The 55,322-nt window shown below is 65.5% G+C and carries 63 protein-coding genes and 1 riboswitch (1 of these 64 running past the window's edge); of the genes, 28 read left to right on the forward strand and 35 right to left on the reverse strand.

Annotated features, from left to right (window positions below):
- Positions 1–56: 56 nt before the first annotated feature.
- Together GM1_RS00005 and GM1_RS00010 are read right to left on the reverse strand one after the other, a co-directional pair.
- On the reverse strand, positions 57–692 hold the full coding sequence (locus tag GM1_RS00005; RefSeq protein WP_008375625.1) for a response regulator: 636 nt from the start codon (positions 690–692) through the stop codon (positions 57–59).
- A 26-nt stretch (positions 693–718) separates the two neighbouring features.
- On the reverse strand, positions 719–1,876 hold the full coding sequence (locus GM1_RS00010) for a sensor histidine kinase (protein WP_040519147.1): 1,158 nt from the start codon (positions 1,874–1,876) through the stop codon (positions 719–721).
- Between the two features lie 133 nt (positions 1,877–2,009).
- Here GM1_RS00010 and GM1_RS00015 point away from each other — a divergent pair, with 133 nt between their 5' ends.
- A complete protein-coding gene (locus GM1_RS00015) occupies positions 2,010–2,921 on the forward strand; it encodes an ABC transporter ATP-binding protein (RefSeq protein WP_008375629.1) in 912 nt (303 codons plus the stop codon).
- A complete protein-coding gene (locus GM1_RS00020) occupies positions 2,921–3,712 on the forward strand; it encodes an ABC transporter permease (protein WP_008375631.1) in 792 nt (263 codons plus the stop codon). Before GM1_RS00015 ends, GM1_RS00020 begins: the two co-directional genes overlap by 1 nt.
- An 89-nt stretch (positions 3,713–3,801) precedes the next feature.
- Here the strand turns inward: GM1_RS00020 and GM1_RS00025 are convergent, their stop codons facing one another.
- The 3 genes from GM1_RS00025 to GM1_RS00035 all read right to left on the reverse strand — a co-directional run bounded on the left by GM1_RS00025 (position 3,802) and on the right by GM1_RS00035 (position 7,791).
- Positions 3,802–5,265 (reverse strand): flavin-containing monooxygenase, encoded by a 1,464-nt coding sequence (locus GM1_RS00025; RefSeq protein WP_008375633.1) that lies wholly within the window; start codon positions 5,263–5,265, stop codon positions 3,802–3,804.
- Positions 5,266–5,365: 100 nt separating this feature from the next.
- Entirely contained in the window at positions 5,366–6,370 is a 1,005-nt protein-coding gene (locus GM1_RS00030; RefSeq protein WP_217997932.1) for an AraC family transcriptional regulator, read from the reverse strand.
- Between the two features lie 5 nt (positions 6,371–6,375).
- Positions 6,376–7,791 carry an amino acid permease gene (locus GM1_RS00035; RefSeq protein ID WP_008375636.1) on the reverse strand — a complete coding sequence of 472 codons (1,416 nt, stop codon included), beginning with the start codon at positions 7,789–7,791 and terminating at the stop codon, positions 6,376–6,378.
- A 143-nt stretch (positions 7,792–7,934) separates the two neighbouring features.
- Between GM1_RS00035 and GM1_RS00040 the strand changes: the two genes are divergently transcribed.
- The gene (locus GM1_RS00040; RefSeq protein WP_008375638.1) at positions 7,935–8,135 is read left to right on the forward strand and encodes a DUF7489 domain-containing protein; all 201 of its coding nucleotides are present in this window, start codon (positions 7,935–7,937) and stop codon (positions 8,133–8,135) included.
- Positions 8,136–8,157: 22 nt separating this feature from the next.
- The gene (locus GM1_RS21440; protein ID WP_157435686.1) at positions 8,158–8,949 is read left to right on the forward strand and encodes a hypothetical protein; all 792 of its coding nucleotides are present in this window, start codon (positions 8,158–8,160) and stop codon (positions 8,947–8,949) included.
- Positions 8,950–8,959: 10 nt separating this feature from the next.
- Here GM1_RS21440 and GM1_RS00050 read toward each other — a convergent pair whose 3' ends face one another.
- Together GM1_RS00050 and GM1_RS00055 are read right to left on the reverse strand one after the other, a co-directional pair.
- Positions 8,960–9,526, reverse strand: coding sequence for a P-loop NTPase family protein (locus GM1_RS00050; protein WP_008375642.1), 567 nt, complete (start codon positions 9,524–9,526; stop codon positions 8,960–8,962).
- Positions 9,527–9,548: 22 nt separating this feature from the next.
- A complete protein-coding gene (locus tag GM1_RS00055; RefSeq protein WP_008375644.1) occupies positions 9,549–11,294 on the reverse strand; it encodes a GNAT family N-acetyltransferase in 1,746 nt (581 codons plus the stop codon).
- A 49-nt stretch (positions 11,295–11,343) separates the two neighbouring features.
- Here GM1_RS00055 and GM1_RS00060 point away from each other — a divergent pair, with 49 nt between their 5' ends.
- Positions 11,344–12,117, forward strand: coding sequence for an alpha/beta fold hydrolase (locus GM1_RS00060; RefSeq protein ID WP_008375646.1), 774 nt, complete (start codon positions 11,344–11,346; stop codon positions 12,115–12,117).
- Here GM1_RS00060 and GM1_RS00065 read toward each other — a convergent pair.
- Together GM1_RS00065 and GM1_RS00070 are read right to left on the reverse strand one after the other, a co-directional pair.
- The gene (locus GM1_RS00065; protein WP_008375648.1) at positions 12,114–12,527 is read right to left on the reverse strand and encodes a hypothetical protein; all 414 of its coding nucleotides are present in this window, start codon (positions 12,525–12,527) and stop codon (positions 12,114–12,116) included. The two genes, GM1_RS00060 and GM1_RS00065, sit on opposite strands and share 4 nt — an antisense overlap.
- A 75-nt stretch (positions 12,528–12,602) precedes the next feature.
- Complete coding sequence (locus GM1_RS00070; protein WP_008375649.1) at positions 12,603–12,965, reverse strand: zinc ribbon domain-containing protein YjdM; 363 nt, start codon at positions 12,963–12,965, stop codon at positions 12,603–12,605.
- Between the two features lie 79 nt (positions 12,966–13,044).
- Here GM1_RS00070 and GM1_RS00075 point away from each other — a divergent pair, with 79 nt between their 5' ends.
- Complete coding sequence (locus tag GM1_RS00075) at positions 13,045–13,677, forward strand: DUF2461 domain-containing protein (RefSeq protein ID WP_008375650.1); 633 nt, start codon at positions 13,045–13,047, stop codon at positions 13,675–13,677.
- A gap of 7 nt (positions 13,678–13,684) precedes the next feature.
- Here GM1_RS00075 and GM1_RS00080 read toward each other — a convergent pair whose 3' ends face one another.
- The 3 genes from GM1_RS00080 to GM1_RS00090 are packed head-to-tail and all read right to left on the reverse strand — an operon-like array spanning position 13,685 to position 15,671.
- Complete coding sequence (locus tag GM1_RS00080) at positions 13,685–14,227, reverse strand: putative immunity protein (RefSeq protein WP_008375651.1); 543 nt, start codon at positions 14,225–14,227, stop codon at positions 13,685–13,687.
- Positions 14,224–15,183, reverse strand: coding sequence for a glycoside hydrolase family 43 protein (locus GM1_RS00085; protein WP_008375652.1), 960 nt, complete (start codon positions 15,181–15,183; stop codon positions 14,224–14,226). The genes GM1_RS00080 and GM1_RS00085 overlap by 4 nt, the downstream gene beginning before the upstream one ends.
- 47 nt (positions 15,184–15,230) lie before the next feature.
- The gene (locus GM1_RS00090; protein WP_040519172.1) at positions 15,231–15,671 is read right to left on the reverse strand and encodes a VOC family protein; all 441 of its coding nucleotides are present in this window, start codon (positions 15,669–15,671) and stop codon (positions 15,231–15,233) included.
- A gap of 44 nt (positions 15,672–15,715) precedes the next feature.
- On the opposite strand from GM1_RS00090, the gene arr reads away from it, so the two are divergent.
- A complete protein-coding gene (gene arr / locus GM1_RS00095) occupies positions 15,716–16,126 on the forward strand; it encodes an NAD(+)--rifampin ADP-ribosyltransferase (protein ID WP_008375654.1) in 411 nt (136 codons plus the stop codon).
- Positions 16,127–16,137: 11 nt separating this feature from the next.
- Here arr and GM1_RS23185 read toward each other — a convergent pair whose 3' ends face one another.
- The gene (locus tag GM1_RS23185) at positions 16,138–17,004 is read right to left on the reverse strand and encodes a peptide-methionine (S)-S-oxide reductase (RefSeq protein ID WP_008375655.1); all 867 of its coding nucleotides are present in this window, start codon (positions 17,002–17,004) and stop codon (positions 16,138–16,140) included.
- A 30-nt stretch (positions 17,005–17,034) separates the two neighbouring features.
- Positions 17,035–17,478: a DUF1877 family protein gene (locus GM1_RS22215; protein WP_008375656.1), complete on the reverse strand. Its 444-nt coding sequence runs from the start codon at positions 17,476–17,478 to the stop codon at positions 17,035–17,037.
- A gap of 194 nt (positions 17,479–17,672) precedes the next feature.
- Here GM1_RS22215 and GM1_RS00110 point away from each other — a divergent pair, with 194 nt between their 5' ends.
- The gene (locus GM1_RS00110) at positions 17,673–18,125 is read left to right on the forward strand and encodes a hypothetical protein (protein ID WP_008375657.1); all 453 of its coding nucleotides are present in this window, start codon (positions 17,673–17,675) and stop codon (positions 18,123–18,125) included.
- An 85-nt stretch (positions 18,126–18,210) separates the two neighbouring features.
- Here the strand turns inward: GM1_RS00110 and GM1_RS00115 are convergent, their stop codons facing one another.
- The 3 genes from GM1_RS00115 to GM1_RS00125 all read right to left on the reverse strand — a co-directional run bounded on the left by GM1_RS00115 (position 18,211) and on the right by GM1_RS00125 (position 21,033).
- Positions 18,211–18,564 (reverse strand): DUF1801 domain-containing protein, encoded by a 354-nt coding sequence (locus tag GM1_RS00115; protein WP_008375658.1) that lies wholly within the window; start codon positions 18,562–18,564, stop codon positions 18,211–18,213.
- Between the two features lie 214 nt (positions 18,565–18,778).
- A complete protein-coding gene (locus GM1_RS00120) occupies positions 18,779–19,264 on the reverse strand; it encodes a DUF2716 domain-containing protein (RefSeq protein WP_008375659.1) in 486 nt (161 codons plus the stop codon).
- Positions 19,265–19,785: 521 nt separating this feature from the next.
- Positions 19,786–21,033, reverse strand: a complete 1,248-nt coding sequence (locus tag GM1_RS00125) for an ATP-binding protein (RefSeq protein WP_008375663.1) — start codon at positions 21,031–21,033, stop codon at positions 19,786–19,788.
- Between the two features lie 136 nt (positions 21,034–21,169).
- Between GM1_RS00125 and GM1_RS00130 the strand changes: the two genes are divergently transcribed.
- Complete coding sequence (locus GM1_RS00130; protein ID WP_008375665.1) at positions 21,170–21,727, forward strand: N-acetyltransferase; 558 nt, start codon at positions 21,170–21,172, stop codon at positions 21,725–21,727.
- Between the two features lie 318 nt (positions 21,728–22,045).
- Positions 22,046–22,816: an AbiV family abortive infection protein gene (locus GM1_RS00135; protein WP_008375668.1), complete on the forward strand. Its 771-nt coding sequence runs from the start codon at positions 22,046–22,048 to the stop codon at positions 22,814–22,816.
- Positions 22,817–22,865: 49 nt separating this feature from the next.
- Here the strand turns inward: GM1_RS00135 and GM1_RS00140 are convergent, their stop codons facing one another.
- From GM1_RS00140 to GM1_RS00155, 4 genes are all read right to left on the reverse strand, one after another.
- On the reverse strand, positions 22,866–23,708 hold the full coding sequence (locus GM1_RS00140) for a TIGR02391 family protein (protein ID WP_008375670.1): 843 nt from the start codon (positions 23,706–23,708) through the stop codon (positions 22,866–22,868).
- A gap of 77 nt (positions 23,709–23,785) precedes the next feature.
- Positions 23,786–24,433, reverse strand: coding sequence for a HEPN domain-containing protein (locus GM1_RS00145; RefSeq protein WP_008375672.1), 648 nt, complete (start codon positions 24,431–24,433; stop codon positions 23,786–23,788).
- Positions 24,430–25,527, reverse strand: coding sequence for a redox-regulated ATPase YchF (ychF, locus tag GM1_RS00150; RefSeq protein WP_008375674.1), 1,098 nt, complete (start codon positions 25,525–25,527; stop codon positions 24,430–24,432). The genes GM1_RS00145 and ychF overlap by 4 nt, the downstream gene beginning before the upstream one ends.
- Before the next feature lie 6 nt (positions 25,528–25,533).
- Positions 25,534–26,781 (reverse strand): AI-2E family transporter, encoded by a 1,248-nt coding sequence (locus GM1_RS00155; protein ID WP_008375675.1) that lies wholly within the window; start codon positions 26,779–26,781, stop codon positions 25,534–25,536.
- Between the two features lie 49 nt (positions 26,782–26,830).
- On the opposite strand from GM1_RS00155, the gene GM1_RS00160 reads away from it, so the two are divergent.
- From GM1_RS00160 to GM1_RS21445, 4 genes are all read left to right on the forward strand, one after another.
- The gene (locus GM1_RS00160; RefSeq protein WP_008375677.1) at positions 26,831–28,321 is read left to right on the forward strand and encodes an AlkA N-terminal domain-containing protein; all 1,491 of its coding nucleotides are present in this window, start codon (positions 26,831–26,833) and stop codon (positions 28,319–28,321) included.
- A complete protein-coding gene (locus GM1_RS00165) occupies positions 28,318–28,839 on the forward strand; it encodes a methylated-DNA--[protein]-cysteine S-methyltransferase (RefSeq protein ID WP_008375679.1) in 522 nt (173 codons plus the stop codon). Before GM1_RS00160 ends, GM1_RS00165 begins: the two co-directional genes overlap by 4 nt.
- Positions 28,840–28,886: 47 nt before the next feature.
- Positions 28,887–29,942, forward strand: coding sequence for a DNA recombination protein RmuC (locus tag GM1_RS00170; protein ID WP_040519151.1), 1,056 nt, complete (start codon positions 28,887–28,889; stop codon positions 29,940–29,942).
- A 63-nt stretch (positions 29,943–30,005) separates the two neighbouring features.
- Positions 30,006–30,809, forward strand: coding sequence for a DUF6542 domain-containing protein (locus GM1_RS21445; RefSeq protein WP_008375682.1), 804 nt, complete (start codon positions 30,006–30,008; stop codon positions 30,807–30,809).
- A 10-nt stretch (positions 30,810–30,819) separates the two neighbouring features.
- Here the strand turns inward: GM1_RS21445 and GM1_RS00180 are convergent, their stop codons facing one another.
- From GM1_RS00180 to GM1_RS00190, 3 genes are read right to left on the reverse strand one after another with little or no spacing between them, the layout of a single operon-like run.
- Positions 30,820–31,356, reverse strand: coding sequence for a nucleosidase (locus GM1_RS00180; RefSeq protein WP_008375684.1), 537 nt, complete (start codon positions 31,354–31,356; stop codon positions 30,820–30,822).
- Between the two features lies 1 nt (position 31,357).
- Positions 31,358–32,281 (reverse strand): SDR family oxidoreductase, encoded by a 924-nt coding sequence (locus tag GM1_RS00185; RefSeq protein WP_008375686.1) that lies wholly within the window; start codon positions 32,279–32,281, stop codon positions 31,358–31,360.
- A 30-nt stretch (positions 32,282–32,311) separates the two neighbouring features.
- Complete coding sequence (locus GM1_RS00190; RefSeq protein ID WP_008375688.1) at positions 32,312–33,400, reverse strand: N-acetylmuramoyl-L-alanine amidase; 1,089 nt, start codon at positions 33,398–33,400, stop codon at positions 32,312–32,314.
- 123 nt (positions 33,401–33,523) lie between these two features.
- On the opposite strand from GM1_RS00190, the gene GM1_RS00195 reads away from it, so the two are divergent.
- Positions 33,524–33,964: a TIGR02611 family protein gene (locus GM1_RS00195; RefSeq protein WP_008375691.1), complete on the forward strand. Its 441-nt coding sequence runs from the start codon at positions 33,524–33,526 to the stop codon at positions 33,962–33,964.
- An 8-nt stretch (positions 33,965–33,972) separates the two neighbouring features.
- Here the strand turns inward: GM1_RS00195 and GM1_RS00200 are convergent, their stop codons facing one another.
- Together GM1_RS00200 and trhO are read right to left on the reverse strand one after the other, a co-directional pair.
- Positions 33,973–35,001 carry a CobW family GTP-binding protein gene (locus tag GM1_RS00200; RefSeq protein ID WP_040519182.1) on the reverse strand — a complete coding sequence of 343 codons (1,029 nt, stop codon included), beginning with the start codon at positions 34,999–35,001 and terminating at the stop codon, positions 33,973–33,975.
- Positions 34,998–35,840, reverse strand: coding sequence for an oxygen-dependent tRNA uridine(34) hydroxylase TrhO (trhO, locus tag GM1_RS00205; RefSeq protein ID WP_008375695.1), 843 nt, complete (start codon positions 35,838–35,840; stop codon positions 34,998–35,000). Before trhO ends, GM1_RS00200 begins: the two co-directional genes overlap by 4 nt.
- Position 35,841: 1 nt before the next feature.
- On the opposite strand from trhO, the gene GM1_RS00210 reads away from it, so the two are divergent.
- Positions 35,842–36,603 carry a hypothetical protein gene (locus GM1_RS00210; protein WP_008375696.1) on the forward strand — a complete coding sequence of 254 codons (762 nt, stop codon included), beginning with the start codon at positions 35,842–35,844 and terminating at the stop codon, positions 36,601–36,603.
- 55 nt (positions 36,604–36,658) lie between these two features.
- A complete protein-coding gene (locus GM1_RS00215; protein ID WP_008375698.1) occupies positions 36,659–36,994 on the forward strand; it encodes a histone-like nucleoid-structuring protein Lsr2 in 336 nt (111 codons plus the stop codon).
- Positions 36,995–37,066: 72 nt separating this feature from the next.
- On the opposite strand, the gene GM1_RS00220 is transcribed toward GM1_RS00215, so the two are convergent.
- Positions 37,067–37,759: a TetR/AcrR family transcriptional regulator gene (locus GM1_RS00220; RefSeq protein WP_008375699.1), complete on the reverse strand. Its 693-nt coding sequence runs from the start codon at positions 37,757–37,759 to the stop codon at positions 37,067–37,069.
- Positions 37,760–37,822: 63 nt separating this feature from the next.
- On the opposite strand from GM1_RS00220, the gene GM1_RS00225 reads away from it, so the two are divergent.
- From GM1_RS00225 to GM1_RS00240, 4 genes are all read left to right on the forward strand, one after another.
- The gene (locus GM1_RS00225) at positions 37,823–38,578 is read left to right on the forward strand and encodes an SDR family oxidoreductase (RefSeq protein ID WP_008375700.1); all 756 of its coding nucleotides are present in this window, start codon (positions 37,823–37,825) and stop codon (positions 38,576–38,578) included.
- A gap of 24 nt (positions 38,579–38,602) precedes the next feature.
- On the forward strand, positions 38,603–38,929 hold the full coding sequence (locus GM1_RS00230; protein ID WP_008375701.1) for a nuclear transport factor 2-like protein: 327 nt from the start codon (positions 38,603–38,605) through the stop codon (positions 38,927–38,929).
- A gap of 76 nt (positions 38,930–39,005) precedes the next feature.
- Positions 39,006–40,784 (forward strand): ABC transporter substrate-binding protein/permease, encoded by a 1,779-nt coding sequence (locus GM1_RS00235; RefSeq protein ID WP_008375702.1) that lies wholly within the window; start codon positions 39,006–39,008, stop codon positions 40,782–40,784.
- 6 nt (positions 40,785–40,790) lie between these two features.
- Positions 40,791–41,552, forward strand: a complete 762-nt coding sequence (locus GM1_RS00240; protein WP_008375703.1) for an amino acid ABC transporter ATP-binding protein — start codon at positions 40,791–40,793, stop codon at positions 41,550–41,552.
- A gap of 10 nt (positions 41,553–41,562) precedes the next feature.
- On the opposite strand, the gene GM1_RS00245 is transcribed toward GM1_RS00240, so the two are convergent.
- The 6 genes from GM1_RS00245 to GM1_RS00270 are packed head-to-tail and all read right to left on the reverse strand — an operon-like array spanning position 41,563 to position 46,841.
- Positions 41,563–42,486: a hypothetical protein gene (locus GM1_RS00245; RefSeq protein WP_008375704.1), complete on the reverse strand. Its 924-nt coding sequence runs from the start codon at positions 42,484–42,486 to the stop codon at positions 41,563–41,565.
- Positions 42,483–43,328: a Cof-type HAD-IIB family hydrolase gene (locus tag GM1_RS00250; protein WP_008375705.1), complete on the reverse strand. Its 846-nt coding sequence runs from the start codon at positions 43,326–43,328 to the stop codon at positions 42,483–42,485. The genes GM1_RS00245 and GM1_RS00250 overlap by 4 nt, the downstream gene beginning before the upstream one ends.
- Positions 43,329–43,337: 9 nt before the next feature.
- A complete protein-coding gene (locus GM1_RS00255) occupies positions 43,338–44,054 on the reverse strand; it encodes a (2Fe-2S) ferredoxin domain-containing protein (protein ID WP_008375706.1) in 717 nt (238 codons plus the stop codon).
- Positions 44,051–44,842, reverse strand: coding sequence for an ABC transporter ATP-binding protein (locus tag GM1_RS00260; protein WP_008375707.1), 792 nt, complete (start codon positions 44,840–44,842; stop codon positions 44,051–44,053). The genes GM1_RS00255 and GM1_RS00260 overlap by 4 nt, the downstream gene beginning before the upstream one ends.
- The gene (locus tag GM1_RS00265) at positions 44,839–45,840 is read right to left on the reverse strand and encodes a FecCD family ABC transporter permease (protein WP_008375708.1); all 1,002 of its coding nucleotides are present in this window, start codon (positions 45,838–45,840) and stop codon (positions 44,839–44,841) included. Before GM1_RS00265 ends, GM1_RS00260 begins: the two co-directional genes overlap by 4 nt.
- 35 nt (positions 45,841–45,875) lie before the next feature.
- Positions 45,876–46,841, reverse strand: a complete 966-nt coding sequence (locus tag GM1_RS00270; RefSeq protein WP_223291401.1) for an ABC transporter substrate-binding protein — start codon at positions 46,839–46,841, stop codon at positions 45,876–45,878.
- A 35-nt stretch (positions 46,842–46,876) separates the two neighbouring features.
- A riboswitch (cobalamin riboswitch) is annotated at positions 46,877–47,076 on the reverse strand.
- A gap of 31 nt (positions 47,077–47,107) precedes the next feature.
- Here GM1_RS00270 and GM1_RS00275 point away from each other — a divergent pair.
- Positions 47,108–48,253, forward strand: a complete 1,146-nt coding sequence (locus GM1_RS00275; protein WP_008375712.1) for a CapA family protein — start codon at positions 47,108–47,110, stop codon at positions 48,251–48,253.
- A gap of 25 nt (positions 48,254–48,278) precedes the next feature.
- On the opposite strand, the gene GM1_RS00280 is transcribed toward GM1_RS00275, so the two are convergent.
- The gene (locus GM1_RS00280) at positions 48,279–48,833 is read right to left on the reverse strand and encodes a hypothetical protein (RefSeq protein WP_008375713.1); all 555 of its coding nucleotides are present in this window, start codon (positions 48,831–48,833) and stop codon (positions 48,279–48,281) included.
- A gap of 205 nt (positions 48,834–49,038) precedes the next feature.
- Between GM1_RS00280 and GM1_RS00285 the strand changes: the two genes are divergently transcribed.
- The 4 genes from GM1_RS00285 to GM1_RS00300 all read left to right on the forward strand — a co-directional run bounded on the left by GM1_RS00285 (position 49,039) and on the right by GM1_RS00300 (position 53,932).
- Positions 49,039–50,085, forward strand: coding sequence for an ABC transporter substrate-binding protein (locus GM1_RS00285; RefSeq protein ID WP_008375715.1), 1,047 nt, complete (start codon positions 49,039–49,041; stop codon positions 50,083–50,085).
- A gap of 135 nt (positions 50,086–50,220) precedes the next feature.
- Entirely contained in the window at positions 50,221–51,600 is a 1,380-nt protein-coding gene (locus GM1_RS00290) for a CitMHS family transporter (protein ID WP_008375717.1), read from the forward strand.
- A gap of 30 nt (positions 51,601–51,630) precedes the next feature.
- Entirely contained in the window at positions 51,631–53,280 is a 1,650-nt protein-coding gene (locus GM1_RS00295) for an ATP-binding protein (RefSeq protein WP_008375718.1), read from the forward strand.
- The gene (locus GM1_RS00300; RefSeq protein WP_008375720.1) at positions 53,273–53,932 is read left to right on the forward strand and encodes a response regulator; all 660 of its coding nucleotides are present in this window, start codon (positions 53,273–53,275) and stop codon (positions 53,930–53,932) included. Before GM1_RS00295 ends, GM1_RS00300 begins: the two co-directional genes overlap by 8 nt.
- Before the next feature lie 18 nt (positions 53,933–53,950).
- Here GM1_RS00300 and GM1_RS00305 read toward each other — a convergent pair whose 3' ends face one another.
- Positions 53,951–54,523: a TetR/AcrR family transcriptional regulator gene (locus GM1_RS00305; protein ID WP_008375722.1), complete on the reverse strand. Its 573-nt coding sequence runs from the start codon at positions 54,521–54,523 to the stop codon at positions 53,951–53,953.
- A 65-nt stretch (positions 54,524–54,588) separates the two neighbouring features.
- On the opposite strand from GM1_RS00305, the gene GM1_RS00310 reads away from it, so the two are divergent.
- Together GM1_RS00310 and GM1_RS00315 are read left to right on the forward strand one after the other, a co-directional pair.
- The gene (locus GM1_RS00310; RefSeq protein ID WP_008375724.1) at positions 54,589–55,161 is read left to right on the forward strand and encodes a dihydrofolate reductase family protein; all 573 of its coding nucleotides are present in this window, start codon (positions 54,589–54,591) and stop codon (positions 55,159–55,161) included.
- Between the two features lie 20 nt (positions 55,162–55,181).
- Positions 55,182–55,322, forward strand: partial view of a dihydrofolate reductase family protein gene (locus GM1_RS00315; protein WP_040519192.1) — the 5' end (the start) only. The gene runs 435 nt beyond the window's last position; 141 of the gene's 576 nt are visible here — the first part of the coding sequence; it begins with the start codon at positions 55,182–55,184; its stop codon lies beyond the right edge, outside the window.

Raw genomic sequence — 55,322 nt, forward strand, 5'->3', positions numbered from 1 at the left:
ATTCCCTCGGTGTTCGATCTCAGTACTGACTTTTGAGGGCCCGCCAGAATCGAGGTTCAGGCCAGTCCTGCGTCGTGCAGGAGAATCGCCACTTGGACGCGGTTGGACGCACCGAGCTTGGCGAAGATGTGAGAGATGTGGGCTTTGACTGTCGGGACGCTCATGTACAGCTCAGCGCCGATCTCGGCGTTGGACGCGCCCTTCGCGAGGCAGATCGCGACGTCGCGCTCGCGCTCGGTGAGTTCCCCGATCGCTTTCTCGGCACGGCCTGCCTTGTCGTCCCCGCGTCCGTCGACGACTTGTTTGATCAGGGCGGCTGTCACCGACGGGCTCAGTGCGGGCTGCCCCGACAGGACGTTGTTGATCGCCGTGACGATGTCCCGAGGCGGCGTGTCCTTCAGCAAGAACCCGTCGGCGCCGACGGCCAGCGCCCGCACGACGTAGTCGTCTGCGTCGAACGTGGTCAGGACGATCACGGCGGGAGGGTCGAGCAACTTCTTGAACTCCGATGTCGCCGCGATCCCGTCCAGAACGGGCATCCGCAAGTCCATGAGGACCAGATCAACCGGGTCGGCCGAGTACAACTCCAGCGCTTCACGTCCGTCACCCGCTTCGGCGACGATCTCGAAGGCCGATCCGCCGAGCATCAGCCGCAGACCCGACCGGACGAGCGGATCGTCGTCGACGAGCATGATTCGGCTGGCGACCTCGGCTGTACTCACCCCTGCCACGGTAGCCACACCCTCAGTTCGAATGCTCGGTCGGCCGTCCGTGTCGACTGCTTTCCGCCGTGCAATGCGACACGCTCGGCCAGACCGACGAGCCCGAAGCCCGACTCCGGCACGGCGACGGCCGCCAGCGACAGCGGGTTCACCACCCGCAGGTCGATGCCGTCGCCGACTCCTCCTGAGATCGCGATGCGGACTCGGCTCGCAGGCGCGTGTTTGCGCGCGTTGGTCAGCGCCTCCTGCACACAGCGGTAGAGCGTTCGTCCGAGTGCCGGCGGCAGATCAACCAGGTCGGCGTCGCAGTCGACGTCGATTCGCATACCCGACCGGCGGTTCTCCTCGATCAGTTCCTGCACGTCGAGGACGGTGGCCTGAGGCGGCTCAGGGTCTGCGTCGCCAGGGCCGTCGCGGAGGACACCCAGCACCTCGCGCAACTCCGTGAGCGCGAGGTGCGACATCTCCTGGATGGTCTGCGCCGTCTCTCGAACCTGCTCGGGCGACAAGTCGTCGCGGAACGCGAGGGCTCCGGCGTGCATGCTCACCGTGGATATCCGGTGCGCGAGGACGTCGTGCATCTCGCGCGCGATCCTGGCGCGCTCCCCCACCTGGGCCTCACGCACTCTCGAGTGCTGCTCGGCCTCGGCCAGCGTCGCACGCAGCCGCAGGCTCGCAAGCAGTTCGCGCCGCGAACCGACGTACATGCCCCACGCGATGACCAGACCGATCGCCACACTGATGAACCCGATGTCGACGAGGGTGGTCGGCGGCTCGCCGGGTGTCTTCAGGAGGTACTCCGAGGCGGCCGCGCTCCCGACTGTCAATACGAGCTGAGGGACGATCTCCCGCCACCTGCGGCGGGTGGCAAGCGACACGAGCGCAAGAGCGGCCGGACCCGCTGCCGTCGACGACACGATCCCCGCCAGGTTGGTGAAGGTCGCGACCGCGACGGGATGTGTGCGCCGCGCGGCGAAAGTCGCGGCGAAGGCCATCGCACCGATCAAGATGTCTGCAGCGAACGCCCACCGCCGGTTCTCCCAGAGGTACTCCATGCGCGGCGCCCACGTCACTCCCGAGATGATCAAGACCAAGAGCACACGCCACGTGTGACTCCACCAGTTCAACGTCGGCTGATAGTCCTCTGGGCGCACGACTGCCAGGCTATCCCCGCCCATCGACCTCGCGCGCCGTCCGGCGGTCGAGAAGCGTCTCATACTTTCGGATGAGACGACTCGATCCCGTAGATGGATGTGGTCGCGTCTCGGACCGACAAGTATTGAAGCCATGATCGAAGTGAAGAACCTCTCGAAGCGCTACGGCGATTTCGTCGCCGTCGACGATGTGTCGTTCACCTGCAAGCCGGGTCGTGTCACCGGCTTCCTCGGACCGAACGGCGCGGGCAAGTCGACGACGATGCGCATCATCACCGGCCTCACACCCGCAGGCGCCGGAACCGCCACCATCAACGGTGTCGCCTACCACGACATCCCGAACCCGTCGACGCACGTCGGCGTCCTGCTCGACGCGTCGGCGCAGCACGCCGGACGCACCGGAGCGGAGATCCTCCGACTCTCGGCCATGACCATCGGCGCACCGCTGTCGCGTGTCGACGAAGCGCTCGCCATGGTGAGCCTCACTCAGGAGGAGGCGAGCCGCCGCGTCCGCAACTACTCGCTCGGCATGCGTCAGCGCCTCGGCATCGCGAACGCACTGATCGGCGACCCGCAGGTCCTCATCCTCGACGAGCCCGCCAACGGGCTCGACCCGGCAGGCATCCACTGGATGCGCACCCTGCTCCGCGAGTACGCGGACCGCGGCGGCGCAGTGCTCCTGTCGTCGCACCTGCTGCACGAGATCGAGATCATCGCCGACGACCTGGTTGTCATCGGCCACGGCCGCATCGTCGCGCAGGGCACCAAGGAGGAACTGCTCGCGGGCACCGGCGCCGTGGTCCGCGGCGCGGACCGCAATCACCTCGGCACCGCTCTCCAGGCCTCGGGTGTCGCGTTCCACGACCGCCAGGACGGCGGTTTCGCCGTCGAGCAGACGCCCGAGGTGGTCGGCAAGATCGCCCTCGACGCCGGCGTCCACCTCGTTGAACTGCGCGGCGGCGACGGTGCCCGCCTGGAGGAGATGTTCCTCCAGCTCACCCAGCAGACCCAGCGCGAACAGCCCAGCACACAGGGAGTCCAGTGATGTCCGTTGCCGCAGCCCCCGCCCCCGTCACCGGCGGCTCGGGGATCCCCCTGTCCCGTCTCGTCAAGGTTGAGCTCCGCAAGCTCGTCGACACCCGTGCCAGCTTCTGGCTGTCGATCTCGATCGCGGTGATCGCGGCGATCATCGCCGTGGTCGTGCTCATCGTCGGAAGCAGTCACCCGGAAGACGTGACGTTCGACAACCTCTTCAACCTCATGACGGCGCCCATGGCATTTCTGCTGCCCGTCATGGCGATCCTCCTGGTGACGAGCGAGTGGAGCCAGCGGAACGCGCTGACGACGTTCACGATGGAGCCTCGGCGCGAACGGATCGTCGCCGCGAAGTTCGTCGCTGTGATGCTCGCGGCCGTCGCCGCTGTTGTAGTAGCGCTTGTGCTCGGTGCAGTCGCCAACCTGATCGGCGGGCTCATCTACGGCGATCCCGCCGGATCGTGGGAGATCACCGGAGTCTCGCTGTTCGCAGGAATCCTCGGAATGCTGATCGGCGTACTCATGGGCTTCGCGTTCGCGGCGCTCTTCCTGAACACGCCTGCAGCGATCGTCGTCTACTTCATCGTTCCGACGGTCCTTCAGATCATCGGCGGAGTGATCCCGTGGTTCCGTGAGAATCTGCTCGACTGGATCGACGTCAACACCGCTCAGATGCCTCTGCTTGAGGGCGACTGGCCGACCGGTTCGGAGTGGATGCACATCGTCGTCGCGTGCATCATCTGGATCGTCCTGCCCCTGGCTTTCGGTGTGAACCGAATCATGCGTTCAGAGATCAAGTGACTGTGGGGGTCATCTGATCTGGAAACACTGAACGCCCGCAGACGAGCGGCGCACCCTGATCTCCCGGGGTGCGCCGCTCGTCTGTCTTGTCAGTGTGCGACGTCGTAGCGGTCGACGTCGAACGCCTTCGTGGCCTTCCGGTACGCGAAGGTGAACCCAGGCCAGTTCTGGGTGTTCTTGCCGTCGGCCGTCGTGTACCAGCCGTGACAGCCGTCGGCCCACACGGACTTGGCCAGGCGATTCTGCAGAGTGTCGTTGAACTGGGACTGGACGTCGCGGCGGACGCTCATCGAACGCGCTCCGCTGCGGGCAAGGGCGTCGACAGCCCCCGTGACGTATGAGAACTGCGACTCGAGCATGTAGACGATCGAATTGTGCGACAGGTTCGTGTTGGGCCCGTACAGCATGAAGAAGTTCGGGAAGCCGCTCACGCTGAGGCCGAGGTATGCGTGCGCACCGTCGCGCCACTCGTCGTTGAGGTCGACGCCGCCCGAACCGGTGATCGTCATCGGCGCGAGGAACTCGGTGGCCGCGAATCCCGTGCCGAGGATGATCGCGTCCACCTCGTGCAGTTCGCCGTCGGCGGTGACAACCCCGTTCGGCTCGATCCGCTCGATGGATTCGGTGACGACGTCGACGTTCGGCCTGGTCAGCGCCGGGTAGTAGTCGTTCGACATGAGGATCCGCTTGCAGCCCATCGGATCGGTCGGGGTCAGTTTGGCCCTCAGGTCCGGGTCGACGACCTGGCGGTTCATCATTCGTTCGTACCGCTTCTCGTACGGCTTGATCAGTCGGTTGAAGCCCATGAACGCCAACGCCCGGGGCTCGAGTGTCGCGTACGTCGCCCACCTGGACGCCCGCAACAATCCGGGAACAGTGCGGAACGCGTGCACTGCACCGCGCGCGTACGGATAGTCGGGCTTGGGCAGGACGTGCGGCGCACTGCGCTGAAACAGCTCGACCTCGGCAGCCTTCGCGGCGACGTGCGGAACGAACTGGACGGCAGACGCGCCGGTGCCGATGACTGCGACCCGCTTGCCGTTCAGGTCGTAGTCGTGGTCCCACGTCGCCGAGTGGAACATCTCGCCTGCAAAGTCGTCGAGGCCGTCGATCCGCGGATAGGCCGGGCGACTGAGTTGGCCGGTCGCCGCGATCAGGACGTCGGCCCGATGCCGTCTGCCACCGGAGAGTTCGAGAACCCACTGCCCGGCGTCGTCGTCGAAGGCAGCCGACATGACTTCGGTGTGGAATCGGATGTGTCGACGAACGTCGAGCCGGTCGGCGCAGTCCTCGAGGTACGCGAGGATCTCCTGCTGGCCCGCGAATCGCCTCGACCAGTCGGGTTTCATCGCGAACGAGAACGAGTACAGATGCGAGGGGACGTCGCATTCGGCGCCGGGGTACTCGTTCTCGCGCCACACGCCGCCGACGCCGTCGGCCTTCTCGAAGATCACGATGTCGTCGTGCCCGTCGGCTTTGAGGGTCGCGGCCATGCCGATGCCGCCGAATCCGGTGCCGATGATCGCGATCGACGGTGACGTTCCGTGTGCCACGTGCCTTGCCTCCCGATGTGGTGTGTGCACCATCACGCTATAGCGGACCACGGGCTGGGCAGGAGGTGCCCGACGGCACCATTGTTACTCGTTTCGGCAATCAGGTCCGCGACCGGCGGAACTCGGCAGGTCCTGCGCCGGTCCACCGGCGGAACGCCTGCGAGAAGCTCGACACCTCGACGTAGCCGAGCCTCTGTGCGGTCTCCCCCACCGTCAGTTGCCCCGACAGCAGCATCTCCTCGGCCAATCGGTGCCGCATCTCCTGCAACAGGTTGCGGTACGACGTCCCCTCGGCGGCGAGTCGATGCCGTAGCGTCCGCGGGCTCATCGCAAGAGTGCGTGCCGCGGCGTCCGCCGTCGGCGGATGTGCGGGATCGTCCGACAGCATGTCGAGCACTCGTCCGGCCAGCCCCGACCGCGCGGCCCTCGACCTCAGGATCTCTCGGCACTGCGCCTGAGCGAGCGCCGCGGCGTGGGTGTCTGCACGTGGAAGCGGTTCGTCGAGGTGCGCGTTCGCCATCGAGATCGCGGTCTCGCGAGCACCGAAGTCCGGCAGCACACCGAACGCCGCCCGGTACGCAGTGTTGTCGGCCGGTTCGTCGAATCCGATCCGGACGGCGGGCTCGGGTCCGCCGGTGAGATCTCGGTGAATCGCACAGACTGCGGCCGCGTCACGTTCGATCACGAACCGCCGCAACCGTTCGGGGACGTCGGGTGCGGTGAGGATCAGTTCCACACCGTCGGACGTCTCAACCTGCGTGATCCGGGAGAACACAAACGTCAGGTCGAGGAACCGGAGTCCCACGTCGATCGCACTGCGCAACGTGGGGCTGCTGAGGAGTGCGAACCCGAACATTCCATACGTCGTCAGCTGATAACGCATGCCCGCTGTGACGCCCAGTCCGGTCGGATCGTCGACCGCGTCGACGAGATTCGTGATCACGGCGAGTTCCTGCCGGGGCGACACCTCGGCATCCGGTCGACCGAGCTCGGCAGCATCCAGCCCAGTGCCCGCCAAGCACGCGCTCGGCTCGACGCCGGAAGCCTCCGCAAGCCCCAGGAGCAGGACGACGCCCGCCGCCGACCTCGGAATACTCCAGTCCACGTCGGTCAGTGCAGCGTCTTGTCGACCGCGTCGTGCGCCGTTCCGGTGCGCGACCAGACGGCGTATCCGATGCCGACGAGCGAGAACCACACCGCGCCGACCAGGAGCGCGATGCGCCCGTCCTCGTCGAAGAACAGCAGCACCACGACGAGTGCCAAGAACACCAAGGTCCCCCACGTCGAGTACGGGGCGAAGGGAACCTTGTAATCCGATTCCGGGAGCAGGCCGGCAGCCACCTTTCGGCGGAACATCATCTGGCAGATGATGATCGTCGCCCACACCACGATGATGCCGACGGTCGACACCGCGGTGATGTAGGCGAACGCGTGCTCTGGGTCGATCACGTTCACGACCACACCGAGCGCCATGACAACAGCGCTCAGGACGATCCCGGCCAGGGGGACCTGCCGGCTCGACAGCTTCTGTAGACCGGTCGGGGCATCGCCGCGCTGAGCCAACGATCGGACCATTCGACCAGTCGAGTAGATGCCCGAGTTGCACGACGACAACGCGGCGGTCAGGAGGATGAAGTTGACGATGCCGGCCGCGCCGGGGATCCCGATGTACTGGAAGACGGCGACGAACGGACTCTCACCGGCGTGGAAGTCTTTCCAGCTCCGGACCGACAGGATCACGATCAGCGAGCCGACGTAGAAGATGCCGATGCGGAAGGGGACCGAGTTGATGGCCTTGCGGAGGGTGACACGCGGGTTCTCCGCTTCACCCGCGGTGACTCCGACCAGTTCAACACCGACATACGCGAACATGACGATCTGCAGACTGAGCAGCGCGTTGGTGAATCCGGTCGCGAAGAACCCGCCGCTGTTCCAGAGATTGGTGACCGACGGCCCGACATCGGGTCCGAGACCGGCGATGGGCAGGAGCACTCCGATGCCAATGATGATCATGCCGAGGATGGCCGTCACCTTGATCGCGGAGAAACAGAACTCGGCACGACCGAACAGCCCGACGGAGATCAGGTTGGCTCCGAACAGCACGATCAACGCGACAAGCGCCGTCACCCAGACTGGAATCGCAGGCCACCAGTAGTTGACGTATTTGCCCGCGACGGTGATCTCGGCCATGCACGTGGTGGTCCAGACCGCCCAGTAGGTCCATCCCTGACTGAAGCCTGCGAAGCGTCCGAGGAACTCGTCCGCGTATTCGCTGATGCCGCCCGACACGGGTCGGTAGATGATCAATTCGCCGAGCGCTCGCATCACGATGAAGACCGCCAGACCCGCGACGGCGTACGCGAGGATCAGCGCGGGACCAGCCTTCTCGATGGCGCCGCCCGCCCCGTAGAACAGGCCCGTACCGATCGCGCCGCCGATGGCGATCATCTGGACGGTGCGAGAGGTCAGTCCCCGCTGGTAGCCCTCGTCGACGGTGGAGTCGTCGTACTTGGTGGTCGTGGTCATCGATGTCCTTCCGCGCAGGCTCAGCGTGCAGCGCGAGTGAATCTACTCGCTGACGATGTTGCGCCCGTCACTCCCCATGCCGAGCGACCGTTTCGTCTAGCCTCGGCTGTAGTTGTAGTCCAGACATATGACGGGGGTGTTTCATGGCGGCAGAAGCATGGCGAGGAACGGTGGCGGCCAAACGACGGGCACTGCTCGACGGCTCGTCGCTGTACCGGAGGCTGACCGTCGACCTGGACGGTGGGGGACGCCTCAAAGTGCGAGTTCCGCGAGAATTGTGGGACTCCCTCGAAGTGGGCGATGTGGTGGTCAAGTCCGCAGGTCACGACCCGGTCAAAGGCTGACCCCGGAGCTAGAGTGTCAGGTGTGTCGGGGGAAGTGATCGTCTACGCGTCCATATCCACGTGGGAGTACGGCTGCTGCGGCGACGTCCCCCAACCCGGGGCGCGCATCGACGGCACCCTCGAAGCCGTCCCAGCACGCAATGGCGACAGGTTCACGCCGACCAGTCAGTTCACGTGGAATCGTGAACTCGAACTTGTGCAGTTCACTGGCTGGTCCGCGCGGTGGAATCCTTCCGACGGCGACCCGACTGCGCAGCCGATCGACGTGTATCTCTCGTGGCACCCATTGTCCGAACTGGTGACGCCCACGGTCACCGGGACCGTCGTCACGGCTCACGAGATTCGTAACGCACCGGACGGTTCGGGCGGCTACACGTATACGCAGGTCGATACGCTTCCTCGGTTTCCCGACATGCACGGCACGCCGGAGTCTGTCATCGGAGTCATTGTCGGATTCATCCCCGACTCGTTCAGCGAACCGACTGCTGACGACTTGGCGCTTGCGCACGCCGCTGCCGAACGGGGGACGAGGACGGTTCAACTCACAGGTCCGGCCGCAGCGTTCGGCGTCACCGTTCCACACGCATACTCTCGCCTGACGATCGACCTCGACGCCGACGGCCTGGAGCGTTCCGGGGCGGGGAGCCGAGTGTCGGGCGTGGTCAGCGGAGACACTCGCCAGGTCAGCCGGGTATTGAGGAACGAGAAGAATGACCTGTACACGGGCTTCGGCCGCGCGCCAGAAGGCGAATCCACGTCGGATCTCGACGAGACCCTCTACGTCGTCCTCACCATCGACTCGGAGCACTTCTGACCGTTCACAACTACTCGCCTCGAGCCTGATCCCCGAATTCGGATCGGTCGACGGACCGGACGAACTCGTCGACGTCGCGCCGCGTGCGCAGGCGGTGGAAGTCGAGGTGCGCGTGCGCCGGATCAGACATCGCCGCCGCATAACGCACGCGGGTGCGCGAGTACGAGTCCCACGCCCACCGGACGATCGACTCATCGCCGCGCCAGAAGGCCAGGCCGCCCCACCCTTCGCGATTTCCGTTCCACAGCTCGTGCCGCGTCGCAGCCCTGCACACGGTCCTGCTGACCGACTGCCACATGACCCGCCATCGAGGCGGGTCGATCCACACGACGGTGTCGGCACGTTCCCACACGAGGCGTCCGACAACACTCTGGTAGTTCCCGTCGACCACCCAGGCGTCCGGGGCGATCGCAAGTCGCACGTCGTCCTGGAAGGCGTCGGGGTCGGCCTGGGTCCAGTCCGGTCCCCAGAACACCGCGTCGAACTCGATGTAGGGAACTTCCAGGGCCTTGGCGAGCCGCCGCGCGGCGGTCGACTTCCCGGACCCCGATCCTCCGACGACCGACACTCTCCTCACCAGAGAACCGTATCGAAACCGGTCACCACTCGAGCTTGAGGCCGACGTGGTCGGATCGGAAGCCCGCCCGCGCGTAGAAGGCCCGCGCCCGGTCGCGCGCCTCGTCGGTGGCCACCTGCACGAGGCGGGCGCCGTGGGCGCTTCCATGTGCTCGAGCCCAGTCGAGCATCGCCGAACCGAGACCTTTGGACCGCTCAGCCTGAGCAACCCTCAGCCCCTCGATCTGCAGCCGAGTGGTCCCTCCTCGGGACAGTCCGGGAATCACCGTAAGCTGCATCGTCGCGACGATCTGGTCGCCGTCTCGCACCACGGCCAAGTAGTGTGCGCTGTCGCGGGCGACGACGTCGAACGCCGCCTCGTACTGCTCGACCTCGGCGTCCTCCCTGGTCCGACCGATCTCGTCGTCGGCGAGCAACGCGACGATGGCGGGGACGTCGGCACGGACGGCTCGCTGGACGCGGAGAGTCCTGTCCCCGAGGTGCAGCACGTCTCCCGCGGAGGAGTGAGCGCTGTGCCGTAGTCGCGCGACGAGCGCGTCGAGCCAGCCGCCGACACCGGCCCTGGCCTCGTCTGTGTCGGGGTATCGGCAACGCAGGTGGAGACCGGAGTCGTCGAGAATGAACCAGAGCATCACCCCGTCGGTCGCGATCACGGCGCCCACGTACTGGGCGTCGATGCTCGTCGAGTCGACCCGGACGGGAAGCCGACGCAGATCGAGCCAGGAGATCGCGAACATGCCGGGGGCCTCCGGCATGTCCCCACCCCACGGTTCGAGGACGTCTTTCAACGGCCACGACCCGAGTCGGACGGCTTCACGGACCGCTGCCGCCGCGGCAGACGGCCCCGGGTCGTCCGACGAGATCACGGAGTTGGTGATGAACCAGCCGACCGACTCGTGCCACGAGGAGTCGTAGCGGCTGTGCACCGGAAAGACTGCGCGCAGCGGCGAGCCCGCGAGTTCCTGCGTCACCGCGGTCATCGCCGACACGGCGAGCGACAGTGTCGACACTCCGTCGTCGCGTGCCTGCGCCGAGAACGCGGCGCTCTCGTCGACGTCGAACACGTCGCGGACTTCCACCCGCTCGGAGTGCATGACCGGCGAGCCGAGCGGCAACGGGAAGCGCGGCATCGTCCCACCGCTGTCGGACAGGATCTGCGCCCAACGCTCACGAACGTCGTCCGGTGCTGCCGGACGGTCCATCAATGCGCGCGTGTGGTCGACGAACGCCGGTGCGACGTCGTGTGAATGTCCGCCGAGTGACGCCAACAGGTCACGGACGATCACCAGCATCGACCACATGTCGACGTGCGAGTGGTCTGCGGCGACGACAACAGTCGGTCCGGTCGCCGTCTCGAGGACGCACATCCGGTGTGACGGGCGGGAGTAGGGCGTGCAGTATTCGTCGAACACCGCTCGGAGCACCTCGTTGACTGCTTGGCCCGCACCTATCCGATGCTCAACCCAGTCTCCGGCCCCGACCTCGACCTCATGCAGGTGCGGCCCGTCGGCTCCCGGAACGAACACCGACCGCAGCGTGCCGTGACGTGCGATCACGTCGAGCCACGCTGCCGCGAGGTCATCTCGAGGCACACGGCTCGACAGGCGGAACGACAATGCCATCCACGAGCCGGGGCGTTCGCCCGCGCCGACGTGCCGGCGCTGATCGAACGAGACCGGCAACTCGGGTCCGGGGTCGGACACGGCGACGTCGTAGCCGAACAGCCGCCCGAACGGTAGCCGGAGGTGCCCGATGTTCGTGAGCCTCATGGCGCTACGCTACCCATCATCTCCATGCCCGCAACTCGAGGAGGACTCCATGCCGACATTCCAGGTTCCGGGCGCAGACCTCGACGTTTCGTTCAGTGATGAGCACGGCAGACCCGTCGTCCAACTGCACGGCCTCACGTCGAGCAGGGCACGAGACCGGAGCCTCGGCTTGGATCTGGGGCGGGGGCTGAGCGGTACGCGACTCCTGCGGTACGACGCTCGCGCTCACGGGCGGTCCACCGGGCGAGCGGTCCCCGACGACTACCGCTGGCCTGCACTGGCATCGGATCTGCTGCGCCTGCTCGACAAGTGGTTCCCGGGAGAGCGCGTGCACGGAGTCGGCCCGTCGATGGGCACGGGAACACTGCTCCACGCCGCCGCCATCGATCCCGAGAGGTTCTCCGGTCTGACGTTGATGATTCCGCCGACAGCATGGGACACCCGGTCGGCGATCGCCGACGACTACCGCGCGGCGGCCGACCGTATCGAAGCCGACGGAATCGACGCGTTCATCGTGGCCGGACGCGCGGTCCCCCAGCCGCCTGCTCTGGTCGGGGTCGACGAGACCGTTCCCGACGTCCGCGCCGACCTGCTCCCGGCGGTGTTCCGCGGCGCCGCGCTGAGCGACCTGCCCGCGCCGGAGAGCATCGCGGAGATCTCGGTCCCGACGTCGATTCTCGCGTGGATCGACGATCCGGGACACCCCCTGTCGACGGCACACGCACTCGCCGACCTGCTTCCGTCAGCGACGTTGAGCGTTGCGCACACACCGACGGACCTGGCTCAGTGGCCTGTCCGACTGCACGACCAGGTGACTGCCTAAGCAGCGATCGTGGCATACCCCGGGGTCATGACGCCGCCCGCGGAGCCGAGTGTCAGGACGACCTGCCCACGGCCGGTCACGAGACGGACCTGCGGAACGTGACCGTTGAGTCCTCCGGAGAGCCTCGCCGATCCGGTCCGACCGGTCGACAGGTTGATCCACGACACGGACGCCCTCGGTATGCACCCCCAGCGGTCGCGTCTTGTCCCGGTGACGGTGACGACTCCGGCGCCGTCCCGGACCAGCCCACAACGGATCGGCGGAACGTCCAAACTGCCGTTCGGATTGCCGAACGGCGCGGGTTGGATCTGGAAAGGCATGACCGGTACCGCCTGCGCCGGTGCGGGCGCCAGTGCAACGGCGCCCAGAGCAACCGCGCCGACGGTGACTCCTCGAATGATTCCGTTCACGACCGTATCCCCTCGATGTCGGTCCCGACCTCATCCCAGCCTACGACTGCTTCAGCCATGCGTCATCCGTTTGTCCTAAAGGACCTTCTTGACGACGCTCGACTTGAGCTGCATCTTCCCGAATCCGGGGACCGTCGCATCGATGTCGTGGTCGCCGACTCCGTCGGTGATCAAGCGGATGGCACGAACCTTGGTGCCGACTTTGATGACGCCGCCACCGCCGCCCTTGACCTTCATGGTCTTGACGATGGTCACCGTGTCGCCGTCGACGAGAATGTTGCCGACAGCGTCGGTGACCTCGGTCACCGTCTCCCCGTCACCGTCTGCAGTGGCATCGGCGGAATACTCGTGGGCACACATCCCGCACACGAGAAGCGCACCCTGCTCATAGCTGAACGCTTCGCCACAAGCGGGACACGGAGGCAGTTCGTCAGACATCGTCCACTCCTTCTGTGCTGTCGACCGGCGGACATGCACCCAGGGAGACTACTGCCTTCCGGCCGATAGGCTGTCTTCCATGCCGTTCACCGGATTCCCCGAAGCCGCGCTCGACTTCTACGACGACCTCGAACTCGACAACTCGAAGTCGTACTGGGACGCACATCGAGAGACCTATCGAACCGCGGTTGCGGAACCGATGGCGGCACTCACCGAGGAGCTCGCGGACGAATTCGGCGTGGCGAAGATCTTTCGCCCGAATCGGGACGTGCGCTTCTCGAAAGACAAGTCGCCGTACAAGACCCACCAAGGCGCATACGTCGCGGTGGCCCCGTCGACCGGGTACTACGTGCAGATCAGCGCGCCGGGACTGCGGGTCGGGGCAGGCTTCTACGAGGCCTCTCCGACGAGACTGACCGCCATCCGCAAGTCGATCGATCACGACCGGCACGGGCGCGAGTTGGAGAGGATCGTCGCAAAGCTGAAGAAGAGCGGATGGGAGTTCGGCGGCGACACCCTCAAAACTGCTCCGCGCGGGTGGGACAAGGACCACCCCCGAATCCAGCTGCTCCGCCACAAGACGATGAGCGTGATGCGCGACTACGGATTCGACGAAGTGATTCACACACCGGAACTCGTCGAGAAGATTCGAGTGCACTGGCGGGAGACGAAACCCCTCCTCGACTGGCTCGTCGCACACGGCGACGTGTAGCGCCCGGTCAGCGTGCGGCAACCCTCTCCTGCAGGATGCGGATCGTCGAACCCACCACACCTTGCGTGAGGAGCCCCGGACCGAGAGGACCTGACGAGTTCTCCCCGAGCGCAGGCAATGTCGCGAGCACCGCGCATTGGTCGACTGTGAGCCGGCTCAGCTGCCAGTCGATCTCCACGTCGACCCGTGCCGCGTCACCCGGTTCGGCCAGGCTCACAGCCTTGGCCGCGTAACCCGCCGCCCCAAACGCGTGTGCACCCATGTGCGCGACCGCCGACGCTTGCGCGACGGCCCGCGCGGCCGCCGCGCCCGCTGGAGTCGACGCCGTTCCGGCCACTTTGACAGCAACCATGCGGAGAGCGATCTCCTCTGCCGCGGTCCGACTCCCGGCGGCATAGGCGTGAGTCCGTCCGACGGCGTCGGTCAACGCCGCTCGTCCGGTGTCGTCACCGTCGAACAGCGGCAGCACGCGCTCGGCACAGTCTGCCGCCCACGACGCCACCAGCCGTCGGTCATCGTCGCTGAGGGTCTGGATCGACGCCACGTTCACGAGGCCTCACGCATGATCCCGATGTGCCGGACGTGACCGGACAGTCCGGGCAGTTCCTTCACCGGCGACCATGTCGAGAGTCCGTCGTGGCTGTCCGAGTACAGGTATTTCCCCGTGGTGTACGCGTCGAGGAAGAGCCGCCACCCGCCGTCCGGGAGCTTCGCTACAGCAGGTCCTTCAACGAAGCTCCCCCAATTGCCAGGGGTGATGAAACGATACGGCCCTGTCAGCGACGACGCGACCGCGTGCTGCACGAACTTCTTGGTCTCGTTCTTGGTGAATGCGTGGTACGTCGATCCGACCTTCACCACTGTGGTGTCGATGTGGTCCGCGCCGATGCCGGCCAGCGGCACCGGAGGGCTCCAGAGCCGGAACGAGGAGTCGATCGCGGTCATCACGTACGGGACGAACCCGCCGCCGGTCGACAGGGACAGGATGACGCTCACGCGGCCACCCTCTACGAACCACTCCGGCGCCCACGCTTTGGTCGTGAAAGGCGACAAGGACGGGACGCTCTTCAGCAGGTCGCCGGTGCTCCCCAAACCTGGGACCGACGCGTGACCGTCGCCGGTGCCCGGCAGGAGGAAGCAGCAGAACGGCACGGGATAATCGGCGATCTTCGTCCAGTGGACGCGGTCGCTGCTGCGTGCGAACCCGATGTTCGCACCGTTGGCCGTCGTGTAGGTGATGTAGTACTCACCCGCTGCACTGCGGAAGATGCTGGGATCGCGGAGCCGTCCCGTCGGTGGGCGGTAGGCCGACTTCTGCAGCAGCGTGAAGTCGGTCGCGTCGCCGGACTCGTACACATCCATCACTCGGTCGGACGTGTTGCTGAACGCGACCATCGTGTACTTCCAGCCTGCGGCCTGACTGGTCGCAGGGAGCGCCGACAGCAGGCTGATCGCGATGAGCAGCGCCGTAGCGAGGGCAGTCGTGTTCCGAACGATTCGCGTCACCCGTCGTAGTATTCGCGATCGATGTCGATTCGGCCAGGCCCGAATCGTTACCGTTCGCGCGTGAGATCCTCGGCGAGCATCACGATGATGCCGCTCGGGCCGCGCAGATAGGTGAGTTTGTACACGTCCTGGTAGTTCGCGACACCACGCAGCGGATGGCACCCGTGCCGGGCCGCTATCGCCAGCGCATCGTCGATGTCGTCGACGGAGAACGCCACACGGTGCATGCCGATCTCGTTCGGCAGAGTCGGCGCAGTCGGGATCGCGTCGGGGTGGATGTACTCGAACAATTCGAGTCGCCCGTGCCCGTCGGGGGTCTGCAGCATTGCGATCCGCGCATGATTGCCGTCGAGCCCGACGGCGGTGTCGGCCCACTCCCCGCTCACTTCGTCGCGCCCCAGCAGCGCCAGGCCGAGGTCGGTGAAGAAGGCGACGGCGGCGTCGATGTCGTCCACGGCGATTCCGACGTTCTCGAACTTGATCGGCATGTCGACCACGGTACCGCCGAACCGTCCTCGGCTACCCTGCGATCATGGACGACGTACTGGACGCGGGACCGTTCTTCCACGGCACCAAGGCCGATCTGCCGGTGGGCGCCGCTCTGACGGCCGGACGACGCTCGAACTATCGTCCCGAGATCGTCATGAATCACATCTACTTCACCGCGCTCGTCGACGGCGCAGGCCTGGCCGCCGAGCTTGCCGCGGGCGACGGCGAACCCCGCGTCTACCTGGTCGAACCGACGGGCGACTTCGAGAACGACCCGAACGTCACGGACAAGAAGTTCCCCGGCAATCCGACTCGGTCGTACCGCAGCACCGACCCGTTGACCGTAGTCGACGAGGTGACCGACTGGCCTCGTCTATCGCCCGAAGCACTGCAGGCGTGGCGAGATCGGCTCGCCGAAGGCATCGCCGACGGAACGGCCCAGATCATCAACTAGGCGGTCAGCGATCACTCGGCGGATTCGCAGAATCTCAGTTCATTGCCGGACGGGTCGGTGAGCTGAATCGTCGGGCCGCCGGGAGCATCGCGATCGATCCCCGGGCGTAGTCGCCGATGCGGCCGCGTGCCGAGATCGGCATGGAAAGCGTCGGCGTCGACGATCGGGATCCACACGACGGATCCGGGCGTTCCGTCTCCATGGTGTTCAGACAAGTCGAGGACGGCGGAGCCTCGTCGGATTCGCATGTACAGCGGCAGGTCCGGCTCGAAACGGTGCTCCCACTGGACGTCGAACCGCAGATAGTCGACGTAGAACTCGCGTGCCGCCGCCTCGTCGAACATCCGGAGAACGGGCACCGGAGCACCGACACCGAGCGGTTCCCGCTTGTCGGTGCGGTACTTGTCCAACAGTTCTCGTGGCAGGTGGCACGAGTCGTCGGGGCAGCGCGCGAGCCGGTCCTGATGTTCGTCGGCGCTGCGCACATAGTTCGTGAGCGGCAGTACTTCGACTGCGATGAGCGCAGCGTCGTCGCGTGCGGTGATGAACGCCCGAGCGAGGTCGAGGTGCTCTGGATTCTCCGAGTACAGACCGGTGCGATACTTCTCCCCCACGTCCGGTCCCTGCCTGTTGACGCTGTACGGATCGATGATCTCGAACAGGTACGTCATCAGCCGGTCGACGCTCAACACGGCGGGGTCGATGCGAATCCGCACGCATTCGGCGTAACCGTCGTAGTCGCCGTGGAGCGAGTCGCTCGTGCCGTTGGCGCGACCGGCCTCCGTGAACACCACTCCCGGCAGAGTCTCGACGAACGCCTGCACTCCCCAGAGACATCCGCCCGCGACGTAGAGTTCCTCAGTCGCGGTGTCGTCCATACCCCGATGGTACGGCCGTGGCTTCGCCGATCACCCGATCGTGTAAACTATCCCCTGCCCGTTCGCGGCAAGAGTGGCCATGAATTCACGCGCCTGGCGCAGATACGAGAGCACGTACTGGGCCTCCCTGTCGCCGGGATCTCGATAGACCGGATGTGCACGAACATCGGCCGCCACATCCTCATCGTCGATCGCCGCGAGGTCGGCCGCGATCTCCTGCACTTCTGCCGCGCCCAAGGCCCGCTCGAACGGCAGGTACCCGTAGTCGGTATCGGTTACGGCCCCCTCGAACATCGCGAACGCCGGCCGCGACTGCATTCCGGGCTTCGGGCGCGTGAAGTTCTGGAGTGAGCGGAACGCCTTGTCGAGATCGAGCGTCGCCGGGTATTGACTACGTCGTACGGCGAGTGAGTCGCTCACCTGCTCGCTTGTGTACGCGTAGCCGACTGCATGTGCGAAATATCTGATTCCCATGCCTCCATGGTTCACCCGCGAACAGCCAAACCGCCTACAACGGACAACTTTGTGGATCAATCCGCCCCGCACACGCCTCTGTCCACAGGGCCGGACCCCAACCGGGTGCCTTGACCAACCCGTAGCGAATCGCCGACCGGATGCGATGGTGATAATGAGGCACATCACACCGATACGCCCAGAGGGGAGCCCACATGAGCATGAAGAAGATCGCCGTCGCGACTGGAATCGTTTCAGCCGCGTTGGCATCAACACTGGTCACAGCGCCGACTGCAGACGCGGCTTCGCGAATCATCTCAATCGGAAACAATTGCTATGGAGCAAATCCGAATTATGTCGGATTTCCGTTCTTCGGTGGAGCCAACGTCACTACCAACGCACCGTGGCCAGGCCAGATCACCATCAATTCCGACTCGAAAGACGTCCTTCCGTATACGACCTATACGACGGTCCGAGTCACCACGTTGAGCAATAACCACACTCAGACGTTCCGCCGCACCTGGCATCACACCATGGGCGACAACTCCGGCTACATGATCAGTGGAATTCGTGCCACAGGGCGTGTCAAGGTGACTATCAGCGCGATCAACGTCGGCATGTTCCAGACCCAGCGCGGTCCGACCTGCAGCGGAATCGTTCGCGTGTAATCACACCGAGGAGACGGAGTCAGGACAGGCGACCCGGGCGTCGTGTCGACGGCCCGGGTCACTGGTGCACTGATCCCGAGACACGTCAGTCGACAACGGACCGAACGATCTCGGTTATCCGCCGTTCAGTGTCTGCGTCAACGGTTTCGAAGAACCACGCAGCCGGCATGAGCAAGCCGTCGACGCCACCCGCGGACCGAAAGGGCACCTTCTCAGTGATCGCGAGGTTCAGTCGATCATCGTTCCGCAGGGTTACGAGTGCCGGTGTGCTCGCCGACAATGCGTACGCGGGCATCCCGTACCAGATCCGCGGCTTGAGTTCGGGCGCAGCCGCCATGATGACGGTGTGCACGTGCTGGACGATCGAACGCCTCGGTTCGTCCATCTTCGCGATCTTGTCGATGACCTGGGCGAGGTTCTTCTGGTCTTTCGACGACATGGCATGTCCTCTCACGTCGGCCGATGCGACACATCGGCACGCTGAAGTCGACGCAGATCAGTGCGCCGCACTCCATCCGGACATGTCCTGAGTGGCTCAAGCCTCTCCGAGATGATTCACGTGCTCGACACGTGGAAGTGCTGTCGGCGGCTAGTCGGCCGCCGATTCCAGGGTATCTGAGGGTTCCTCGAAACAGGCTTGAGACTTGACGGGGTCACACCGTGCTCTGCGGGTGCCTCGGGAGCCACGTGAGAAGCTCCGCGCCTAAGGTCCCGACAAGCTCGTCGCCCCAGATTGTCAACGTCTGTTGCCACGGGTGACCAAAAGTACCCCAACGCAGGTCCGCAGGCATATGTGCGTAGTAGTCACCGTTCGGGAACACCGGAACGAACATGCTCGCGTCTTGCAGGACATGTTCGGCCGGAGAGTACCGATACGTCTGGTGCTGCCAGTCGAGCGCAAGCAGTTCCTCGTCCTCGGCCAGCCAGATGAACGATCGCAGGGCCGCGGCGTTGATTGCTGTTTCGCCGGAGGCGAATCTCGGACCTTCATGGGCGAAGATCGGCGACAGATCCACCACGAGAGCACCGACCGGAAGTTCGATCGCTGGTGCGGTGCGCTCGTAGAAGTTCGGTGCGAAGGCGAACTGCCGGTCGAAGGGTTCCCACGTCGACTCGTAGTCGGACTCACGCCATATCATGACCAACTCCACTCAGACGTCGCCGACGACGTTGATCCGGTTTCCCGCCGGATCGGCGAACACCGCGAAAGCCATCGCGATCTCGGGTATCTCCACCCGCCCCGGCAATGACCGCCCCACCTGCGGCCTCCACCTGCGCCAGCGTGCCGTCGATGTCCGAGACTCGGATCACCGGCCGCGGTTCCCGAAGATCCTCGCCGCGCGGGACAATCTCCCCGTAGATCGCTCCGGGCCGTGGCTCGTTCGCATACGCCGTCTCCGGCGACCAACCGAACACACGTCCGTAGAACTCCCAGACGCCCTCGACGTCGTCGGCCGGGATCTGGAGCCACGTCACTAGATTCTGATCCATACCGCGATGCTAGCGACCTGAACCTGGCGAGTGCGCGCATCAGGAGGAGTCAGCATTCGCCGATTACACGAGGTCCTTGACCTTCATCTGCAGGTGGACCTCAATCCGAAAACTGGTACACCACGACATTCCGTAGCGGATACACATCTGAAAAGCAGCACCCGCCGGATCACGGCCCCAACAGGGCGAGCGGCACCACGGCGACGCCGTCGGATCGCCGATAGGCAGTAGTGCCGGTCGTCACCACGACGAGATCGGCCACTCGATCCGGCAAACGGTCGCGCAGCCACACGAGATGACGGACGTCTCGCGCGGTCACTTCGGGTGAAAGCTTGACCTCGACGCCCACGATTCGGCCATCAACGCCTTCGACGATGAGATCGACCTCGCGGTCGCCTCCGAGGAGGCGAAGATGACTCACACGCGCTTCCGCGGCCTGGGCCATCACCCGCACACCCAGCGCCACAAGCGATTCGAAGAGCGGTCCGGCCATGTGCGCCCCGACCGACCCGAGCAGCGAGTCTGCCGAGAGGCTCAACAGTCGCGCGGCCAGCGCAGGATCGGCGAGCTGATGTTTCGGGGCCTGCTGAAGTCGGCTGATCGCATTGTTGACCGGCAACCACCCCGGGATCGGGTCCAGCAACCACAGCTGACTCAGGTGGTCGCGATAGGCGATCGTGGTGGTCTTTGCCGGCTGAGTGCCGTCCCCGCCGGTCGCGGCGTCGAGCAGCTTTGAATACGCGGTCGTCGTCGACGACGCTGCTGCGTACGCTGCCATCCAACGTCGCAGCGTCTCGGGCCTGCGAACAGTGAAGCCCAAGTCGGGAAGGTCCCGGTCTACGACTCGTTGCAGATAGGCGTCGAGCAGACTTCGGCGGAGTCTCGGCGTCGCGGTCATGATCCCCGGAAAGCCGCCACCGACAATCGCGTCCGCATAGTCTCTGATCGCGAACTCCGTTCGCCCCGCGACCTCCGCTGTCCCATTCAGGAGACCCACTAGCGAAACCGTGGGATCCACAACTCCGCGCTCGTGCAAACCCATCGGACGCATCCGCAACGAGAGGATTCGCCCTGCGCCACTGTGCGTACCCGCAGTGTCCTTCGGAGTCGCGGAACCTGTGAGCACGAAGCGGCCGGGTGGGGCTCCGGCGTCGACCTGTCGTCTCACAGAGTCCCAGACCTGAGGGAGCTTCTGCCACTCATCGATCAAGACAGTGCCGCTCGACAATGACGAGAGCGCGAAATCTGCTCCGACGACTTCACGCTGCGCCGGATCGTCGAGGTACAGCGCAGTAGTCGCACGGCGACGCGCGGTGTCGGTCTTGCCGACACCTTTGGGACCGTCGAGCGCAATCGCGGGTGCAGCAGGAAGCAATTCATCCAGCTCGCTGTCCACGGTCCGGTCCAGGTACTTCACGAGTTCTACGCTACCGTTTACGGGATATATACACTACCGAACACGGTATCTGAGCGATACCTCTTACGGCCACGCGAGGGACCGCAGGAGCTGCAGCAGCGAGTCAGATGTCATAGTGCACCGCTAGCGTGGCGACATGAATCCGCTGACTGAGCACGTCGATCCAGCCTTTGATTTCGGATTGGACATCCACATCCACGCCTCTGAGGACGACGCTGGCGTGCTCAACCGATTCAACGCATGCTTCTTCATCTACGACGACGATCAGACCGTGGGCAGACTCACCGGATGGATCGGCTGGCGCGTGCTGGACGAAGACCTCGCAGACGCGGCGGATGAGATCAGCGCCGACTCGTCGCACATCGGCTACGTCGCGGCCCAATTGCTAAAGGACCAGGACGACTCCTGGATCGAAGACGTCGTGCTCCTCGACCGGGTCTGGATCGCGCCCGAGTTTCGACAGCGAGGCCTTCTCGGCGAGTTGATCGACCGACTAATCCGAGAGCTTCGTCTTCACATTGACGACTGCTTCGTCGTGACCGAACCGGAACCCCAGCAGGAAAGCGGAGGTCCCTACCCCGACGGGCCACAACGCGACAAAGCAATGAATGGCCTTCTGAGATCACTCAGCAATGCCGGCTTCGCAGCCTGGAAGGACAGCGTTGTTTTTTGGCGTCGAGCGGAACGACCCTGAGTTCACGCCATCCGTCGGGTGCCGTGAGCTGTGGCAAACAAGGTCAGAAACTACTTCGAGGTCTCCAGGCGCCGGCGGATGGAGAGGTCACGGAACCCAACAAGGCCGTCACGAGAGCAACTGCCAATGGCACTGCCGCCAGAAGCAGCGCCTGCCAGATACTCCATCTCGGCTACTGCTTCACACCAGACGTCGGGTCAGACGTTGAAGCGGAACTCGACCACGCGCAGCGAGGACCATGAGCCTCAAGCAGGCCCAGCCCTGGTGCAGCTGTATTCACAGTTCAAACGACACTTCCGCCGAAGGTTGCCGGAACGCGTGAGGCCCGACAACTACGTCATCGTGCAAATGCCACGGCTCGAACGCCCACTGCGGGAGAATCGAGGCGTGATGATAGATCCCAGTGCTGCACGCACCTTCTGGAAGGCGCTCATGGACAACGCCTCCGCGCTCATCTCCGACGCGCACGCGCTGCTCGAACTGGGCTCGTTTGGCCGGGCTCGGTCCCTCACCGTGCTCGCGCAGGAAGAACTGGGCAAAGCACTGTGGATTTACGAGTCGTTCGAACAGTCCTGGAGCACGGGCTCTGAGAAGGCGCGCGAGGTGCCTCGGCTGTCGGCCGACGGCCGCCGCCACACGGTCAAATATATGGAAGCCTTCGTCTTCGGCCAGGAGCTGGCCGCATTCTGGGGCGACTACAACTCTTACGAGTTCCCGAAGGACCAGTCGCAGGAGGGCTGGAAAGCGCACTTCGCGACGAAGCGACGCGAAGCCGAGGCCGCGGGAAAGAGAGCCAACAACGAGAAGATGGCTGGGTTCTACGTCGATATGGACCGCCCGGGAGACACCGTCCTCTCCCCCGCCGACGTCTCGTCGGGAACCATCGCCGAAGATCTGCAGACCGCGGCGAAGGTCGTCGAAATGCTCCTCATCAAGGATCACAGCCGGATGAAGCTCGAGGCCACGACGCCCTACGACAGCACGCACGAACTGCAGCACAGGCTCCTGCCGATCTCTCACCCGGAGGACTGGGCCGCGGCCTCACAGGAGTTCAAGGATGGCAACTACCTCAAAGGCAGTGCGGACTGAACGAGAGTCTCTTCACTCTGCGGGGTCAGCGGCTCCGCCCTCGCGATAGTCACCCGCGTCCTCGATCACTTGAGCCTCCACAGGCGGACCGCGCTCCATCGAGCCTCCTATGGACCATCGATACCATCGTCAGCACTTCTAACAGCTCGTAGTCGCTCACCGACCGCTTCAGTCGCGGGTCGTGCGCCGTGGGGTTTCGGTAAAGTCCGCCGAGCCCCTTGATCAGGTTCGCAAGTCCCGTTTGCTCGTCGCGCTCCGTCTGCGTGCCCAGCGAGTTAATGGCGAGCGCCGGCACACCAGTCTTACCGAGGGCGAGTGCGGCGTCGACGAGAGCCGCGCCGTCGCCCTGAGCCCCAGCGTCTGCCCGCAGCCTGTCGAAGATGCTCTTGGTTGCCTCCAGGCAGGCATGGAAGTGCGCCTTCTTCAGCACCTCGATTGAGCAGTACCGCAACACCTCGGGATGAGCGTTCCTGCGCTGCAGCTCGTCGCGGATCGAAGTCGCGATACGAGTCGCCTCGTCCAGGGTCTGCGCTCGTGCACCGCGAGCGACCTGGCCTTTGTCGTTGACGCGCAGCCCGACGAAGGCCATGTGCTCGTTGAGGCTGTCCTGCCGCAGTGTGAAGAGCTCGGGGCGATCCCGGTAGCGGACGGGCTCCATAGCGGCGACGATAAAGGTGATGATCCGGTTCGAGTTCTGGTCCCGATTCTGCCGTGCGACGAATGCCTCGGTCAGTCGGTCGCGTTTTGTCGCGTTTGGCAATGGGTCGCTCATGTTGAGCCGGGCGAGCAGGTCGCCGATCTCCCCGCCGGTCAAACCGTTCTCTGTTTCGGCCAGCACGGCGGCGACGGATTTCAGAATCCCGTACGACCACGGAGGGTTCGGTTTGGCCACGTCAGATCACCACGTATTCAGGACCCCGAACGGTCAAGTGTCTGCTGACCGGACTTCTGCTCACCGCCCGCCGCTCCTCAGTCTCGAAACTTCACTAACAGAGAGTCGAACTTTCTGCATAGCCTCTCCACGAACGCGACCCAAGTCCTCACGCCGTTGATGTTCAACGCCCCTGGAGTGGACCCCTTGTGAACGATCTCGCCACGCACCTCGACGAGCGTTCCGATGTCCCTCATCACCTTGGAGTTGCTGTACCCCTGCCAACTCACCTTGGTCAGTGGCTCATATCCGAGCACCTGTTTGTAGAGGGTGATGACACCGTCTGTACTTGCAGTGTTGAACCCGTACTTGCCGCCGTTTCCATCAAGCCTCCGCGCAAGCTGGTTCCGCACCTCGTCGACCCAGCCGTCGCCAGCGAACGCCCACGGGTCGGTCTTCGCATTGCCAGCCACCCAGTCCCTGAGCGCCTGCGGGAGCGTCTGGGCTTCATGACGATTCAGCAGGTCCTCAACCGTCTCCCTCAGCGCCTCTTCCACGTAGACCTCCCAGGCGGTGTAGCAGAGAGCAACGCACGCTCTAAGCAGTGGATCAACCCCGGGAACGGCCTCCGGGCGCCCCGGACCGGTTAGCTTGGACGCCGGATGGTGTTCCAGCAGCGACCGCACATCTTCGAGTAACGAGTCACTCGCTTCCAGTGCAGTCAGCTCGACTGTCGTTCCGGTCACTTCTTGCCACCAGATGGCACCCCGCTGCGGAACTCGACCACGTCGCCGTCGGCCATGACGTAGTCCTTGCCTTCCATTCGGACCTTGCCCGCGGCCTTGGCGTCGTTCATCGAGCCGTGGGTGTCGAGGTCGTCGAAGGAGACGATCTCCGCCTTGATGAAGCCCTTCTCGAAGTCGGTGTGGATCACGCCGGCCGCCTTAGGAGCGGTGTCGCCCTGACGGATCGTCCACGCGCGAGCTTCCTTGGGGCCTGCCGTCAGGTAGGTCTGCAGGCCGAGGGTGTGGAAGCCTGCGCGCGCGAGCTGGTGCAGACCGGCCTCGTCCTGGCCGATCGACTCGAGGAGTTCCTTAGCGTCGTCCTCGTCGAGTTCGAGCAGTTCGCTCTCGACCTTCGCGTCGAGGAAGACCGCGTCGGCGGGAGCGACGGCGGCACGGAGCTCGTCTTTTCGCGCGTCGTCGGTGAGCACACCCTCGTCGGCATTGAAGACGTACAGGAACGGCTTCGCGGTCAGCAGGTGCAGCTCACGGACCGAGGACAGGTCGAACTCGCCCTTCACCGAGAACAGCGTCTTGCCGTCGTTCAGGTAGCCTTCGGCCTTCTTCGCGGCATCGAGCAGGACAGCGAGATCCTTGTTCTTGCGTGCATCCTTCTCCAGGCGCGGCAGCGCCTTCTCGAGCGTCTGCATGTCGGCGAGGATCAGCTCTGTCTCGATCACCTCGATGTCGGCGAACGGATCCACACGGCCGTCGACGTGCACGACGTCGTCGTCGGAGAACACGCGGACCACCTGGCAGATCGCGTCAGCCTCGCGGATGTTGGCGAGGAACTGATTGCCCATGCCCTCACCGACCGAGGCGCCCTTCACGATGCCGGCGATGTCGACGAACGACACCGTCGCAGGAAGGATCCGCTCGCTGCCGAAGATCTCTGACAGCCGCGTCAAGCGGGCGTCGGGCAGTTCGACCACGCCGACGTTGGGTTCGATGGTCGCGAACGGGTAGTTCGCGGCCAGCACGTCATTACGCGTCAACGCGTTGAAGAGGGTCGACTTTCCGACGTTGGGCAGGCCGACGATTCCGAGGGTAAGACTCACGGGAGGTCAGTCTATCTGGCGCTCGGCGGCCTTCGCCGCCGCCTCGGCGTCTTCCTCGGCTATCTGTTCACCCGCGGCCTTCCCCACCTGCTCCAAGATGTACCGCAACGCGACTGCGAGGCACGACGCAGCGGGCACCGCGAGGAAGGCTCCGGTGATGCCGTACAGCGATCCACCGAGCGTCACCGCGAGCAGCACGATCACCGCGTGGAGGTCCATCGACTTCGCCTGCAGCCACGGCTGGAGGACGTTGCCCTCCAGCTGCTGCACCACGAGGATGATCGCGAGCACGATCAACGCCTTCGTCAAACCGACCGAGACGAGCGCGATGAGCACGGCGAGGGCGCCCGCAACGAACGCACCGACGATCGGGATGAAACCGCCGATGAACGTGATGACGATCAACACGCCGGCCAGGGGGACGTTCAGCACGAGAAGACCGATGCCGATCAACGCGGCATCGACGAAGCTCACGATCGCCTGCGTGCGAATGAAGCCGCCGAGGGTGTTCCACATGCGCATCAGCACCTCGCCGATGTGCGAGGCGCCGTGCTTGACGCCCATGGTCCGATTGAGCCACGGGATGAAGCGTGGCCCGTCCTTGAGGAAGAAGAACACGAGCACGGCCGTCGTGAACAGCGTGACAAGGGCAGAGGTCGCGACGCCGACACCGTTGAAGACACCCGACGCGATCGTCGACGCACTCTTCTGCAGCTTGTCGGTGATCTCGTCGACCATCGACGAGATCTGCTCGTCGCCGACGTTCAGCGGCGGGCCCTGCGCCCAGTCCTGAACCTTCTTCACGCCGTCGACGGCGGAGTTCGCGAGCTCCGGGGCCTGATCGACGATCGACGGGACGATGAGTCCGATAACGCCCGCGACCACACCCAGCCCGAGCAGGACCACAAGAACCGTCGCCGCTGCCGCCGGCACGCCTTTGCCGCGCAACCAGCGAACGGGAGGCCACAGCACTGTCGACACGACGATCGCGAGAATCACCGGCAGCAGGACCACCCAGAACTTCGCGAGCAGCACCATCAACGCGTAGAGGAACGCGAGGACGAGGAGCATCTGCAGGCAGACCGTCGCCGTCGACCTCAGCCCGGCCAGGAACACCCGACCGCGTGTCGGGTGCCGACCCTCGCTCAGATCGTCGGCCGCAGGGGTTCCGGCCTGGTCAGCTGGCTCGTTCTGCTCGGTCACGCCCACATCGTCACACAGACCCCTGACAAAAGCCGGGCGGCGCACCGTCATGTCTGTTTTCCGCTAGACACGGTCCTCGTCGCACCGGCATCGTGGAGTGGTGATCAGCACAACACCCCGACCGCCGCGGCTCGACTTCGACAGGTGTTACCGCGCGCTCGCCGCCCGGGACACCCGGTTCGACGGTCAATTCGTGACCGTGGTTCACACCACCGGCATCTACTGCCGGCCGTCGTGCCCGGCGCGGACCCCCAAGCCCGAGAACGTCGACTTCGTCCTGACGGCGGCGGCCGCGGCCGTGCGGGGATTTCGCGCATGCCGGCGTTGCCTGCCGGACGCGACTCCCGGCTCACCGCTGTGGAACACCGACGCAGACCTCGCAGCCCGGGCGATGCGGCTGATCGCCGACGGTGTGGTCGACCGCGACGGAGTCGGTGGGCTCGCCGCTGCTCTCGGCTACACCGAACGCCACCTCAGTCGGGTCTTGACCGCCGAGCTCGGCGCGGGCACGGTGGCGCTGGCACGCACACACCGAGCGACGTCGGCGCGCATCCTCCTGACCGGTACCGACATGTCGATCACCGACGTCGCCTTCGCTGCGGGATTCTCAAGTGTTCGACAATTCAACGACACGATTCGTGAGATGTACGCAGCCACACCGACAGCCCTTCGCGCCTCCGTCAAGAACGGATCGCCACGGAGGTCGACGGCAGGCGACGGGATCTCCCTCAAACTCCCGTTCCGCAAGCCGTACGACGCCGCCTGGACTCAGTACGGGCTCGCATCGCACGCAGTGCCGGGCCTGGAGCATTGGGACGGAACGACGTACCGCCGCAGCCTGACACTTCCGCACGGTCCGGCAGCGGTGCAGCTCACGTTTCACGACGACCACATCGCGGTCCGCTTCGATCATCTCGACATGCGCGATCTCGGAGCCGCGGTCAACCGCATCCGCAGGCTCTGCGATCTCGACGCCGACCCGGTCGCCGTCGACCGCATGCTCGGCGCCGACCCGATGCTCGGTCCGCTCATCGCCGCGAATCCCGGCATCCGGATTCCCGGAAGCGTCGACGGCCCAGAGACGCTGATCCGCGTGATGATGGGCCAGCAGGTGAGCGTCAAAGCCGCACGCACCCGGATCGGAGCCCTGGTGGCGGCACTCGGCGAACCGCTCCCGTGGGACGACGAACATCTGACCCACCTCTTCCCCGCCGCCGACGCGATCGCCGCCGACGGCCCGCGGGTCCTGACCGGACCCGCCCGCTCGATCGCGGCTATCACCGCGGCCGCGCACGCCTGTGGACAACACATGGAACTGCATGCGGGGGCCGATGCGTCCAACTTACGAGCGGACCTGCTGCGCCTGAACGGCGTCGGCGACTGGACCGCCGACCAGGTGATCATGCGAGTGACGGGCGATCCGGACGTCCTCACCCGATCCGACCTGGTGATCGATCGGGCTCTCGCCGACCTCGGTGCGGCCGCGGAGATCACCGCGACATGGCGCCCCTGGCGGTCGTACGCGTCGATGCACCTGTGGCGCAGGCAACTCGCTCACTTGATCGACGAACCACAAGGAGAACTCTCATGACAATCACCTCTCAGACGCTCGGCTGGGCCGGCGTAGACACCCCGGACGGACGTTTCACTGCGATCTTCGACGAGGACGGCGTGGTGTACGCATCCGGATGGACCGACGACCCCGCATACCTGCACAACCTCGTCGCGCCGTCGTTGCGCGGCGACGCATTGGAGGACCGCGACGGGCGCGAGGTGATCGCAGCCGTCGAGGCGTACTACGCGGGAGACCTCGACGCCCCGTCGCGCATCCGGGTCCGCCAGACGTCGGGCCCATTCCTCACCGCGGCGTGGGCCGCCCTCCGCCAGGTGCCCGCGGGGCCTCCGGTCACCTACACCGAACTCGCCGAGCTCGCAGGCAACCCGGCGGCGATCCGCGGCGCGGCATCGTGCTGTGCTCGAAACGCCGCAGCACTGTTCGTGCCGTGCCACCGGGTGGTCCGAATCGGCGGAGCACTCGGCGGCTTCCGCTACGGGCTGGACGTGAAGCAGTCCCTGATCGACCGCGAGGTCGCCGCCGCAGCAGCCTGACCTGCAAAGGCGACGAAATTGTCAGAGGCGGGGTCCATGATGGCCGCATGACTACGACAGCAGCCGTCATCGGGCCCGTCTGCCTCGTCATCGGCGCACTTCTCGGGTGGTGGGCACGCGGTGCGGCGGGTCATCGAGACGTCGGTGCACCATCGGCCGACATAGTCGCGCCCCTGCGCGACACGCTCGGACAGTTGTCCGACGAACTGCGTCGATCCGAACACAACCGGGTCCACGCGTTCGCCGGCCTGAGCGAACAGGTTCGTGGGATGCAACTGACGTCGCACCGCCTGCACGAGCAGACGGCGCGCCTCGCGGGTGCTCTCCAGGCCCCGCAGATCCGCGGCAGATGGGGCGAGATCCAGCTCGAACGGGTCGTCGAGCTGTCCGGGATGTCGCGGCACTGCGATTTCTCGACGCAGGTCCACGGGCAGACCGCCGACCGGGTGGTCCGCCCGGACATGGTCGTCCACCTCGCGGGCGGGCGAACCATCGTCGTCGACGCCAAGGTGCCGCTGCAGGCGTTCCTCGATTCGACATCGGCCGGCATCGCTCCCGAAGCTGCTCGCGACAAGGCGGTGCGCCACGCCCAAGCAGTCCGCGCTCACATCAACTCCTTGTCGGCGAAGGCCTACTGGTCCGCGCAGACCAGTTCCCCCGAGTTCGTCGTACTGTTCCTTCCCGGCGACGGCGTGCTCGACGCCGCGATGCAGCACGATCCCGAGTTGCTCGACTACGCCTTCGCCCGCGACATCGTTCTCGCGACACCGGGCACCCTCATCGCATTGCTGCGGACCGTCGCCCTCGGCTGGCGTCAGCACGCGATGGCCGAGGACGCCGAGCAGATCCAGACGCTCGGTCGGGAACTGTACCGGCGAATCGACCAGGTCCTCGGCCATCTCGACAAGGTCGGGTCGGCTCTCCGACGATCCGTCGAGAGCTACAACTCGGCGATCGGCGCGGTGGACACCCGGCTGGGCGTCACCGCTCGAAAGTTGTCGGAATTGGAGGCACTCGCCGTGTCCACCGGACAGACGACGTCTGACCGGACCCGACTGAAACCAGTGGACTCCACGGTGAGATCCGTGTCACCGCGCACATAGTTTTCAGGAAACTCACGGGCTCGGATGAGGTGGGCGAGCACGCACAACCGGTAACGTCTAAGTGTGTTTCCCCGATCGCTCGCAGGCTCGGCCCTGCCCGCAGACCAGCAGTCCGTCATCCCGTCGGTCCGCGGTCTGCCCTGGTGGGGTGCCGTCCTCGTCGCGACGAGCTTCACTGTGGTCGGAGCCGTCATCAGCGCGGACTCGACCCCTCCGCTTGGCCGAGTCTTCAAGGTCTTCCTGGTCGTCGGCGTCGTGCTTGCTGCGCTCGCCGTCCGGCGGCGGGCATTGTTCACCGCCGCGGTACAGCCTCCGCTGATCGCTTTCATCGTCGGCATCGTGGCCCTGTTCAGCCAGCATGAGGGCGGCACCGACAAGAAGACGATCATTCTCAAGGTGGTCCTCCCGATCGCGACCGCGTTCCCGTGGATGGTCATCGCGTTCGTCGCGGCTCTGCTCGTCGTGCTTGTGCGACTGTTCTTCACAGGCCCCGAGAGCAAGCGGCCGTTCGGCGGTGTGGAGGGTCTCAAGAAGCGACTCGCAGGCGGAAAGGCAGCCAAGCCCGCCCCCGCCAAGCGGAAGCCGACGACCGACCGCACCAGCACCACCAAGGCCAGGGAGGACTCCCGACCTCAGAAGCCCGGCCGCGCACCCCGCTCGGCAGCGCCCTCCGAAAGAGTCCCGGCCAAGGCCGCCGCTAAACCGGCACCGCAACCGCAACGCCGCCGCCCGACACCCAAACCCGCACCTGCCGAACGCACTCGGGCCACGCCCCAGAAGATCCCTGCGTCGCAGCGTCGGACGGCCGGTCAGCAGCTGCGTGAGCGCGGCCAGATCGAAGACCTCGCGGCCGGGCTCGACGACTGAACCGAGCAGTTCAGACGTTCGAACAGAGCCACCGCGCGAGGTCGCGAGCAGCCGCGTCGACGACCTTCGGCCAGTCCATCGCGGTGTCGTCCGCCTGGTCGCTGACAACTTTCACCAGGGTCAGCGGAATGTTGTAGGCATCGCAGACGTGAGCGAGAGCGGCGCCTTCCATGTCGACCAGATCAGCTCGCGCCGCCAACACCGACCGGTGAGCCGCATCGGTGACAAACGTGTCACCGGTCGCGAGAACAGTCCCATCCCCGCCAGTGATCTCCCACCGGTCCGTCATCGGATAGCCGATGGCGGTGAGCTCGGCGGAGCTGATGTCGTGCTCGACGACAGCCGATGGCAGGTACAGACCTGCGTGGTGATCGTGCAGAGCACCCGCCGTCCCGATGTTGACGACCGACGTGTGACTTCCGCGCTCGAAGGCTCGCGTCAACGCGATCGTGGCACGGACCTTGCCGATGCCGGTGATCAGCACATCCATGCCCGCCGGAACATGCGCGGCCTCGGCCTTCGTCGCAGCGACGACGAGCAGCGACACGTCAGTCGACCTGCCCGACACCCGACAGGCGCGAGAGATGATCGAAGCGATTGTTCGCGATCCGCATCGCAACCTCGTACGGCAGCGCGAACTTGCGTGCCCACCAGTATCCGAACCGGACATCGAAGGACGTGTACACCATGTACTTGTTCTTGGTGACGCCGCGGATGATCGCCGCAGCGGCCTTTTCCGGAGTCACCGCGATCTTGTGGAATCCGTCGACCTGCTTGGCGACTCGCGGGTCGCTGCGATCGAGGCCGACGATCTCCACCGTGCCGACGAGCGGTGTGGCGACGCCGCCCGGGCAGACCAACGAGACACCGATTCCGTGCCTGCGCAGGTCGTATCGCAGTACTTCGGAGACTCCGCGGATACCGAATTTGCTCGCGCTGTAGGCGCTGTGCCACGGCAGAGCGAGCAGACCCGCCGCCGACGAGACGTTGACGAGCTGGCCACCGCTCCCCCGCCGGACCATCTGGGGGACGAAGCACTCGATCACGTGGATCGGGCCCATCAGGTTGACGTCGACGATCTTGCGCCAGTGGCGATGCTGCAGGTTCTCGACGGTACCCCACGCCGAGATGCCCGCGACGTTCATGACGACATCCATCACCCCGACTTCGGCGTCGACGGCGCGCGCGAACGACGCGACCCATTCGTAGTCGGAGACGTCGCCCGCCGAGTGGTACGCGACCACACCGCCCTGCCCGGCGACCTCGGCGACGACCTCGTCGAGTGCGTCGACCTGGAGGTCGGTGAGCACGAGTCGGGCGCCCTCACGGGCGGCGGCCACCGCCGTCGCCCGTCCGATGCCGCTCGCTGCACCGGTGATGAGGACCGTCCGTCCGCGTAGCGACGGAACGGGTGTGCGGACCCAGAACAGTTCGCGGACAGCGGTCAGGCGTCGACCCAGGTTGAGACCCATGCCACTGAGCCTACTCACGGCCCGCGGCGGTCAGATCGGGAGCTTGCCGCCGAACACCGCGTAAACGACGGAGAGGATCGCTTTGAGGACGTCGGCGGTCACGTCCTGACCCTGCGTCATCAGGATGCGCTGTGCCTCCTGGGGACTCTTGGCCTTGGTGATCTGGTCGATCAGCGGGCCGATGGCGGCGAGGCCCGCGAGGTCGACGCCAGATGCGGAGTCGTCGGCCGGAGCCTTCTGATCGGAGGGCGTCACTCCGGTGTTCGAGTTGTCGGTCCCCGGCGCTGGAACCGGCGCGGTCGGGTTGGCCGACGCGCCCTTGCCTCCGACGTACGAGGTGATGCCGTTGGTGATGGCCACGGCGTAGCGCGCCGCGCCCTGCGGCGACGCCAGAGCTGCGGCCTCCACCGGGTCGGACAGGTTGCCCATCTCGACGAACACCGCGGGCACACGAGTGAGGTTGACCGCGGCGATGTCCGAGCGGGTCTGGATGCCGTCGACGGCGCCGGCGTAGTTCGCCGGACTGAATCCGGCGCTCTTGAAGGCGTCACGCATGGTGTTCGACGCCTTGCGTCCCTCACCCGACTGAACCGAGTCGACGGCCTTGTCGGGGATCGGCAGCGTCGGCACGATCATGTGGAAGCCGGTCTTGCCCGCATCTGCTCCAGTGCTGGTCGAGTCGGCGTGCAGGCTGACCGCGACGTCGGCGCCTGACCGACTGGCGGCCTCGGCGCGTTCGTCCACGCAGCCGCCCCAGCCGGTGTCGTCGTTGCGGCTGAGGACGACGCGGGCGCCCTTGCTCTCCAGCGCGGCCTTCACCAGCTGGGCGACGTCCCAGTTGATGGTGTGCTCGGCCTTACCCGTGACCGACGTGGCACCGGTGGTCTGGCACTCCTTCGTGCCGCCGCGACCGTCGGGAACCTGCTTGCCGAGGTCGTGGCCCGCCGCCGAGCCCTGATGTCCGGGATCGAGGAAGATTGTCTTGCCGGTCAGCGCCTTGGCGGTCGGAGTCTTCGGCGCGGCATCGGAGTTCGGTGCGACAACACCGAGCACGAGGGTCGTCGAGGCGACGAGCGAGGCTGCCGCGATTGCTCCGCGGCGAACACGTACAGCGTTCATCGGCGCTGGTTCCTTCCATACGACACATCAGTAGTCACACTGATCACTTGCGTAACAGTGAACCAGTAGTCGAGGGTCGCTGTCGAACGGGAACTCTTCGCGATCGGAAATCGTTAACGTGCCGTGACCAGACCACTCGATTCATCCGAGAAGCACGAGAAGCCCGGCATGTTCTCGCGTCTCGGCGCCAGGTACCAGCACCTTCGGCACAATCATCGGTATGGATTCGTCCTTCGATATGTGACGATCACCGTGGGAATCCTCGTCACCGCGGCAGGCGTGGTGGCCATCCCGTATCCCGGCCCCGGTTGGGCGATCGTGTTCCTCGGCCTGTTGATCCTGTCGCAGGAGTTCGAATGGGCCGCCCGTCTCCGCCACTGGATCATGTCCAGGCTGACCGAGTTCTATCGCCGTTTCATCGACGGCAACCGTCTCGCGCAAGTGGCCCTCGGCATCGCGACCTGCGCCATCGTCCTCGCCACGCTCTGGGTGACCAATGCACTCGACCTCGCAGCGGGCTGGGTCGGCGTGGAGGCCGCCTGGCTGAACTCGCCGATCTTCTGACAGCGGAGTCAGGCGAGGTGTCGCGTGAGATGCAGAATGCCGTGCTCGTCGTCGGCGTCACGACCGAGCACTCCGGCGAGGGCCGCCTCCGCCGATGCGACGTCGAGCCCTGAGCCGATCACCACGAGAGACGTCGCGGGTCCAAGGTCGCCCCACGGTTGCCGCGACACCCGGACGACGCCCCCGACTGCTTGGATCACATAGGCCTGGTCGGCGTGACCGGGAAGGTCGACCAGAACGGTGCCCTTGATCCGGTACGCCCCGGCCGGCGGACGTTCGAGGAATCGTGCAAGGCGGCGCGGGTCGACGGGACCGACTCGGTCGAGCGACACCGACTCGAACTCGGCGTGCAAGTGCGAGTGGTCGTGGTGGTCGTCGTGCAGCAGTTCGTCGAGTGAGAGCTGCCGCGGGCCGTCGTCCATCGGGCGGTCCGGAGCATCGTCGAAGAGCAGGCCCGGATCGATCAACGCATCGCTGACGCTGATCAGCGACGCCGTCGAGTTGACTTCGCGGACCACGTCGCGGACGCGTGCCATCTCGTCGCCGTCGACCAGGTCGGCCTTGTTCAGAACCACCAGATCCGCGACGGCGACATGCCCGCCCACCATCGGATGTCCGGCAATCGTCGAGAGGAACTGCGAGGAGTCGATCACATAGACGAGCCCGCCGTACGACGCCGTGGCCGACCGGGCTGCCAGCACCAGTCTGATGAGTGCAGGCGGCTCGGCGATTCCGCTGGCCTCGATGAGTATCGCGTCGAGGCCGACCTCGGCGGCCGAAAGAGCTGCGATCGCGTCCCCGAGACCCTCGGCGTCGGTCGTGCAGCACATGCATCCCCCCGGGAGGCTGACAGTTCCACCCGACGCACCCGACACGAGCAGAGAATCGATGTCGACCGAGCCGAAATCGTTGACGAGCACGCCTATTCGTCGACCGCCCGCATTCCGCAGAACATGATTGAGCAGTGTCGTCTTACCCGCGCCGAGGAATCCTGCGAGGACGACCACCGGGATGTGACGCTCGTTGCGACCAGTCACGTGGCGCAGCTGACACACAGAACCGCCAGGTCCCGGCCGTCACGATCGGGGTGATTCACCACATTCGACGTCGGTTCGCCGCATTCGACACACTTGCCGATCACAGCGGGCGAACCGAAATCCATAGTCATTCTCTTGTCGAAGACATAGAGCGACCCTTCCCATAGCCCGGAGTCTGCGAACCGCTCGCCGTATCGGACTATTCCACCGTCGAGTTGGTACACCTGAGAGAATCCCCTGTTGACCATCAGGGCGCTGAGGACCTCACAACGGACACCGCCGGTGCAGTACGTGACCACCGGCTTGTTCTTCAGGTGATCCAGTGCGCCGCTCTCGAGGAGTGGAATGAAGTCCCGAGTGGTGTCGATGTCGGGAACGATCGCGTCCCGGAATCGACCGATCTGAGCTTCGATGGTGTTTCGACCGTCGAGAAATGTCACCTCGTCGCCACGCTCGGCGACGAGTTGGTGGAGTTCGTCCGGCGACAGATGCGTGCCTCCTCCGATCACCCCGTCGGAATCCACCCGGATCTCGTCCGGGGCGCCGAACGTGACGATCTCTGGTCGCGTCTTGACCGAGAGTCGAGGGAAGTCGTCCCCCACTCCGTCTGACCATTTGATGTCTGCGTTCTTGAACGCGGGGTACCCGCGGGTCGCTTTCACGTAGCGTTTGACGTCGCGGATGTCGCCACCCACTGTTGCGTTGATGCCGTGGGATGACACGATGATTCTGCCGCGCAGGCCGAGCGAGGAACACACGGAGTGCTGCCACAGGCTGATGGCCTCCGGGTCGGGCAGCGGCGCGAACACATAGAACAACACGATTTTGGGAGTCGCCACAGTGCAAGGGTACGGATCCCGCGGCGCGATCGTCAGCGTCGCCCTCTTCGGAGCGCTCAGCGTCACACTCTCCGGCTGCAGCCTGCTCAGCGAGAACGCCGGACCGAACCGGATCGTCATCCCGAGCACCGACGAGCTGTCGACGGAGACCAAACCCGCGTCGATCTCGGCGACAGCGGCGTCCCGATCGAACGACAACACGGTGCCGTCCGAGTGGAGTTACGAGCGGGTCATCAAAGGCGCTCCGCGAGTGAGCAATTCAGACTTCCACGAGGGTGCGACCACTGAGGACGGCGAACGTCAAGACGTGTCGGGTTATCACTTCTCCTCATCGGATCGCAGCATCAGGTGTTCTACCGGGAACAATGGGGCCGATGCGCTCGTCTGTTTCTCCGACGATGTCGAAGGCCCCCTCCAGGCGCCTGCAGGTGAAGACGCGGCGTGCAAATGGGACCGAAACCTGGTTGTCCTCTCCGGCGAAGGCGTAAGCGAGGGAGGATGTTCGAATCGCTATCCGGTGCTCTACCGCACCCCGACGATCGCTCCGGGATCTGCCATCACCATCGATCGCTTTGCGTGCCTGTCGGATGCCGAAGGTCTCTATTGTGTCGAATCCGGTTCCGGTTCCGGATTCTCGGTGACGTCGGACGGATTCACCTCGATTCGCGCCGCGGATAGAGCGCCGGAATCACTCACCGGGGTAACCGACCAATCATCCGAATCACCGTCTGCCTCCTCTTCGACGATCGTCCCGACGCGCTGAAAGTGTGTAGAGTAGGCGCTGAATAGCAGCCTGAATTCGCGGTGAGAGGAAACCAATGGCAAAGAAGACCGTCATCAAGATCGTCGACGACATCGACGGCGCAGAACTGGACGATAACGAGTACGAAACCGTCCGCTGGAGCATCGACGGCAAGAACTACGAATTCGACACCTCGCCTGCCCACGCCGAAGAATTCCGCGATCACGTCGCAACCTACGTTGCGGCATCGCGCGCGGTGAGCCGTGGACCCCAGCGCCGCACCGCCGCTGCAGCACGACCGGCCGCGAACACCCGAGTGATCCGCGAATGGGCGAATGCGAACGGCTTCACCGTGAGCGATCGCGGCCGAATCCCCGCCGATGTCCTCGCCGCCTACGAAGCCGCCAACTGACACTGCGCTGTAACGAACGAACGCCTCGAACCAGTCTTGGTTCGAGGCGTTCTTCTGTTCACCCACTCACGGTCAGGCCTGCGCGGCGATGAGCCGATGCAGCCATTCCACAAGGAGCGAGGTCTCAGGTCTTCCGAGAATCGACGGATCCGTTGACGCGAGGCGCGCGACTCGGAGCACCGCGTCCCGGTCGTCGGTCGACGCGGTCCCGGCCCCGGTGATGCCCGCGAGTACCGCATCCCGAACCGCCGCAGACAACTCCGGATCGGGTCGGCCCTGAATGATCTGCCGCAACGTGACGCCGATATTGGTGGCCAGCACATGCGCCGCGGCCTGCTCAGCAGAGACCACGAGCGACCCCTGCGCCGCTGCCCGCTCAGTGATCCCGCGCAGGAGTTCGGTCGGCCGCGCCTGAGCCGCGGGCGCGTATCCGGGCCGCACCTTTCCGTACATCAACGTGTAGAAGCCGGGGTTGGCCAAGCCGAACCTCACGTGTGCATCCCAACCGTCACGCAGGTCGAGGATCGGGTCCCCACTCGGCTCGGCGGCCCCTTTCTCCGCCAGATACAGGTCGAATCCCCGCTCCACCACGGCGTCCACGAGACCCTGTTTGTTGCCGAAGAAGTGATAGAGGGTCGGCATCCTCACCCCCACCCGATCGCACACCTCGCGCAGCGAGAAGTCCTCACCGGGTGACGACGCGATGAGGTCGGCTGCCGCGTCCAGCAGCCGTTCCCGTGTATCGCCTCGCGAATTCTCTGTCATGCCGCTACAGTAGTCCTGTATCAACGATATGTTGATACATACCAACGCTATAGGGAGGCTGCCATGCAGAAGCGAACACTCGAGGGACAGGCCGTACTCGTATCCGGTGGAGGAAAGAACCTCGGAGGTCTGATCAGTCGGCAGGCCGCCGCGGCCGGAGCCGACGTGGCGATCCACTACAACAGCGAGTCGTCGCGGGCCGAGGCCGAAGCGACGCTGGCCGCCGTCGAAGCGTCCGGACGCACCGGCGTGCTGCTGACCGGCGATCTCACCGATCCGAGTGCGGTGACCCGACTGTTCGACGACGCCAAAGCGGCCCTCGGTCGGATCGACGTCGCCGTGAACACCGTGGGCAAGGTCCTCCGCAAGCCGATCGCCGATACATCCGAGTCCGAGTACGACGAGATGTTCGACGTGAACTCGAAGGCCGCCTACTTCTTCATCAAAGAGGCCGGCCGCACTCTGAACGACGACGGAAAGATCATCACCATCGTCACGTCGCTGCTCGCCGCCTTCACCGACGGATATTCGACATACGCGGGCGGAAAGAGTCCGGTGGAGCACTTCACGCGTGCCGCCGCGAAGGAGTTCGGCGGTCGCGGGATCTCGGTCACCGCGGTCGGCCCCGGCCCGATGGACACTCCGTTCTTCTACGGTCAGGAGACACCCGAACGTGTCGCCTTCCACAAGTCCCAGGCGATGAACGGGGAGTTGACGAAGATCGAGGACATCGCTCCGATCGTGGAGTTCCTCGCGACCGACGGCTGGTGGATCACCGGCCAGACGATCTTCGCCAACGGCGGCTACACCACCCGCTGACACCCACAGATGAAGGGAGACACCATGACGAGCGAGATTCCTGCCACCGTCACCGAGTTCATCACCGCGGTGAACAGACACGATGAGACGGCCGTGCTCGACGCCTTCACCGACGACGGCTTCGTCGACGACTGGGGGCGGATCTTCCCCGACCGCGCGTCGATCAAGGCGTGGAGCGACGTCGAGTTCATCGGCGCGAACGGCACCATGACCGTCACCAGCACCGCCGTCGATGAGAACACGGTGACGGTCATCGCCGATTGGCGCAGTTCTCACGCCAACGGCCTGTCGTCGTTCGTGTTCGATGTCGCAGGCGACAAGATCGCGTCCATGACGATCCGCGAGGGGTGATCTGAAACTCGGGGTTTCGCGTCACCCTGACTTTAAGTCGTCGGGCCGGACGACAGGACCGCTATTCTGACGAACCATGACTGTCCTCTCCTCGGCCCGACGACACCTGTCGTCGTCGCCGTCTCGACGCCTGTGGTTGCCACTGCTGATCGTGGTGCTGCTGATCGGCGCTCTGACCGCCTGCGGTTCCTCGTCCGATTCGAGCGACGGTGACGACGCCGGCCTGTGTGCGCCTCCCGGTGTGAACAGTGCGTCCGCGGCACCGACGAACCTCGCCAAGAGCGCTCAGGCGCCCGACAAGTTCACAACGGCGAACGTCACCCCGCTCGACCAGATCAACACGTCGGACCTCGGGCTGATCAACAACGGGAAGATCATCGTCGGCACTCTCGGTGACGCACCGCCGAGCATCTGCGTCAACAACGACAAGCAGTACACGGGCATGGACAACGAGATGCTCCGTGCGATGGCCGACAAGCTCGGCCTGCAGGTCGAGTTCGTCGGCACCGAGTTCTCCGGCCTCCTCGCCCAGGTCGCGGGAGGACGGTTCGATGTCGGCTCGTCGTCGATCACCACGACCGACGAGCGTCGGAACACGGTGGCCTTCACCAACGGCTACGACTTCGGGTACTTCTCGCTCGCAGCCAAGGTCGGGGGCCCGATCAAGGGTTTCGGCGACCTCAGCGCGTCGACCCGCATCGGCGTGGTGCAGGGCACCGTCCAGGACGACTACGTCGTCAACACGCTGAATTTGAACCCGGTGAAGTTCCCCGACTACGCGACCGCGTACGCGAACTTGAAGTCGGGCCAGATCGACGCGTGGGTCGCGCCGAGCCAGCAGGCCGAGGGCACTGTTCAGCCGTCCGACGGCATCGGCATCCTCGAGAACACCTTCAGCATCAACAACTTCACCGCCTGGGCCGTCAACAAGGGCAACCCGAAGCTGGTGGAGGCGCTGAACAGCGCCCTCGACGCGATCATCGCCGACGGCACGTGGGCCAAGCTCTACCAGGACTGGGCGCCGCGGACTCTTCCCGCCGGCTGGAAGCCCGGGTCGAAGGCCGCGCCCGCGCCGAAGCTGCCTGATTTCGAAGCCATCGCGAAGGCGAACGAAGGCAACAAGGAACAGGCTCAGGAAGTCGCCCCGAAGGGCACGCTCGCGCAGTTGGGCGAGACGTTCTTCAACGGAGAGGCGTTCCGCAAGGCGATTCCCGACCTGTTCACGACCGGCCTCCCGAACACCCTGAAGATCGCGTTGACATCCGGCATCATCGGCACCGTGCTCGGCATGCTGCTCGCCGTCGCGGGCATCTCCCGGACTCGCTGGCTGCGCTGGCCGGCCCGGGTCTACACGGACATCTTCCGCGGCCTGCCCGCCGTCGTCGTGATTCTCATGGTGGGTCTCGGATTCGGCCCGGTGGTGCAGAACCTCACGGGCGGCAACCCGTTCTGGCTCGGGTCGATCGCCCTCGGCCTGCTCGCGGCCGCCTACATCGGTGAGATCTTCCGGTCCGGCATCCAGAGCGTCGAGGCAGGGCAAATGGAGGCGTCCCGCGCGCTCGGCTTCTCCTACAGTTCGTCGATGAACCTCGTGATCATCCCGCAGGGCGTCCGACGTGTGCTTCCAGCCCTGATGAACCAGTTCATCGTGCTGATCAAGGACTCGTCACTGATCTACTTCCTCGGACTCACCGTGCTGCAGCGTGACCTGTTCGCGGTCGGCAAGGACTTCAACGCAGGCAGCGGCAACCTGACACCGCTGCTCGCCGCAGGCCTGCTGTACCTGATCCTGACTGTTCCGTTGACGCACCTGGTCAACTACATCGACAAGCGCCTGCGCGTCGGAAAGGCCTGATTCCTCGTGAGCACATCAACCACTCCGCTCGCGGCCACCGACGCTGCGGTGTCCCTGACCGGCAAGGACCTTCACCTCGCATTCGGCGACAACAAGGTGCTGCAGGGCGTCGACATCCAGGTCGACGCCGGGACGACGACCACCGTGATCGGCCCGTCCGGGTCGGGCAAGTCGACTCTCCTGCGCGTCCTGAACCGACTCCACGAACCGCAGCAGGGCGACATCCTCATCGACGGCCGCTCTGTCCTCGGCGACAACCCCGATGAACTGCGTCGCCGCATCGGCATGGTGTTCCAGCAGTTCAACCTGTTCCCCCACAAGACGGTGGCGCAGAACGTCGCCCTGGCACCGCAGAAGCTGCGCGGACTCAGTAAGGACGAGGCGTACGCGCTCGCCCTCGAACAGTTGGACGCCGTCGGTCTCAAGCACAAGGCCGACGTCCGACCCTCCACACTCTCCGGTGGTCAGCAGCAGCGTGTCGCCATCGCCCGTGCACTCGCGATGCGGCCCCAGATCATGTTCTTCGACGAGGCCACCAGTGCGCTGGACCCCGAACTGGTGAAGGGTGTCCTGTCGTTGATGGCCGAACTGTCGAAGGAGGGCATGACGATGGTGGTCGTCACGCATGAGATGGGCTACGCCCGCGACGTCTCCGACAACGTGCTGTTCATGGACGAGGGCAAGGTCGTCGAGACCGGGACGCCGGAGAAGTTGTTCAACGCCGCCGAGAGTGAACGCCTTCAGACGTTCCTGTCGCAGGTGCTGTGATCTGGGGCGTTCACCGCACGGCCGCGGTGAACGCCTCCGACCGGTAGAACGGCGCGAGCCTGCGTCGAAGGGCCGCTTCGATGAAGCCGTGCCTGTCGATCTGCGCGATCACGTGCGGGCCGAAGCGGAGCGCCTCTTCGACGAGGTCGTCGTAACCCACGCCCAGTTCGGCGAGGAGTTCGTCGAGAGGCGTGTCGCCGTACGCCTCGAACACTTCGTCGACGCCTTCGGACAGGAGCGCCGCGAAGTAGTCGGTGTCGCGGAACGTCCGCCAGAACTCGAAGATCAGGACGACGACGTCTTCGACGTCGCCCGGTTCGACGAGAGTGCTCATCTCGCCGATGCTCTGATCGGCATTCGCCGCCCAGAGATCGCGGATGGTGGCGACGACGAGTTCGTCGGAGTCGGCTTTGTTCGCTTGCAACACGAATCGAGCGCCGCGACGCGTCACGTTCTCGACCGTCCCGTCGACCAACCGCCCGAGCTTCTCGGGCAGTCGTGACGAATCGACGGCGCGGTGCATCACGTCGACGGCGGCGTCGACTGTCGCCGGGCTGTCCAGGATCCGCTCGACGAGGCGTCGGGTGATGCCGAGGTCGGCGACGCCGGTGGCGAGGTCGTCGAAGTGTTTGCGATCGATGATGTCCGAGAGTCGGAGGTCGTCGTTCCGCGAATGCGCGTACAGCCGGGCCGCGACCTGCCCGACGAGTTCGGGGATGGCGCCTTCGACGGGGAATGCGATCGCGTATTTGTGGGCGACTGCTTTGATCATCTCGCGGGACACCGCTTGCGACAGCGTCAGGTGCGACGCGTCGGCAAGGAACGACGTGATCTCCTCGCGCGCCAGTTCGGTGAACGCCTGCGGATCGGTCAGCTGGCCTCGCAGGTACTCGACCTGCGCCTCGAGGAGCCGGGCTGCCAGGTCGTCGGTCATGCCTGAACTCTACCCAGCAGGCCCGTGAGCACGGTGACGACGCCGTGCTCGACGTTGGACGGCGCGCGGTGGCGGGCGGCGGCGGCGACCGTCGGGTGCGCGTTGGCCATCGCATACGAGCCGGCGGCCTCGTCGAGCATCTCGAGATCGTTCAGGTAGTCGCCGAACACGACGGTCTCGTCTGCGCTCACGCCGAGTTCACGCTGGAGACTGCGCACACCGACGGCCTTGTTGACGCCCTGCGCCGTGATGTCGATCCAGTGCTCCCCCGACACGACCAGGCTGTGGTGTTCGCCGAGCGGCGCCAGCACGTCGCGCGCGGTGGCCGCGGCATTCCCGAAGTCGTAGATCGCGATCTTCACGACGCCTTCGGGGTGCGCGGCGAGATCGTCGACGAGAGCGAGCTCCGCGCAGTACTCGGCAGCGTGCACGGCGAACGCCGGGTCGTCCGACTCGACGATCGCGCCGGCCACTCGACACAGGATCGCGCGGATGCCGCGGCCTCCGGCGTTGGCCTCACGGATGGTGTGGACGACGCTGGCGACGAAGTCGGGTTCCATCGTCGTCGAGTGCAGGAGTTCACCGCGGTGCATCGTCACGCCGCCGTTCTCGGCGACGTACGACAGGGTGTGCGGCACTGCATCGAAGAGCCTTGCGAGGCTTTGGTACTGCCGGCCGCTGGCCGGGACGAAGGCGATCCCCCTGGCCGTCATCTCATCGAGTAGCGGCCAGAATCCGTCGGGGACGTCTCCGTTCTCGTCGAGAAGTGTGCCGTCCATGTCGCACACGACGAGCCGGACTCCATGGGACGAGCCGCCGCCGTCCGCTGTGCTTCCTTCCACGTCTCGATCCTATCGACGCCGCGGCGCGGACCATCGAGTGATCGGTGCGCCGCCGACGAGGTGCTCGTCGACGAGTTCATCCACTCGATCGGACGTGAGCCCGGCGTACCACGTGTCGTCGGGGTACACGACCGCGACAGGGGCCTGGTTGCACGGGAACATGCACCCGGTCAGCGTCACGAGGACGTCGTCGTCACCGAGCCCCCTCGCGTCGAGCGCCTCGGCGATCGCGTGCTGGGTCTCTCCGCTTCCCTGCGCCGAACACCTCGGACCTCGACAGAGCAGCACGTGCCGGTTGAACGCCGGAACCTCCTGCCACGCCGGTGAGGTCAAGGGCGCCGTGGTGGCACGAGCGGGCGTCCCGCCGTGATCGATCGCCTCGACTAGAAGCTCTGCGTAGCCGGAGCCCTCCGACAGCGGTCGACCGATGCGCACGTCCGGTGGGTCGGTTCTCGTCCGAAGCCAATGCCCGATCACCCGCCGGAACCACGCGTCGGTCTTGCGGTCGATCACGGTCTGTCCGCTGACGACGAGCACTGTGGCCGCACCCGCGGCGGCCGCGTCGTCGAGAGCGTCGACGACAGTGGACTGCCCTCCGAGGACCGCGGTGCGAACAGTGATTCCGGGGAATCGGCGTCGGGCGTGCACCAGCGCGGCGGCCACCTCGTCGGCCGGATCGCCGCCCCGGTCGGTGGGTGCAGTGACGACGACCCAGTCCGCCGTCACCGTTTCGGCCCGTCGACGGTGCCGCAGGTGACGATGAGCGGTCTCCCGCTGCGCGGGTGTGCGACGACCTCGGCGTCGAGGCCGTACACGTCGGCGAGGAGTTCACTCGTCAGGACCTCGTGCGGCGGGCCCTCGGCGACCAGCGCACCATGGTCGAGGATCACGAGTCGGTCGCAGAACTCCGCCGCGAGCGACAGATCATGAAGGGCGACGAGCGCGGTGCGCCCACTCTGTCGGACTCGGGCGAGCAGGTCGTACGCGGCCGCCGGGTCGAGGTGGTTGGTCGGTTCGTCGAGTACAATCACCTCGGGACGTTGAGCGAGCGCCCGCGCGACCTGAGTCCGTTGCCGTTCTCCTCCGGAGAGCGTCTGCCAGGTGCGAGAACGCAGGTGGCCGATGCGCATCGCGGCGAGGTGATCGTCGACGTCGGCGACGCTCGAGGGCACCGCCCAGCCTGTCCGGTGCGGGATGGCGCCCAGCCCGACGACCTGTTCCACGGTGAGGTCGAGTTCGGTCGCCACATGCTGCTCGACCACGGCGACTCGTCGTGCGTACTCCCGGCGACCGAACTCCTCCACCGGCTGCCCGTCGATGCAGACCGTCCCCGACGACGGCCTGCGCCATCGGGCGACCAGCGAGAGCAGTGTGGTCTTGCCCGACCCGTTCGGCCCGATCAGACCGGTCACCGCCCCGGAGGGTGCAGTGCACGAGACCCCGTCGAGGAGAACCTTCGACTTCACATGGACACTCGCATCGATCACGCGGATCACCGGAGGCTGCTCGTTCACGCGGCACCTCCTCTGCGCCGGAGCAGCCACACGAATGCAGGCACGCCGATCACGGCGGTGACCAGACCCACCGGGATCTCCTGGTGCGCTACGACGGTTCTGGCCAGTACGTCCGCCCAGACGAGCAGGAGCGCCCCGACCAGCAGCACCACGGGCAGCAACCGCACGTGCAGAGGCCCGACGATCATCCGCGCCGCGTGCGGCACCACCAAACCGACGAATCCGATGATCCCGCTGTGCGCCACCATCACCGCGGTGCAGACCGACACGATCGAGTACAGCAGCCACCTGGTGGCGGTGACGTTGACACCGAGCGACGTGGCACTGCGCTCACCGAATGCGAACGCGTCGAGGGTTCTCGACACCAGCACGATCACCGCGGCGGCGACCAGGACCACGATCAGGAGCAGCGGCATCGTCGACCAGCGTGCACCGGCCAGCGATCCGAGTGTCCAGCGCATGACCCGATCCGCGGCTCCAGTGTCGGCCCGCAGAATCATGATCGCGCTGAGGGCCGCGCCGGCTTGGGCGACGGCGACACCCGCCAGGATCAACCGGCCCGGCAGCAACGCGCCGGTCCGAGTGGTCGCGATCGCGAACACGGTGAGCAACGCCAGCATCGCTCCGGCGAATGCCGCGACCGACACCGCCGGACCGCCTGCCAGCCCGGCGACAGTGGTTCCGAGCGTGAGGACGGCCGTGGCGCCCACAGACGCCCCAGACGCGAGTCCGAGAATGTACGGATCGGCGAGGACGTTGCCCGTCAACGACTGCAGGACGGCCCCGCACAATGCCAGCCCGGCCCCCACCACCGCGCCCTCGACCACGCGGGGCAGACGCAGGTCCACCACGATGTAGGCGGTGTTCGCATCAACACCCGACCCGATCCCGAACTGGCCCGCGACGGCGCGGTACACCTCGCCGAGTCCGATGTCGGCCGAACCCGCGAACACCCCGACGCCCATGCTCACCACGAGCAGAACTGTCAGACCGACCATCCAGCCTGCGTAGGCCGAAGCCGATCTCGTGACGGTCAGCGCTTCGCCAACTGTTCGGACACGGTCACCGCCCCGTCGATGAGGCGGGGTCCCGGTGTGCTCGTCGAGAACGGCAGCACGACGAACGACCCGGCCTTGACCGCCTTCAGATTCTTCAACACCGGATCGTTCTCCAGGTAGGTCCGCTTCGCCTGTGCCGTGTCCCACGAGGCGTCGGCCAGCACGATCACGTCCGGATCCGCCCGAACGACGCTCTCCCAATCCCCGTCGGCCCAGTTGCCGTCGATGCCAGCGAACACGTTTCGGGCGCCGACCGCGTCGATGATCAACTGCGGGCCGCCCTTCCCACCGCCGACGTAGGGCGTGGTGGTTCCACTGTCGTACCAGAAGATCGACTTGCCACGCCCGGCCGCTGACGCCTCGACGGCCGCGAGTTCGTCACGCATCCGCTCGTTGACCGCGTCTGCCTCATCCGTGCGGCCGAACAGCACACCGTTGTCGGAGGTCTCGCCGGCGATCGCATCCCACGACGACTCGGCACGCTTGGTCTTGTCGTTGCACGCGAACGGCGACACGTAGGTGGCGATGCCCAGAGCGTCCAGCTCGTCCTGGCTGCCGAGAGCCTTCTCGTCGAACGCCGTGCCGTACGACGCGAGGAGCAGATCGGGCTTGCGCGTGATCACGGTCTCGCGGTCCGGGAACTCCTTCGCGAGCACTGGAATCTTGTTGTAGGCCTGCTCCCACTGCGGCGCGATCGTGTCGTCGAGATATGCGGTGCCTATCAGCTGTTCACCTGCACCGATCGACAGGGCGGTCTCGGTCGCTCCTTGGTTCAACGTGATCGCGGCCTTCGCCGGGGCGCTCAACGACACTGTCCGGCCGCAGTTCTGCACGGTGATCGCGCCCGACGTCGTCTCGTCACCGCCGTTCGTGCTTGTGCAGCCGGCCAACAACAACGACATCGCGGCGATCGAGGCGCCGACTGTGAAACGGGTACGCAAAGTACGCCCGCCTTCCATTACTCGTGGAAAACCTATTCGGGGGGTCGGTCACGGCCGGTCTCCTGGCTCAACAGGGTCTACCGGCGGAACGACCTTCCCGGGCGCTGCCCAGTGGCTGAAGACGTTGACTTCTCGGTCCCGCCGGACCTGCTCACAGTGGCGAGTACCGCGCCGGTTTCTCACCGGACTTCCCGAACACCGTGACGTCGGAGTGATCGTACCCGAGTTACACCGTTCGACGGCTTGCAGCGGTCTGCGCAACCGGGTTGGATGTTCGGGTGCGATCGGGACGAATCGGCTTCTGTGCCGTGATGATGACGGCCGTCTTGGCCGTCGGCGGAAGCGCCGCTCCGCTGATGTTGGAGTCGGTCGACAGCGCGGCGTTCGCAGCCGAGACATCCCCGGTCCCGACCGAGCACAACGTTCCGAGCACCAGGACCATCACGATCAGCTGGGTCGGTGACAACATCCTCGGCACCGACAAAGACTTCGGCGGCGGCACGCTTCCGGAACTGTGGGCCCGCGCAGGCAAGTCCCCGGATTACTTCTTCCAGAACGTGAAACGGTACTTCACCGCAGACGATCTGACCGTGGCGAACTTCGAGGTGGCCCTCACCGGCGAGCGTCGCGAGCGGTACAAGGGCGACGGTGAGACCTACCACTTCTACGGCGACCCCGCGGTCGCCGAATCGCTGCCCGCCGCCGGGATCGACGTCGTCACATTGGCCAACAATCACACCTTCGACTACGGCCAGGCGGGCTTCGACGACACCACTCGCGCGTTGGACGCCGTCGGCGTCGATTACATCGGAACCGGCCACGAGTCGGAGGGCTCGACGTACGACTTCCGCGTGATCCGCGATGTGAAGGGTGTCCGGGTCGGACTCGTCGGCTATCAAGCCTGGGCCGACACCGTGCCATTCCGTGCCAAAGTCCGCACCGACTTCTCAACCCTCCGGGCGGAGGGTGCACAGGTGGTGATCCCGTTCTTTCATTGGGGAATCGAGGCGGAGAATCGGCCGTACGAAGTGCAGACCTCACTCGCAGAGTTCGCGATCGATCAGGGCGCCGACGCCGTCATCGGCACACATCCGCACGTGCTCCAGTCGATGTCGACGTACAAGGGCAAGTTGATCGCCTACTCGCTCGGCAACTTCTCATTCGGCGGCAACACCAACCCGTCCGACAAGCGCACCATGATCCTGCAGACTCGCCTCACCGTCACCGGCGAGCGAGTTTCGGGATCGGAGTACCGGGTGATCCCGACCCGCCTGTCGCGCGACGCCGGATTCAACGACTACGTGCCGACGCCGTACCGCGGCGCCGAGAAGGCCGAGACGCTGGAGTTCATCAACGAGATCTCGCCCGACCTGCGCGGTCGGATCGGCACCAGATTCCGCCCCGTGAGCTGAACCGTCCAGTGCGCGGGGCTCGCCATCAGGCGATGTCGGCACACACCCCGGTGGTCTGTCCGGCGATCGCATTGCCGCCGCCGGTGGCCCGATCGACGGCATCGCAGTCCAATGTCCCACGCACGGTGGCACGGGTGAGCGTCGCGGTCCGCGCCGACGAGATCTCCAGCGAGCCGCGAACCGTCGTCGCCCGCACGGTCACCGTGTTCTCAGACCGGATGGAGAGGGTGCCGCCGACCGTTGACCCGACAACCGTCACCGGGCCCGACGCGATGATCTTCGCCGAACCCGTCACCGTGACGTTGACGAGCTTGACGACCCGTTGTCCGTCGAAGGCGACGTCGTGGTCGATGGTTCCACCGGTGAGCACACACGCCTGGTCGCCTTCGGTCCGACCACGGGCTTTGCACAGCTCATCCGCGCGTGTGTTCGGGGTCTCCTGACGAGCCGTCGGCGCGGCCGTCTCGGTGACGGTCACGGTGTCCGTCTCCTTCACTTGACCTGCGATGTCGTCCCGTCCGCACGCGGCGGTCCCCAGAATCATCGTCATCAGGGCCACTGCACCGACCAGGCGTCGCATCTCATTCCTCCCGAACGGTCCCCGCGCCGCCCGTCGGCGCGGTCTCGGTCCAGACGTTACCTGTGACCGTTCGTGTCGGCGTACCCCTACAGGGCCGGACCGGCGACGAACGTCGTCCGCTGCTCGACAGTCGCTCTCAATACGCTCCCTCTCGAGGGTGATGGCATTCCCACCGAATCAGTCCGACAGGCAGGAAGAACCCACCATGCGGAACTCGCGCATAGTCGTCGTCATCATGGCCATCGCCGCCCTTCTGGCAACGATGGTGGGATGTGCCGCGTCGAACGACGACACGGCGGGCGGTACTCACGTCTTCGCCGAACCGGAAGCCGGCGCGTACCCGGTCACGTTGCAGCACGCATACGGATCGACGACGATCGACGCTCAGCCGAAACGAGTTGTTGTCATCGGGTGGTCGGGAGCGGACATCGCCGTCGACCTCGGGACTGTCCCCGTTGCGCAAGGCACCGCCGCCAGCAGCGCGGGTGGCTCCTATTATCCGTGGTTCAAGGAGGCTGTTGAGAAGCTCGGCGCACCCCTGCCCGCGGTCGACGAATCACTGGAACGTGGCGAGGTAGACCTCGAGTACGTGCTGTCTCAGCAACCCGATCTGATCCTGGCGGTCAACTCGGGAATCACTGAGAAGGAGTACAACCGACTGAGCGAGATCGCACCCACCGTCGCCTTCCCCGGCGAAGCATGGTCGGCATCGGCGGAGGAGCACGTTGAGATCATCGGCAAGGCCCTCGGTCGTCCCACCAAAGCCGCAGAGATCCGACGGGACTTGACCGCGACCCTGGCACGAACAGGCGCCGACCATCCCGAACTCGCCGGAAAGACATTCATCAGCGGCTTCGCCCCCGGCGACGACGGGCAGTCGATCGTCTTCTCCACCACCGACGCACGCGTGCAGACGCTCGTTGAACTCGGCATGCGCCCGCTTCCGGCGGCCGTCGACCTGCAGCATGCGGCAGGCGACCCGAGCAGCTTCAATGTGAGCCTCGAGCAGTTGCTCCCGCTTGCACCAGATCTGTTCCTCACTGTGTCGACCCGCGCGGAGCTCGACGAGGTGGGGCGGACCCACACCGCGTTCGCGCGATGGGCGCCGATCGCCGACAACCGCGTCGCCCTCCTCGAGGACAAGAACGTGGGCCTCGCGTTCTCCACCGCGACACCGCTGGGCCTCCGATGGGGGCTCCCTCAGATCGTGTCCGCACTCTCGGCTGCAGTGAAAAGCCCGGCACGCCCCTGATCTGCGGTTTCTCGTGCGAGCAAAAAGCTCAAAACGAGACTTACGAGCACAAGAGTGACTGTGATCGGCATTACTCTCAGACTCGTTCTCGAGCCCGCGTCACTCCCGATGCGGAATGGACGAATCGAGACGACGATGCTGGTAGCCCTCGGCCTGGGGATGGTGGCCGTGTTCATGTTCCTCATCATGACCAAACGTGCGACGCCGGTCGTCGCGCTGATTCTGGTTCCGACCGCATTCGGCCTGTTCGCCGGCGCAGGGCTGGGCATCAGCGACATGATCTTGGACGGGATCAAGGACCTCGCTCCCACAGCCGCGATGCTCTTCTTCGCGATCATCTTCTTCGGCATCATGATCGACGTCGGCCTGTTCGACCCGATCGTGCGGGCGGTCGTTCGGCTCGTGCGAAACGACCCTGCTCGGTTGGTCGTCGGAACCGCAGTCCTCGCGGCCGTCGTATCCCTCGACGGCGACGGATCGACGACGTTCATCATCGTCACGTCGGCATTGCTGCCGTTGTACATGAAACTCGGGGTGAGCCCCGTGGTCCTCACCGTCGTGGCGGGACTGGCGAACGGGACGATGAACATCCTCCCCTGGGGCGGCCCGACAGCTCGCGCGGCGTCGGCGTTGAAGATCGACGCCGCGGACGTGTTCGTGCCGATGATCCCGGCGTTGGTCGCGGGCATGCTTGTTGTGCTCGCGTTCTCGTACCATCTCGGTGTGATGGAGCGACGCCGCGTCGGCCGCCTCGAAATCCGCGAATCGGTGCTCGTCGGCCACGCGGTCAGCGGTTCGTCGACACCTCCGACGGGAGGCTCCGCAGCGGTCGAGGCCGGTGGACCGTCCGACGGCGGCAGTGCGTTCTCCGGCGTCCTCGACCCGAATCGTCCGACCCTGCGGCCACGCCTGCTCTGGGTCAACGCCGGCCTCACGGTCGCGCTGCTCGCGGTGCTCGGCGCCGATATCGTCTCGATTCCCGTACTCTTCATGGTCGCGTCCGGCCTGGCTCTGGTGATCAACTTCCCGCACGTCAAAGATCAGCAGGAAGCCATCACGCGCCATTCCTCGTCGATCGTGTCGGTCGTCGCCATGGTGCTCGCCGCCGCCGTCCTGACAGGCGTCTTCACCGGCACCGGCATGGTCGACGCCCTCGCACACTGGCTGACCGGAGCCATCCCCGACTGGATGGGCCCACACCTGGCGATCGTCACCGGCCTGTTGTCGATCCCCATGACTTTCTTGATGAGCAATGACGCGTTCTACTTCGGCGTGCTCCCAGTGCTCTCGGAGACTGCGTCGAAGTACGGCATCGACCCGGCAGAGATGGCGCGTGCGTCGATCACCGGCCAGCCTGTTCACATGCAGAGCCCCTTGGTCCCCGCGATTCTGCTGCTGGTCGCTCTCGCCGCTGTCCCCCTCGCCGATCATCACAAGAAGGTGCTCTGGCGTGCCGTGGTGGTGTCGGTGACCATGCTCGTCGTCGGCGTTGTGGTCGGCGTGATTCCCTTCTGACGCCCACGCACACCGCATACCCTGACACTCATGGCTGACGACTCGCGCCCGGTCCGCAGGATCGGGCGCCTGTCGTTGGTCGCGCAGATCCTGCTGCTGCAGATCGCGGTGCTCGCCGTCAGCCTGACTGTCGGATTCGGCTGGCACATCAGCACCGTCGACGACGATCTCCGCGAGGAGTACGCCGAGAGAGCACTGGCTGTGTCACACACCGTGGCAGGCGATCCCGACGTTCAACGCATCCTGTCCGGTCTGCAGGGCTCCGATCTCGACGCGCCTGCACTGCGACGCGGCGTGCTTGCGAAGGAGGCAAACGACGTCGCATCCCGGACCGGCGTGCTGTTCGTCGTCATCGCCAACCGCGACGGTTACCGCGTCGCCCACCCTGATCCCGCCGAGATCGGCAGGCATGTGTCGACCGATCCGACATCGGTACTCGACGGCCGCGACGTCCTCGACACCGACCGTGGCACCCTCGGCGAATCGGTGCGAGGAAAGACAGCGGTGTACGACGAGCACGGCCAGGTGATCGGCTTCGTGTCGACCGGCATCTCCACCCAGCGCGTCGCCGACGCCACTCGCCGCGACATCCGGATCGTCGTCGGTCTTGCGGGCACGGCACTCGCCGTCGGAATCGTGGGATCGGCGCTGCTCGCCCGCCGATGGCGGCGGCTGACTCTCGGACTGCAGCCCGACGAACTCGTCGATTTGGTTCGCGATCAACGTGCCGTCCTCCACGCGCTCGCGGACGGCGTGGTCGCCGTCGACTCCGTCGGGCGACTACGGATGATCAACCCGCAGGCCAGGGAACTTCTCGGCATCGTCGCGCCTCTCGGCACCGACCGCGACGCTCTCGGATTGTCCGCTCGTGTCCGTGAACTGCTCGACCACGAGCAACCGGCGCCGCTGCCGGCCACGGTCGGTGACCGCATCGTTCTCGTCACTTCGCACCGTGTGGAGGCCGACGGTCGTGACCTCGGCATGGTGCTGTCGGCGGTCGACCGGACCGATGTCGAGAACCTGACGCGAGAACTCGACGCGATCCGGTCGATGAGCGACGCATTGCGCGCGCAACGTCACGAGACCGCCAACCGGTTCCACGTCCTCGCCGGACTCCTCCGTCAAGGCGACATCGATGAGGCCGCCGACTACCTCGCAGAGGTCTCCGGCAGCCGCGGTCGGGCAGGGCTCGACGGGCTCGCGAACGTCGAAGAACCGCACCTGCACGCGTTCATCGACGCCAAGGCTTCGACCGCCCGCGAACGAGGGATCGAGATGACACTCGGCCCTCAGACCTGGGTACATGGCGTCCTGTCCGATCCGGCTGCCGTCGTCACGGTCGTCGGCAACCTCGTCGACAATGCGATTGATGCGTCGACGCCGGGTGGCAGAGTCGATGTCGAACTCCTCACCTCGGCGGACACCCTGTGGGTGACCGTCGCCGACAGTGGAGCCGGCATCGTCTTCGATCCGCCCGAGAGCGTGTTCACCGAGGGCGTGTCGTCGAAGGACGGCGAGTCGGTCCCCGGCGGCCGCGGAATGGGCCTGGCCCTGGCTCGACAGTTGTGTCGACGAGACGGAGGCGACCTCCGACTCGTCGATGCAGGTGGTGCAGGATCGGAACAGGGTGGTGCGGTGTTCGTGGCGGAGATGAAGAAGGCGATGATCGACGATGACTGACGGGCTTGGCGTGCTTATCGTCGACGACGACTTCCGCGTGGCACGACTGCACGCGTCCATCGTCGAGGCGTTGCGCGGTTTCCACGTGGTCGCGCAGGCGGGGACTCTCGCCGCGGCTCGAGAGGCCGTCGCCGACAACGAGGTGGACCTAGCTCTGCTCGACGTCCATCTCCCCGACGGATCCGGTATCGACCTGGCTTCCGAGTTGGTGTGCGACTCTTTCATCGTCGGCGCCGAGTCGGACAGTGCGGCGGTTCGGCGCGCGACGCGTTCAGGCGCACTGACGTATCTGATCAAGCCGTTCGACGACACTGAACTGGCTCGCCGACTCGCCGGTTACGCGCAGTACCGCCGACTGCTCTCCGACGGACTGGTCGACCAGCGCCGCGTGGACGAAGCCCTGGCCGCCGTGCGGTTCGGGACAGTGGGGCGGGATCGGGACGGACACGCGTCGCCGACAGAGAGCACCGTGCTCGCGCTGTTCACCGACCGTGACACCGTCCTGTTCGCCGACGATGTGGCCGACAGAGTCGGCATAGCGCCGCCGACTGCCCGACGGCACCTCGCCCACCTCGTCGCAGCGGGGCGACTGCGCATGACACTGCAGTACGGCGGCGCCGGCAGACCCAGACAGGAGTATCGACTGCCCTGACTCGGGGCGCCGACGGTGTCAGACGGCGAGCGCTCGTCGTACCAACTCCTCGACGACTGCATCGACCTCTGACGTGCTGAGCAGGTCTGGCAGCGTGAGCCGCTCCAGAATCAGCCAGTTGAGCGCGAGATACAGGATCAGGACCGACTGCTCGTCCCCCGGCAAGCCCGACGCGGCGTGATTGGCCTGATTCTCGTTGAGGTCACGACGGATTCGCGCCGTGAGCACCCGTTGCAGTTCGGGTCGGCGAGCCGACTCCAGGCGCAGTTCGAGCAACGCCAGTTGACCCGAACCGAACGCGGTCACCCGGTCCACCAGTTCGCGCATGATCTCGGTGTAGCGCTCAGTGGTGCGCGGTCCTTCCAGGGTGCCCGCGACGGTCGCCTCGTCGGGCAGCAGCCTGTCGTAGACGCGGCCTCCGATCTGCGTGAAGAGGTCGTCGCGGCTGGCGAAGTAGTTGGACGCGGTGCCGTTCGGCACCCCCGCCTCGGAGTCGACCGCACGGAAAGTGAGCCCTCGGGCGCCCGCGGCGGCGAGCACCTCGATCGCGGCGTCCACCAACGCCGTTCGGCGTGCATCGTTCTTCCTCATTGACACCACTCCAGATGTAGTACTACGTTCAAACCACTTCATTCATAGTAGTTCTGGGAGGTTCCATGCGAAAGCTCATCTACTACGTCGGCGCATCTCTCGACGGATTCATCGCCGGCCCCGGGGGAGAGATCGACTTCCTGCCCGTCAGCGAGGAGTTCCTCGGATGGATCGGAGACCGATACCCGGAGACTCTCCCAACCCACGTCCGACGAGCGATCGGCATCGACGATCGGCCGAACGCCGCGTTCGACACGGTGGTGATGGGTCGAGCGACATTCGAGCCGGCTCTGACGATCCCGACCACCCACCCGTACGGGCATCTCCGCGAGTACGTCGTCTCGACCACGATCACCGTCGACGATCCCGAGGTCGAGGTGGTGCGCGACGACCCGACCGCCCTGATCCGGTCCTTGAAGGCCGAACCCTCCGATTCGCACATCTGGCTCGCGGGCGGCGGCAGGCTCGCTGCGTCGCTCCTGCCGGAGATCGACGCCTTGGTGATCAAGTCGTACCCGGTGATCGCCGGCGGCGGCACTCCGATGTTCGCAGGCGGATTCGATCCGACGGCCTTCACCGTGACCGATCGTGAGCACTTCGAGAACGGCACGACAGTTTCGTGGTTCGATCGTCGGTGAACACCGACGAGAGGAACACATTGACGCGCGAACTGGTCTACACGGGATTCATGTCGATCGACGGGATCGTCGATTCCCCCGGCGGTGTGGCGGAGGGCCACAGCGCAGGCGGTTGGGTGCCGCGCACACCGTTCGTCCCCGAGGCTTTTGCGCTCAAGGGG

This window comes from Gordonia malaquae NBRC 108250 (assembly GCF_000344135.1).
Lineage (GTDB): Bacteria > Actinomycetota > Actinomycetes > Mycobacteriales > Mycobacteriaceae > Gordonia > Gordonia malaquae.

Coding starts and splice junctions, on each gene's coding strand:
- GM1_RS00280 (WP_008375713.1), bottom strand. CDS start 48,833: ATGCGACGCCTGGTCGGTGCAGTGGCCCTGATGACGATGATTCTGGGG.
- GM1_RS00055 (WP_008375644.1), bottom strand. CDS start 11,294: ATGAGGCTCACGAACATCGGGCACCTCCGGCTACCGTTCGGGCGGCTG.
- GM1_RS00225 (WP_008375700.1), top strand. CDS start 37,823: ATGCAGAAGCGAACACTCGAGGGACAGGCCGTACTCGTATCCGGTGGA.
- GM1_RS00185 (WP_008375686.1), bottom strand. CDS start 32,281: ATGGGTCTCAACCTGGGTCGACGCCTGACCGCTGTCCGCGAACTGTTC.
- GM1_RS00060 (WP_008375646.1), top strand. CDS start 11,344: ATGCCGACATTCCAGGTTCCGGGCGCAGACCTCGACGTTTCGTTCAGT.
- GM1_RS00040 (WP_008375638.1), top strand. CDS start 7,935: ATGGCGGCAGAAGCATGGCGAGGAACGGTGGCGGCCAAACGACGGGCA.
- GM1_RS00220 (WP_008375699.1), bottom strand. CDS start 37,759: ATGACAGAGAATTCGCGAGGCGATACACGGGAACGGCTGCTGGACGCG.
- GM1_RS00215 (WP_008375698.1), top strand. CDS start 36,659: ATGGCAAAGAAGACCGTCATCAAGATCGTCGACGACATCGACGGCGCA.
- GM1_RS00170 (WP_040519151.1), top strand. CDS start 28,887: ATGACTACGACAGCAGCCGTCATCGGGCCCGTCTGCCTCGTCATCGGC.
- GM1_RS00305 (WP_008375722.1), bottom strand. CDS start 54,523: ATGAGGAAGAACGATGCACGCCGAACGGCGTTGGTGGACGCCGCGATC.
- GM1_RS00070 (WP_008375649.1), bottom strand. CDS start 12,965: ATGTCTGACGAACTGCCTCCGTGTCCCGCTTGTGGCGAAGCGTTCAGC.
- GM1_RS00015 (WP_008375629.1), top strand. CDS start 2,010: ATGATCGAAGTGAAGAACCTCTCGAAGCGCTACGGCGATTTCGTCGCC.
- GM1_RS00295 (WP_008375718.1), top strand. CDS start 51,631: ATGGCTGACGACTCGCGCCCGGTCCGCAGGATCGGGCGCCTGTCGTTG.
- GM1_RS00155 (WP_008375675.1), bottom strand. CDS start 26,781: ATGACGGTGCGCCGCCCGGCTTTTGTCAGGGGTCTGTGTGACGATGTG.
- GM1_RS22215 (WP_008375656.1), bottom strand. CDS start 17,478: ATGGGAATCAGATATTTCGCACATGCAGTCGGCTACGCGTACACAAGC.
- GM1_RS00300 (WP_008375720.1), top strand. CDS start 53,273: ATGACTGACGGGCTTGGCGTGCTTATCGTCGACGACGACTTCCGCGTG.
- GM1_RS00090 (WP_040519172.1), bottom strand. CDS start 15,671: ATGCCGATCAAGTTCGAGAACGTCGGAATCGCCGTGGACGACATCGAC.
- GM1_RS00110 (WP_008375657.1), top strand. CDS start 17,673: ATGAGCATGAAGAAGATCGCCGTCGCGACTGGAATCGTTTCAGCCGCG.
- GM1_RS00005 (WP_008375625.1), bottom strand. CDS start 692: ATGCTCGTCGACGACGATCCGCTCGTCCGGTCGGGTCTGCGGCTGATG.
- arr (WP_008375654.1), top strand. CDS start 15,716: ATGGACGACGTACTGGACGCGGGACCGTTCTTCCACGGCACCAAGGCC.
- GM1_RS00245 (WP_008375704.1), bottom strand. CDS start 42,486: ATGACCGACGACCTGGCAGCCCGGCTCCTCGAGGCGCAGGTCGAGTAC.
- GM1_RS00265 (WP_008375708.1), bottom strand. CDS start 45,840: ATGGTCGGTCTGACAGTTCTGCTCGTGGTGAGCATGGGCGTCGGGGTG.
- GM1_RS00020 (WP_008375631.1), top strand. CDS start 2,921: ATGTCCGTTGCCGCAGCCCCCGCCCCCGTCACCGGCGGCTCGGGGATC.
- GM1_RS00190 (WP_008375688.1), bottom strand. CDS start 33,400: ATGAACGCTGTACGTGTTCGCCGCGGAGCAATCGCGGCAGCCTCGCTC.
- GM1_RS00310 (WP_008375724.1), top strand. CDS start 54,589: ATGCGAAAGCTCATCTACTACGTCGGCGCATCTCTCGACGGATTCATC.
- GM1_RS00120 (WP_008375659.1), bottom strand. CDS start 19,264: ATGATATGGCGTGAGTCCGACTACGAGTCGACGTGGGAACCCTTCGAC.
- GM1_RS00290 (WP_008375717.1), top strand. CDS start 50,221: ATGCTGGTAGCCCTCGGCCTGGGGATGGTGGCCGTGTTCATGTTCCTC.
- GM1_RS23185 (WP_008375655.1), bottom strand. CDS start 17,004: ATGGACGACACCGCGACTGAGGAACTCTACGTCGCGGGCGGATGTCTC.
- GM1_RS00235 (WP_008375702.1), top strand. CDS start 39,006: ATGACTGTCCTCTCCTCGGCCCGACGACACCTGTCGTCGTCGCCGTCT.
- GM1_RS00035 (WP_008375636.1), bottom strand. CDS start 7,791: ATGACCACGACCACCAAGTACGACGACTCCACCGTCGACGAGGGCTAC.
- GM1_RS00230 (WP_008375701.1), top strand. CDS start 38,603: ATGACGAGCGAGATTCCTGCCACCGTCACCGAGTTCATCACCGCGGTG.
- GM1_RS00165 (WP_008375679.1), top strand. CDS start 28,318: ATGACAATCACCTCTCAGACGCTCGGCTGGGCCGGCGTAGACACCCCG.
- GM1_RS00075 (WP_008375650.1), top strand. CDS start 13,045: ATGCCGTTCACCGGATTCCCCGAAGCCGCGCTCGACTTCTACGACGAC.
- GM1_RS00130 (WP_008375665.1), top strand. CDS start 21,170: ATGAATCCGCTGACTGAGCACGTCGATCCAGCCTTTGATTTCGGATTG.
- GM1_RS00285 (WP_008375715.1), top strand. CDS start 49,039: ATGCGGAACTCGCGCATAGTCGTCGTCATCATGGCCATCGCCGCCCTT.
- GM1_RS00115 (WP_008375658.1), bottom strand. CDS start 18,564: ATGTCGTCGAAAGACCAGAAGAACCTCGCCCAGGTCATCGACAAGATC.